Source organism: Methylobacterium oryzisoli, assembly GCF_046557895.1.
In the GTDB taxonomy this organism is placed as follows: domain Bacteria; phylum Pseudomonadota; class Alphaproteobacteria; order Rhizobiales; family Beijerinckiaceae; genus Methylobacterium; species Methylobacterium oryzisoli.
In genome coordinates this window covers 45251-100478 of sequence record NZ_JBKIBX010000020.1, presented here as the reverse complement: position 1 = coordinate 100478, position 55228 = coordinate 45251, and the positions used below count along the sequence as shown (strand labels likewise).

Genomic DNA, 55228 nt, shown 5'->3' with positions numbered 1-55228 from the left:
CGATCAGGGAATCACACCGCAGCAGACCCGAAAACCCCGCACCGACTCAGCCCAAACCGAAAACGCTCTAAAACCCCTTCTTGCTGCGAGAGCTGACCGCCAGTTTCTCGACGAGTTCATCAGTGATGGGCTTGCTCGCCGAGAACGTGACGCCAGTCTTGGTTGCCTTGAGTTTCAAAGACGCAATCTCATCCGCATGGGCGGCAATGGCGCCTGGATCAACATAGAGGCCGCATTGTTTGCTGAAGGCGGCATAGCCTGCGACGATTGTTTCTTCGATCTGAAATCCAGGCAGGTCGTACTTCATGACCTCTTGGGCGTCTGGAAGAGCCCGCGATAGCTGTGCGCGCAGTCGACCCAACACCGCGCGAAACTGCTCAGGTGCGGCGGCTATATAGGCGTCATGGCTATCCTTCGTCATTCGAAAAATATTCCTTATGGTGTGTTGAAAATCACCGGCAAGAGTCGATTCTCAAGAACAGCGATTGCCGAGGGAGTGGTTTTCGGAAGGGAGTCGTTCCACTTCCCACCCTAAGTAGCCATTCCGCTGCTCCGTCTTGGTTGCACGGGGACCGACCACTCGGTCGACATCCGCGGGCATGCGCAGCGCTACGAGCCACGCAAGATCTTCGGCATCGCCCGGCCGCGGGCAAGCTCGTCAACGAGCTTGTCGAGGTAGCGGATCTCTCGCATCAGTGGCTCTTGGATCTCCTCCACGCGGACGCCGCAGATCGAGCCCGTAATGAGTGAGCGCGACGGGTTCAAGCGAGGGGCATGTTCGAAGAAAGACCTGAAATCGACCTTCTGTTCGATTTGGCTTCGAAGCGAGTCCTGATCGTAGCCCGTCAGCCAGAATATGATCCGGTCCACGTCTGCCTTCGTGTGGCCCTTCCTTTCCGCTTTGGCGACGTAGTGCGGATATACGCTGCCGAAACTCGTGCTGAAAATCCGGTGCTCCACCTTCCTCGCCCTCCTGCAGGAAAGATCATCGGCCATGCCGCGAGAAGACGCTGTGATGGCGGGCGATGCAACGTCTGCTCTCGACTCATCGCTGCAGCCGCGAGCGCGTGCCGCAGCATCAAACGGGAACGTAGGTCAACCGGATCACATCCTCGTCGATCCGATCGTGAGCCATGAGGCGGAGCCGCGGTCGAGGCCCGGCGAAGTATGGCGTGCCGCGACCAAGCACGACCGGGTGGAGGTAAATTCGATATTCATCGATCAGACCAAGCTCGGTAAGGCTTTGCGCTAAGGTCGGACCGGCGACTTCGATCTCGCCGTCACCCCCGGCCTTCAGTTCGCGGATTGTGCCCTCAAGGTCATCCTCAATAAGCCTGGCGTTCGGGCCGATCGACTTCAATGAACGCGAGACGACCCATTTGGGCTGGTTTCGCCACGCCGCCCCGAAGGCGCGCTCCGCCGCACCCCATTCAGGATGATCGTCGTCCCAGTAGCGCATGATCTCATACATCTGGCGGCCGTACACGCTGCCCGCCTGCCCCCGGGCCTCCTCAATGAAGTGGCGGAAGAGCGTGGGGCTTGGTCCGAACGCCAGATGGTCGACGTAGCCGTCCAACGACTGGTTCATTCCGAAGACGAGCTTCGCCATGCCACAGATCCCCCCAGCGCTCTCCGCCGAAGTGGAGGCCGATTCGGTGCAAAAAAAGGACTTAGAGCCGCCCCAGCGCCTCGCGCCGCTCGCGGATCGCCGCGCGGGCGTGGTCGATCGCCTGGCCGAGAATCGCTTGGCCGAGGAGCGGGGAGCCGCTGCCGGCGCGCGCCTCCTTCGCCAGCGCCGCGCCGACGAGCCCGCGCAGGTCGCGCGCCAGGCCGTCGAGCGCGGGTGCATCGGCCGTGTCGGCCGCGTCCGCGATCGCGATCAGCTGCCGGACGAGGATCCGCTCGCGCGCGGCGCGGCGCCGGTGTCCGTGGCTCACCGCGAGCGCCAGCCCCGAGCCGACGAGGCTGAGCACGATGCCGCCGAGATAGAGGTAGTTCTGCGAGGTGTCGAAGAAGCTCTGGTCGCCGTTGGTGAGGTAGGTCGCCACGCCCGGATGGACCGGCAGCAGCGGGTTCCGGTCGTCGAGGTCGGGCGCCTCGATCTGGCCGGCGAAGGGAGTCGAGGCGGTGAGCAGGGTCCGGGCCGTGAAGACCGACCGGGCGACCGCCGCCGCCACGATGTCGAGCATCGCGCGCGCGGCGACGAGGCGGTAGGTGACCGCGAGGCTGTCGACGCTCTCGGCCGGCACCGCGGGCCGGCCCCGGAAGGCGCCGACCGGCACCTCGATCGGCTCCAGCCCCGGATGGCGCCGGTGGATCGCCTCCGCCTCGGACAGGGCGAGCAGGGTCGGGGTGCCCCGCGTCGCCCGCGCCACGGCGGCCACCGCCTCCACCGCCGCGCCCGGCCCCACCGGCCCGACCGCGAACACCGCCGCCACCCTCTGCTCCCGCACGGCCGCCGCGAGGGCGTCGGGCTCGGCGAAGATCCGCTCCACCCGGTCCGCCGGCACGCCCACGTAGGCGAGAAGCGCGTCGAGGATGCGGGCATCGTCCGCCTGGACCGGTCCGGCGGGGATCGCCACGCGCCGCCCGGCGAGGTGGCCGAGTGCGGTGACGGGGCTGTGGGGCGGCAGCACCAGGGCGACCACGTCCCGGCGCAGGATCGCCACGGTCATGCCGTTCGGCGGCGGCGGCAGGTCGCTGCGGATCACCGCGAGGTCGACCCGCCCCTCCTCCAGCGCCGTCGCGCTCGCCTGGAGGCCGGCCTCCTCGACGGGCACGACGCGCACGCGCGGATGCAGCCGGGCGTTCGCCTGCGCGAAGGCGGAGACGAGGCGCTGGATCGCGCTGCCGGGCGGGCCGGTGGTGACGCGCAGCTCCGCGTGGGTCAGCCCGGCGTAGACCGCCGCCGCGGCGAGGCCGGCGAGCGCGAGGACGCCCGCCGCCGCCCGCAGGATCACGGACGGTGCCGCGGTGCGCGCCTCACCAGCGGCGGTAGACCGTGGTGCGCCGCGGCCCGTAATAGCCTCCGCGCCGCACCACCACGCGCCGCGGCCCGTAGACGCCTCGGCGCACCGCGACGGAGCCGCCCGGTCCGACGCAGCCGGCCCGGTAGACGCCCCGGGCGCAGACCACGGCATCCGCGGGGCTCGGGGTGAGCGTGACGAGGCCGGCGGCGAGGCCGAGCAGGATCAGGACGTACTTCATGGGTCGTCTCCCTTCGCGCGGGTTCGGTCACGGGTGAGCGAGGAGGCGCAGGCAGGTGCCGGCCTTCTCGGCGGCGGGCCGCGCCTCCGCCTCGGGGATGCGGCCGGCCTCGACCAGCGAACGGGTCTCCGCCACGACCGTGTCGCGCAGCGTCTCCAGGCTCTTCATATTCCGGATCGCCGCGTCGTAGATCATCTTCGAGTCCGCCGGCAGGCCGGCGGCGCAGTGCGTCGAGGCGCTGTTCGCCTGGGCGACCTGCGTGCTTCCTCCGGACGTGGTTCCGGCGGAGGCGCCTCCTCCGGAGGTGGCCGCCGTCGCTGATCCCGCGGCGGGCTTGGCCGCCGCGGGCGCGCCCTCCGCGGGCTTGGCCGCCGCGGGCGCGCCCTCCGCGGGCTTGGCCGCCGCGGGCGCGCCCTCCGCGGGCTTGGCCGCCGCGGGCGCGCCCTCCGCGGGCTTGGCCGCCGCGGGCGCGCCCTCCGCGGGCTTGGCCGCCGCGCTGGCCGCGGGAGCCGCGGAGTCCGCGGCGGGGCCGGTCGTCACGGCGGCGTGGGCCGTCACCGCGGCCGCCCCGCCCGCGATCGCGGCGCCCGCCGCCGCGGCGGCCACCGGGGCGCAGCGCCAGCAGCGCGCCAGGATTGCCTCGCGGGCTGCGAGCGGGGCGCGGAAGCCCCCCACCGTCACGCCGCGCCAGCCGCGCGCCACCCAGAACGCCTCGGCGGGCGCCGCCGTCCCGATTCCGATCGCGGCCGCCAGCAGGCCCGCACTGATCCGCATCATCGCGTCCTCCCCGTTTCAGAGATCAGGTTGGGTGAAGGGCACCGGCGCGGCGCCCGCCGCGTCGGCCGCCGTGAAGGCGCTGTCGTCGAGCGGGGCGTCGAGGCGCCACTCGCCGAAGCTCACCCCGCTGCGGGGCCGGCCTGGCGCCGCGGTCTCGGTGACCCAGAGCTGGCGCGGCAGCCGGTCCTGCGCGCCGATCCAGATCTGCCCCTGCGCGTCCGGGGCCGCGAAGGCGACGATGGCGGTCTCGACGCCGCCGACCAGCGTCGAGCGGCCGACCACGAAGGCTCGGGTCAGGCCCTGGGTGAAGGTGCCCTCGGTCTGGGCGAGCAGCATGTCGGCGAAGGCGAGGCTCTGCCCGGCGACGGCCGCCTCGGCCTTGAGCACCGCTTCGAGGCTGGCCGGCGCCGGCGCGGTCGCCACCGTGCGGGCGCGCGGCCGGTAGAGCGTCATGGTGCGCCCGTCGCTGACGAACTCGCTCGGCGGCCCGTCGCCCGTCGTCTCGACCCGCAGCCGGTCCGGGCGGCGCAGGCTGACGCGGCTCTGCACCGTGTAGAGGATCGACTGGCCCTCCGCGTTCGGCACGTCGTGCAGCGCGGTTGCCGTGAAGCTCATGGTCCTGGCTCCGGCGAGCGCCGCGCCGGCGCCCTTCAGGAGCGCCAGCGCCTCCGGTTCGAGGGCGGCGGTCTGCGCGGCGGCGGGACCGCCCAGCAGCAGCAGGCCGGCGAGGCAGGCGCGCGCCGCGCGGCAGGAGCGCGGCCAGTAGCGCGGCCAGGAGCCCGGCCGGAAGCGCGGCGCGGCGCGATGCGGCCGGAACGGCCAAGCGCGTGGGGTCCAAGCGCGAACGATCATGGCGGCGCCTCTCTGTTCGTTGCGCGCCGGTCTGCGCCGACGCGGTCAGCCTTCCGCCGGCAGCGCCGGGGTCTTGCCGCGCGCGGCGCGCTCGGCGCGGCGCTGGAGCACCACGAAGAACGGCGGCACGAACAGCACCGCCACGAAGGTCGAGGCCAGCATGCCGCTGCACACCGTGATGCCGATGGAGCGCCGGGCCGCCGCCCCCGCCCCGGTGGCGAAGACGAGGGGCAGGACGCCCAGGATGAAGGCGAGCGAGGTCATCAGGATCGGCCGCAGGCGCAGCCGCGCCGCCGCGAGTGCCGCCTCCTCGATGGGCAGGCCGCGCACGAGCCGCAGGTCGCGCGCGAAGGCGACCACCAGGATGGCGTTCTTGGCCGCGAGCGCGATCAGCAGCACGAGGCCGATCTGCGTGTAGATGTTGTTGGCGGCCCCCGCGAGCGTCAGCGCCGCCACGGTGCCGAGGAGCGCGAGCGGCACCGCCAGGATCACCGCGAGCGGCGCCGTCCAGCTCTCGTACTGGCCCGCCAGCACGAGGTAGACGAGGAGGAGCGCGAGGCCGAACACCCAGTAGGCCTGGTTCCCGAGCTGCGCCTCCTGGTAGGCGATGCCCGACCAGTCGAAGCGGGTGCCCGGCGGCAGGGTGGACTTGGCGAGATCCGCCATCAAGGCCAGGGCCTCGCCGGAGCTGGTGCCGGGCGCCGCCGCGCCGTTGATCGCCGCCGAGGGCGCGAGGTTGAACAGGGGCACGAGCGCCGGGCCGAGGGCGGGCGTGAGCGTGGCGAGCACGCCCACCGGCACCGCGCCGCCGCTCGCGTTGCGCACGGTCAGGGTCTCGATGGTCTCGGGCGTGAGCCGGAACGGCGCGTCGGCCTGCACGAAGATCGGGAAGGTGTGGCCGAAGCGGGTGATCTGGCCCGCATAGGTCGAGCCGACATAGGTCTGGATGGTCTGGAGCGCGTCGCCGGGATTGACGCCGAGCGTCTCGGCTTTGCGCCGGTCGAGATCGACCCGCAGATGCGGCGCCCCGGCCCGGAACGGCGTCGTCACCCGCACGAGGCCGGGCTGGGCGGCGCCCGCCGCCACCAGCGCGTCGGCGGCCCGTTGCAGCGCCGCGTAGTCGAAGCTGCCGCCCGTGAGCTGCACCTGCATCTGGAAGCCGCCCGTGAGGCCCAGGCCCTGGATCGGCGGGGGCGGCACCACGGTGGAGCGCGCCTCCGGCAGAGCGGAGAGGCGGGCCTGGAGCCCGGCGTAGAGGGTGCGCAGGTCCTCCCCCGCCCCCCGCTCGCTCCAGTCCTTCAGGATCACGTAGGCGACGCCCGCATTGGCGAGCGAGGCGTTGTTGTCGAGGAGCGAGACGCCGCCGATCGACACCACCCGGTCGACGCCCGGCACCGCCTTGGCGGCCACGGTCAGCCGGTCCATGGCCCGGGCGGTGCGCTCCAGCGAGGCGCCGTCGGGGAGCTGGACCGCCACCATCAGGTAACCCTGGTCCTCGGTGGGGATGAAGGCGGTGGGCAGGCGCGCGAGGCCGTAGGTCCCCGCCGCCACGAGCGCGAGCGCCGCCGCCGCGGCGGCTCCGGCGTGCCGCACCAGCCGGGCGGTCACCCCGAGATAGGCCGATTCCAGCCGGCCGTAGACGGCCTCGAAGCGGCGCCGGAAGGCAGCCTCGACGCGGCCCGGCGCCGTGGTCCTGGGCCGCAGCCAGCGCGCGCACTGCGTGGGCTTCAGCGTCACCGCGTTGAGCGCGCTGAGGAGCGCGGTCGCGGCGATCACCAGGGCGAATTGCCGATAGAGCTGGCCGACGATGCCCGGCAGGAGCGAGGCCGGCAGGAAGACGCAGAGCAGCACCAGCGTGATGGCCAGGATCGGCATCATCAGCTCGCCCATCGCCGTGACGGCCGCCTCCCGCGGGGACAGACCCGCCTCGACGTGGTGGTCCGAGGCCTCCACCACCATGATCGCGTCGTCGACCACGATGCCGATGGCGAGCACCAGCCCGAACAGGGTGAGGAGGTTGATGCTGAAGCCCAGCAGCGCGAGGCCCGCGAAGGCGCCGATGATGGTGACCGGCACGGTGGTGGCCGGCACCAGGGTGGCGCGCCAATCCCCGAGGAAGACCAGGATGACGAGGAGGACGAGCACGGCCGCCTCGGCCAGCGTGATCCAGACCTCCCGGATCGAGGCCTGGACGAAGCGGGTGGTGTCGAACGGGATGCTGGCCGTCACGCCCTCGGGGAAGTCGGCCGAGAGGCGCGCCATCGCGGCGCGCACCGCCGCGGCCACCGCGAGCGCGTTGGCCTCGGGAAGCTGGAAGATCGCGATGCCGGCCGCCGGGGCGCCGTCGAGGGTCAGGAACTGGCTGTAGGCCTGCGCGCCGAGTTCGACCCGCCCCACGTCGCGGATGCGGGTGATGCCGCCGCCGGGCTCGGTCTTGACCGCGATCTCCTCGAACTCGGCGGCGTCCGCGAAGCGGCCCTTGAGGTCGAGGGTGATCTGGAAGGCCTGATTCGTCGGAACCGGCGGGGCGCCGACCTGGCCCGCCGCCACCGCCTGGCTCTGCTGCTGGACCGCGCTCACCACGTCGCCCGGCATCAGCCCGCGCGCCCGCAGGGCGTCGGCGTCGAGCCAGATCCGCATCCCGTACTGGCCGATGCCGAACACCGAGGCGTCGGCGACGCCCGGGATGCGGGCGAGCGTGTCCTTCAGGCTGATCGCCGCGTAGTTGCTGAGGAAGAGCCCGTCGCGCGAGCGGTCCGGCGAGGTGAGCGTGACGATCTGCAGGATCGCCGTGCTCTTCTTCTTGCTCGTCACGCCCTGCGCCTGCACCGCCTGGGGCAGCACCGCCATCGCGGCCGAGAGCCGGTTCTGGACCTGGACCTGCGCCTGGTCGAGGTCGGTGCCCACCGCGAAGGTGACGACGAGCGCGTAGGTGCCGTCGTTGGCCGAGGTCGACTGCATGTAGAGCATGTTCTCGACGCCGTTGACCTGCTGCTCGATCGGCAGGGCCATGGTCTCGACCACCGTCCGGGCGTCCGCGCCGGGAAAGCGCGCGGTGACCTGCACGGTGGGCGGCGTGATCGGCGGGTACTGGGCGACGGGCAGGAAGAGGATCGCCACGAGGCCGATCACGCAGACGAGCACCGCCAGCACGTTGGCGAGGACCGGGCGCTCGACGAAGGTGGCGACGCGCATGGTCGCCTCACTCGGCGCGGGCGGCGGCGGCCGGCGCCGGGATCGCGCCGGCTGGCGCCGGGATCGCGCCGGCCGGCGCCGGGATCGCGCCCGGCGACACCGCGACGGTCCGGCCCGGAACGGCGAACTGCACGCCGTCCGTCACGACCCGGTCGTTCGGCTGGAGGCCGGCCGCGATCACCTGCAGGCCGCCGCGCGCCGGCCCCAGGGTGACGCGCCGCAGCGCCACGGTGCCGCCCTCGTCCACCACGAGCAGGGTCGGGCCGGCCTGGTCGGCGCCGAGCGCGGCGGCGGGCACCCACTGCGCGGGCTTCGGGGGGCCGAGGGGGATGCGCAGTCGCACGAACAGCCCCGGGGCGAGCCGCCGGCCGGGATTGTCGAGGATGGCCCGGGCCTGGAGCGTGCCGGTGGCGCTGTCGAGCCCGGCATCCACGAAGTCGAGGTGGCCGCGATGCGGCAGGTCGGGCTCGTCGGAGAGGCCGGCCTGGACCGGGACGCGGCGCAGCGCCTCGCGGGTGAGCCCACTCTCGCGCAGGGCCGCCTGGAGGCGGCGCAGGTCGCGCTCGTTGATGCTGACGGTGGCGTAGAGCTGGTCGATCTGCGACAGCGTGCCGAGCTTGGTGGGCTGGCCCGCCCCCACGAGGTTGCCCGCATCGACGAGGCGCCGGCCCATCCGGCCCGCGAAGGGCGCCTCCACCCGCGTGTAGGAGAGGTTGATCTGCGCGGTCTTCAGGTTCGCCTGGGCGGCCGCCACCGCGCCGCGCCCGGTGTCCCGCGCGGCGAGCGCTGTGTCCAGGCTCGTCTGCGTCGCCACGTACTGCTTGCGCAGCGCGTCCTGGCGCGAGAATTCGGCCTCGGCGCTCTTGAGGGCGGCCTGCTGCTGGTCGAGGGTCGCCTGCGCCAGGTCGACCTGCGCGACGTAGGGCTCGTCCTCGATCCGGAACAGCACTTGCCCCTTGGGCACGTCGGCGCCGTCGGTGAAGCCCACCTCGCGCAGGAAGCCCGGCACGCGGGCGACGAGGTCGACCGTGGCGGCGGCGGCGGTCTGGCCGGTGAGCAGGATGTTTTCTTGGAGCGGCGCGACCAGGGGCGCGGCGGCGAGCACGCGGGGCGGCGGCGGCGTGAGGGGAGCCGGCGCGTCGCAGCCCGCGGCGGATGCGGCGAGGAGACCGGCCGTCAGCGCGGCCCGAGACCCCCTCCCCCGATATCGGCGAGACGCACGATTCTGCAAGCACACCTCCATCGGAGAGGATTGCGCACTGCAAGCACCGTCACGCTAATCTCTGCGGAAGGCGGTGTCAATCAAAGGCCAAGGTGCAATCGTCGGAAGCAAAGCCCAGTCATCGGTCTAACAAATGTTAGGGCCGAATTTGGAATGCCCTGGCGCGCATTGCAAAGAGGATCGCAGAGGCGGCGAGGACGGCGCTGAGGCGCGAGGATCACGGGCGAGCCGGCGGCAGGGGCCGGTCCGTTGTCCGGCATGGCGGGTTCGGCTGGGCCGCCCGCCCTGCCGCTACCGCTCGGGGCGCGCCGCCTGGGGCGGCCCCCCGGCGCCGAACAGCTTGCGCAGGAAGCCGGGCGCGATGGCCGAGAGCGGGTTCACGCTGACGTTCGGCGCGCTCATCGTCCCGGAGACCTGGAAGTTGATGCCGAACAGGCCCTCGTTGGAGCCGCCGCCGAGGAGCGGCCCGAAGATCGGCACGTGGGAGACGACGTTGTTGAGCCCGTAGAGCGGCACGAAGGTGCCGGCAATGTCGGTGCGGTTGCGCCCGGTATCGAGCCAGCCCCGCAGGGTGAAGCCCATCGCAGGGCCGGAGATCGCGGCCTCCGAGACGTCGACCCGGGTGCCGGTGCGCACGAAATCGGCGGAGAGGCGGTCGAAGCCGACGTCGTTGACCTCCCGCCGCCCGCCCTGGTTCAGGTGGTCGTCGCCCCCGGGATCGCCCTGCGCCATGATGCGCCCGAGCGCCGGCTCGTCGCGCAGCACGAAGGAGCGGATCTGCACCGCTCCGCTCTGCGGCCCGTCGTTCATGGTGGTCTGCAATTGCAGGCGCCCGCCATGCATGCGCCGGTAGATGTCGAGGAAGCGCAGCACCGCCCCCGCGTCGCTCGATTCCGCCGAGAGCACCGGCGGCGCGCCGCGCTCGCCGCGGGCCACCTCGACGGTCACGGCGGCGCCCTTCAGGCGGCCCTGGATCCGGCCCTGCCGCAGGTCGTCGCCGCGCAGCGACAGGCGCAGGGAGGCGTTGGTCAGCGCCTCCTCGTTGAAGCCGGTGAGGATCGCGAAGCTCAGGTCCGCCTCGACCTCCTTGCCAGGACCCTCTTTCCCTTGCCCGTCCTTGCCGCCCTTCCTGGCCGGCCCGGTGAGCGCCTTGAGGAAGGGGCGCGCATCCGCCACGCCGCCCTTGAGATTGACCTTGTAGGTGCCGCCGCTGCGCTCCACGAGGCCCCGCACGTCGTCGCCGGGGGAGAGCTTCAGGCTGGTGAACTCCGCCCGGTCGAGCGTGCCCTCCTGGCTCACGATCGCGCTGCCGCGGGCCTGGACGGTGCCGGATTCGAGCACGATGTCGCGCAGGTCCATCCCGGTGGCCGTCTCGGTGAGCGCGAAGGTCAGTCGTCCGGGCTTGCCGGCCGCCTTGGTCCAGCCCGGCAGCAGGCCGTCGATGGAAGCCCGCGAGAGGTCGGCCTCGACCCGGGCGGTGGTGCGGCCCGGCCGGCCGATCGGCACGACGAAGCGGGCCGGCACCGGGCCGGCGAGCGCGGGCGCGGCCGGCAGGCCCCGCCGCGCCCGCGCCGCGTCGTCGAGGGTCAGCGTGACCAGCGCCTCGCCGGGGGCGCCGGCCTTGGGCTGGTGCAGGTCGACGCTCATCGGCGCGCCCGCGAGCTTCGCCTCGCCCTTGAGGTTGAAGCCGCTGCGGTCGTACGCGATGGCGAAGCGGCCGTTCTCCAGCCGGTCCTTGCCGACGAGCTTGTCCACCGTGACGTCGGTGAAGCTGCCGCTCGCCGTCACCGGCAGGTCGGCGATGTCGGGCACGCGGTCGAGGTTCAGGGGAAAGTCGACCCGCAGGTCCGCCTGCCCCTTCACGCCCGCCGGGTCGATCTCGGTGCTGCTCAGGCCGCGGAACAGCTTGGCCTGGAGCAGCGAGGCGACCGCGTCGGTGCCGCCGACGAGGCGGAAGCCGATCTGGGCGGTGACGTCGTGGGGCACCGCGTCCTTGATGACGAAGGAGCCGTCCTGCAGGCCGAGCACGCGCCCGTCCGGCATCCGGATCTCGGCGGTGGCGCCCCGGATCGTGGTGTTGCGCCCGGTCACGAGGCCCGAGACGCGCCCGCGCGAGAGCGGTGGCGCGTCGGGCGAGATCACCAGACCGCCGTCGGCGATCGCGAAGGCGATGCGCACGGCGCCGTCCGGCATCGGGTCGCCGCGGGTGGCCGCCGCGAACTCCGCCATCGTCATGTCGACCGCGATGTCGAGGTTGTCCAGCCGGCCGGCCCGCAGGTTGTCGACGAGGTAGGTGCGGATCGGCGGCGCGATGTTCTCGGGCCACAGCCGCAGGGCGCTGCGCCCGTCCGCCCGCTCGGCCTGGATGCGCAGCGTCAGGCCGCCCTCGTCCTGGCGCGTGCCGAAGGTGCCCGAGACGCTGCCGCTCGCGGTGGGGCCGGAGAGCGTGAAGGCGTCGATGGAGACGCCGTCGTCCCGGCCCGAGAGATGGGCCGCGATGCTGTCGATCCGGACCGGCGGGTCGGCGGGGGTGGCCCCCCGGAGCACCGCGTCGCGGCCGGTGAGGGTCGCGGTCCAGGCCGGGTCGGCGCCGGGACCCGCCGCCCACTCGCCCGCCAGCCGCACGGCGTTGCCCCCGCCCCGGTAATCGACGGCGTCGAGCTTGAGGGCGCGGCGGGTCTCGTCCCAGCTCGCATCCACCGAGACGGTCTCGATGGTGACCGGGTTGAAGTCCTTCTCCTCGATCAGGAGGCTGCCCTCGCTCGACCGGAGCGCGAGCGTCATCGCGTCGAGCCGGGCGCCGTGCATCGAGACGGTGGCGCGGCCGGACAGCTTGAGGTCGGTGGTGAGCGGCAGCCGNGTTGAAGTCCTTCTCCTCGATCAGGAGGCTGCCCTCGCTCGACCGGAGCGCGAGCGTCATCGCGTCGAGCCGGGCGCCGTGCATCGAGACGGTGGCGCGGCCGGACAGCTTGAGGTCGGTGGTGAGCGGCAGCCGCGACTGGCCGGAGAGGAGCAGGAGGTCGGAGACCGGCAGGTCGTCGAGGGTCAGGACGCCCCGGCGCAGGCCGCCGGCGGCCTGCTCCACGTCGCCGCCGAAGCGCCACTCCCCGTGCGGCCCGAGGATGCGCATCTCGAACACCCGCGCCTCGCGCAGGGCGTCGCGGGTGAACAGGCCGTCGACCCGCGGAAAGACCGCGCGGTCGACGCCGGCATCGTCCGTGAGGGTGAGGCGGGCGTTGGTCAGGCGGGCGCGGTCGAGGGTGCCGAACACGCCCGCGGAATCGAGCACGAGGCTGAAGATCGACGCGACCGTGGCCGAGATGGGCGAGACGGTGCCGCGGGCCGCGTCCACCGCGGGCGGCGTGCGCGGACTCGCCTCGGTCGGGTCGGCGGAGGCCGCGATCGAGCCGTCCCGGTGCACCACCGCCCGCAATTGCAGGTCGCGGAACTCCACCGAGCGCGGCTGCACCGTCAGGGTGAGCAGCGCCGGCAGGTCGATGCTGACGAGGGCGAGCGGCGCGCGCACCACGAGGGCGCCCTCGGGGTTGCGGATGTCGAGCCCGGTGGTGCGCAGCGCGAGCGCCCCGTCGCGGTCGATCTCGATGGCGCTGTCGCGCAGAGTGACCTGCCAGCCCGGCCCCAGCCGCGCCGCGATGGCGCCGGTCAGGCGCGGCTCCAGCCACGCGACCCCCATCGGCCCGCTGGCGAGGCGCAGGTAGGCGAGCCCGGCGCCGAGGCCGACCAGCAGCGCCGCCGCGAGCTTGAGGACGAGCACGCCCCTGACGCATCGCCGCAGCACCGACGGACGGCCCGGCGGGCAGGCCGTGCCGGGCGATGCTGAGGGGGTCGGATGAGCCTGATCCATGCCTGCCGTCGTTGCGGGACGCCTGCCGTGATGCCGGCAGCGTCGGTCGAGTCCGGTTACCGAAGGTTAACGCCGCGCCCGCATGCCCCAAGCCGCCCCGCAAGCCGCCCCGCTCCGGCGCCGCGGCGGTTGTCGTCCGCCGTCGCGCGCCGTTGCGGGCTTCGTTCCCATGAGGCACACCATCAATCGGCCGAAAGGAAGGCACGATGCCCCTGAACCCCGGCGATTCCGCCCCGGATTTCACCCTGCCCGCGACGGGCGGCACCGTCAGCCTCGCGGGGCTCAAGGGCCGCAAGGCGGTGCTGTACTTCTACCCCAAGGACGACACGAGCGGCTGCACGCTGGAGGCCCAGGCCTTCAACGCCCTCGCGGAGGCCTTCGCGGCCGCCGACACGGCGGTGATCGGCGTGTCGCCCGACTCGATGAGGAGCCACGAGAAATTCAGCGCCAAGTACGGGCTCGGCTTCCCCCTCGTCTCCGACGAGACGAAGGCGATGCTCGATGCCTACGGCGTCTGGGCCGAGAAGAGCATGTACGGCCGCAAGTACATGGGCGTCGAGCGCACCACCGTACTGATCGACCGCGACGGCACCGTGGCGCGGATCTGGCCGAAGGTGAAGGTCCCCGGCCATGCGGACGAGGTCCTGGCGGCCGCCCGCGCGCTGTGACGCGGCGCCCTGGGGACGCATCGCAGAAGCCATCGTCGCGGCGATCCCGTCGATGGACGAGCGCGAGATCCCCTCTCCCGTGCGGGAGAGGGGATCCCTGCGCTTCGTTCGGCATGACGGAGCACCTCGCCTTCATCACCCGCCTGTTCGCCAAGTCGCGCCTGAAGCGCTTCGCCGAGACGCTGCCGCGCGACCGCTTCTCGTGGACCATCCTCGATCCGGGCGTGATGGTCGCCGCATGACGGCATGGCCGTGTTCAACCGTCGTGGACCGTGGCAGCGCGGTCGGGCGCTGGTCCAAGCCCTTGTCGATTCTCGCTCTCTTGCGCCGAGCCGGAGTCCGCTCCGGCGCGCTAAGGCGCGGGGCGCCGCGCCAGGGTCAGGCCGAGGCCGAGCGCGATCATCGCGGCACCCGAGCCTTCCCGCAGGCGGCGGATCAGCGCGGGCCTCGCGGCCGCGCCCGACCGGATGCCGCCCGCCGCGACGGCGACCCCGAGATCCGCGAGGGTGTTGAGCCCGACCGACACGGAGCCGAGCACCACGAATTGCAGGGCGACGCTGCCGGCGGCCGGATCCACGAATTGCGGCACGAAGGCCAGGAAGAAGGCCGCGGTCTTCGGGTTCAGGGCCTCGACCAGGACACCTTCGCGGAAGGCCCGCCGCGCCCCGATCACCGCCGTGCCGCCGGCCGGTCCGGCCTGCGCGTCCCGGCGGGCCGCGCGGAGCGTGCGAAGGCCGATCCAGACCAGGTAGGTAGCCCCGATCAGCTTCAGCGCGGTGAAGAGTTCGGCGCTGGCGAGCACGAGGGCCGAGACGCCCAGGCTGCCCGCCAGGACGTGGGCCAAGCCGCCCAGGCCGGTGCCGAGGCTGGAGGCCACGCCTTCGGCCCGCCCGCCAGCGTGCGCGCCGCGACGTAGAACAGGCCCGGGCCGGGCGTGACGGCGAGCACGAGGGCCGCGGCGACATAGAGGGCGAGGTGGGGCAGGTCGGGCATGGCGGCGAAGCCCTACAGGATCGCGGGCGCGGCAGCCAGGCAGGCGGAGAGAGCCCGGCGGCGCGGCCTTCCCGCAGCGGAGCGCCGGACGGGCGCCGGGTTCGAGCGCGGCTGTTCTTCTGCAGGGCATTCGGGAGGACGTTGCGGATAGGCCGGCCCGCGGCGGCGGACAGACCTGCCGGTCCGCGGGTTGGACTGATGCTGCCCCTGAGTTTGGGAGTTCCTTAACCTTAACCGGCCAGTCTCCGGACCATCCCCGGAACGGCCCGATGCCACAGCCCTCCTCCCTTCCCGGTACGCCCCCCCGCTCTCCTGCCGATCCGATCGTCTACGTGGTCCGCCGCCGGACCCTGGCGGCGGCCGGCCTCGCCGCCCTCGTCCTCGCCCTCTGGGCGAGCGCCGCCACCTGGGCGCTCGTCTTCCGCGACGAGGCGCTGGCGCGGATCGCCGCCCGCGAGCGCGGCCTGCACTACGCCTACGAGGAGCGGGTGAGCGCGCTGCGCGCCCGCCTCGACCGGGTCGCGACCCAGAAACTCCTGGAACAGGACGGGGTCGAGACCCGCATCGCCGAACTCACCAGCCGCCAGGTCTCGCTGGAGAACCGGCAGGCGATGCTGACCGGGCTCGCCGAGCAGGCGGGCGAGACGCCCGACGCGCCTGCAGTCACCGGCGCCCTGCCGGCCCGCGGCGCCCCGCAGAAGCCCGTGCCAGTCCCGCTGCCGAACCCCGAGGCGCTGGGCCTGCGCACCGAGGCGGCGCCGGCCCCGGTGTCCCTCGGGGCCGTGAGCCGGGTCGCCGGCCTGGAGACGGCCCTCGACGGGATCGCCGCGCAGCAGAGCCTGACCCTCGACCGCATCCTGCAGCGCAGCCAGGTCGAGGCGACGCGCCTGCGCCGGGTGGTGGCCGAGGTCGGCCTCGATCCGGGCCGCTTCGCGCCGGCGCGCGGCGGCGGCCTCGGCGGCCCGCTCGTGCCGGTGGGCGCCGGCCCCTTCGAGGCCGCCGTGACGCTGGCCCAGCGCAGCCTCGGCGAGCGCGACCAGTTGCGGCGGATCATCAAGGGCCTGCCGCTGCAGCGCCCGCTCGCCTTCGACGGCGGCCTGTCGAGCCATTACGGCTACCGGGTCGATCCCTTCACCCGGGGCCTCGCCCTCCACACCGGCATCGACCTGCGCGCGGAGGCCGGCGCCCCCGCCCGCGCCGCGGCGGCCGGCACGGTGACGGCGGCGGAGTATTCCGGCGGCTACGGCAACATGGTCGAGATCGACCACGGCCACGGCATCGTCACCCGCTACGCTCATCTCTCGGCGATCGGCGTCGCGCCGGGCCAGTCCGTGGCGCCGGGCCAGATGGTGGGCCGCGTCGGCTCCACCGGCCGCTCCACCGCCCCGCACCTGCACTACGAGACCCGCATCGACGGCGAGCCGGTCGACCCGCAGCGCTTCCTGCGCGCGAGCGCGCGGCTGCTGGCGGCGCGCTGAGCCGGGGAGGACCGGCGCGCGGTCGTTGGCCCCTTCCTTCCGGCCGGTGTACGATGCGGTCATGACCATGACCGTCCTTGCGCCCGAAACGACCGCCCTGATCCGGGATCTCGTGATGCGCGAGCTTCCGGGCGCGCGCGACACTGCGATCGACGTCAGGGTCGACGAGGACCACGACGGGGACGATGCGATCATGGTTCGGATCGCGTACGACGATGCGGATACCGGGTTCGATCCGAAGGCGGCGGCCCGCATGGTGTTGAGGCTCAACGCCGCGTTGTCGGCCACTGGCGAGAGCCGGTTCGCCTACGTCTCCTACCTGCCGGGCGGCTCAGACGCGTAGCAGGCCACCCGATGAACAAGGACCTGTTGCGGACAGCCCGGAGGCTGGCGACCGCGCCGCGCGGCAAGCCGAGACAATCCGATCTCAAACGGTCCGTCAGCACATCGTACTATGCCCTGTTCCACGCCATCGCGGGCGAGTGCGCCGACCGCCTGATCGGAACGGGGCCGAACGTGCCCAGGCGCGCGTGGCTCCAGACGTTTCGCGCGCTCGACCATGGGGCCGCGAAGAGGGCCTGCGGCAAGCTCCTGGCTCACGGCTTCCCCCAGGATCTCGTCGATGTCGGCCGCGCGTTCGTGCCGCTCCAGCAACAGCGGCACGATGCCGACTACGACTTCTTCCACCGAGTCAGTCTGCAGGATGCCCAGGCGGCGATCTCCCTTGCCGAGAGCGCCATCGACGCGCTTCGCCGCGCCACGATGTCGGATCGGAAGGCGTTCGCGGCCATCGTTCTGTTCACGAAGCGATGACCGATGCCGACGCCGTTTGCTGAAAGCGGAGACGGTCTCAGTCGAGGTCTTCGACCGCCTCGGCCCCGCCGTAGACGCGCTGGGCGAGCGAGGCCTCAATGAACGGGTCGAGGTCGCCGTCGAGCACGTCGTCGGGGCTGGTCGACTGGGCGCCGGTGCGCAGGTCCTTCACGAGCTGATAGGGCTGCAGCACGTAGGAGCGGATCTGGTGGCCCCAGCCGATCTCGGTCTTCGAGGCGGCCTCCGCGTTGGCCTTCTCCTCCCGCTTCTTCAGCTCCAGCTCGTAGAGCCGGGCGCGCAGCATGTTCCAGGCGGTGGCCCGGTTCTTGTGCTGCGAGCGCTCCTGCTGGCAGGCCACCACGATCCCGGTGGGGAGGTGGGTGATGCGCACCGCCGAATCGGTGGTGTTCACGTGCTGGCCGCCCGCGCCCGAGGAGCGGTAGGTGTCGATGCGGCAGTCCGACTCCTTCACCTCGATGGTGATGCGGTCGTCGATGACCGGGTAGACCCAGACGCTCGCGAAGCTGGTGTGGCGCCGCGCATTGGAATCGTAGGGCGAGATGCGCACCAGCCGGTGCACGCCCGACTCGGTCTTGAGCCAGCCGTAGGCGTTGTGGCCCTTGATCAGGAGCGTGGCGCCCTTGATGCCGGCCTCCTCGCCGTCCGACCATTCGACGATGTCGACCTTGTACTTCCGCCGCTCGGCCCAGCGCGCGTACATGCGCTGGAGCATGTTGGCCCAGTCCTGGCTCTCGGTGCCGCCCGCGCCGGCATGGACCTCCAGGTAGGTGTCGTTGCCGTCCGCCTCGCCCGCCAGCAGGGTCTCGATCTGGCGCCGCGCGGCCTCGGCCTGCACGGCGCGGATCTGCTCCTCGCCCTCGCGGATGCTGGCCGCGTCGCCCTCCATCTCGCCGAGTTCGATCAGGGTGGCGCCGTCCTCCAGCCCCTGCTCCAGGCGCCGGATCGCCGCGATCGCCTCGTCGAGGTCGTTGCGCTCGCGCATGACCTTCTGGGCCGCCTCCGGGTCGTTCCAGAGGTTCGGGTCCTCGGAGGCAGCGTTCAGCTCGGCCAGGCGCTTGTCCGCGGTATCCCAGTCAAAGATGCCTCCTCAGCAGTCCGATCGACTGCTTGGCGGCATCCGAGAGTTGCTCGATCTCGGCGCGCATCAGGTGTGACGGTCGTTGGAGAGGTGGGCGGGCTTGATAGCCTCCCGGGCCGTCCCTGTAAACGGCGGGCTCAGGCGTCGGGCCGCACGCCCACCAGCACGCGGATGTCCCCCTCGCGGCACAGGGCCTCCAGGCGCGGCTCGGCGACGCCGAGATCCGAGACCGCGTAGCCGCGCCGCTCCAAGAGCTCGCGGACGCGCCCGCTCGGCGCCCCGTAGCAGCCGTGCGTCTCGACCGCGACCACCCGGGGGCGGATCGTCATCCGGTCGAGGATCGGCACCTCCGCCCCCTCGCAGTCGAGTTCGAGCACGTCGGCGGGCGGGAGATCCTCGGGGGGCACGACGGTGCGGGACGGGGCGGCGCCGTAGACGCGGATCGGCGCGCCCACCACCGCGTGGTGCAGGCGCACCCGGGCCGCGACGCCGTTCGCCGCGAGCGTGCGGGCGGTGGCGGCGATCCCGCCCGGATCGCCCTCGTAGCAGGTCACGGACCCGGACTCGCCCGCGGCGAGCGCCGCGACCGCCGTGGTGATGCCGTTGCCGGTGCCGATCACCGTCACGGCATCGCCCGGCCGCACCGCCGCGCGCAGCGCCGTCACGAGGCCGTGCTCGAAATCCGGGATGTCCTGGCGCACCAGCGCGGCCGGCAGCCAGCGGTCGCCCCAGGCCCGGTGCAGGCCGGTGGGCAGGCCGGCGTAGAGCACCGGCTCGGCGCGCGGCAGCAGGAGGCGCAGGCTGCGGTCGTAGGCGACCGCCGCGAGCTTGGCGGCGACCCCGGCCGCCCCGCCCTGCGCGCGCAGGTAGGCGAGCTTGCCGCGCACGTCCCGCAGGGCCGCGAGCGCCGACACGCGAAGGCCCCGGCTCAAGAAGCGGAGCGCAGCGGGACCGCTGCCATACCGACGCCGAGCGCCTTCATGATCGCAAGCGTCGTTTCGAGGGTCGGGTTGCTATTTCCGTCCAGGGAGCGACGGACATCCTCCAGGGAGACGCCCATCCCGCTGGCCACGTGATCCAGGCCAGCGGCCCGCGCAGCGATGCCGAGAGCGGTAGAGATGTGGCGGGCGTCTCCCGTGTCGAAGGCATCGGTGAGGAACACGGCGATCGCCTCGTCCGATTGCAGCATATCTGCCAGATCGAGATCCGCGAGCCGTTCAGCCATCGTCGTCATTCCATTCGGCGGCAAGCCGCAGGGCTGTCCGGATATCCCGATCCTGGCTCGATTTGTCGCCGCCACAAAGGAGGACGACGATATCCGATCCGCGCCATTGAAAGTAGACCCGATAGCCTGGGCCGTAGTGAATGCGCAGCTCGTGAACGCCCTGGCCGACGGGCGCTGCGTCACCCGCCAAGCCGTTCACCAATCGCAGCAGGCGAGCTGCGATGTGGGCCTTGGCTCTGGTGTCGGCCAGCCGTCGCTCCCACCGGCGGAACGTCTCGGTCTGCTTCAGGTGGGGCACGGCTGACCCTTCACAAGCCACCGTTAGGTCAGCCAGGACAGAGCGGCGATCGCTCCCCTCGTCCGCTCAGTACAGCCCACCCGCCTGCGCGGCCCGGTCGCCGTCCGGCGGGGGCGCGCCGGGATAGCCGGGCTGGGCCGCGGCCGGGGCCGAGTAGCTGTCGGGCGGCGCGGTGCCGGGCTTGAACGCCTCCAGGATGCCGCCCTCGCCGCCGCCCGCGCGGGTGCCCGACGCGAGGTTGACGCGGATCAGCTTGATGCCGGGCGGCACCCGGAACGGGGTCGGCGGCTTGTCGGCGAGCGCGGCCTTGAGGAAGTCGCGCACGACCGGCGCCGCGAGGCCGCCGCCGGTCGCCCGGTCGCCGAGCGAGCGCGGCTTGTCGAAGCCGATATAGACGCCCACCGCGAGGTCCGGCGAAAAACCCACGAACCACGCGTCCTTGGCGTCGTTGGTGGTGCCGGTCTTGCCCGCGAGCGGCTTGCCGATCTCCTTGAGGATGGTGGCGGTGCCGCGCTGGACCACGCCCTCCATGATCGAGACCATCTGGTAGGCGGTGAGCGGGTCGAGCACCTGCTCGGACTCGTCCACGAGCTTGGGCTCGTCCTGGCCGGACCATTTTTCGGCGTCGCAGCCGAGGCACTTGCGGTTGTCGTGCCGGTAGATCGTCTCGCCGGTGCGGTCCTGGATGCGGTCGATCAGCGTCGGGCGGATGCGCCGGCCGCCGTTGTCGAGCATCGAATAGGCCGTGACCATGCGCATCACGGTGGTCTCGCCGGCGCCGAGCGACATCGGCAGCACGGGCAGCATGTCGTCGTAGACGCCGAAGCGGCGGGCGTACTCGGCGATCAGCGGCATGCCGATGTCCTTGGAGAGCCGCACCGTCATCAGGTTCTTCGAGTGCTCGATGCCGTAGCGCAGGGTGTGCGGCCCGCCCGACTTGCCGTCGTAGTTCGAGGGCGTCCAGGCCTCCTGGCCAGGGCCGGCCTCGATGGTGATGGGCGTGTCGAGGACGATCGAGGAGGGCGTGTAGCCGTTGTCGAGGGCCGCCGCGTAGACGATCGGCTTGAACGAGGAGCCGGGCTGACGCAGGGCCTGCGTCGCGCGGTTGAACTCGCTCTCGTCGTAGGAAAAACCGCCCACCATCGCGTGGACGCGGCCGGTATGCGGGTCCATCGCCAGGATGGCGCCGGAGACCTCGGGCACCTGCCGCAGGCGGTAGGCGGCGTTCTGGCCGTCCATCCGCTCGACGTAGACCACGTCGCCCGGGCTCAGGACCGTGGTGATGCCCCGTCCGGTCCAGCGCACGCCGTCGGCCGCGATGAGGCCGGTCTCGCGCTCGCGGCCGACCGCGCCCGAGCTCTCGCGCCGGGGCTGGAGGCCGATCTGCGCCCGGCCGCCCGCGACCTCCAGCACCACGGCGAGACGCCAGGGCTGCACGTCGCCGAGCGCGGGCACCTCCGCCACCGCGAGGCCCCAGTCGCGGCCCGCGATCTCGATGCGCTTGACCGCCCCGCGCCAGCCGCGCGCCTGGTCGTAGCGCACGAGGCCGTCGACCAGCGCCTTGCGGGCCTGCAGCTGCATCTTCGGGTCGAGGGTGGTGCGCACCGACAGGCCGCCCTCGTAGAGCTTCTTCTCGCCGTAGCGCTCGGAGATCTCGCGGCGCACCTCCTCGGCGAAGTAGTTCGCGCTGGCGGTGTTGGGCGAGACGTTGCGCGGGTTGACCCCCAGCGGCAGCTTGCGCTCGGCCTCGGCCTCCTCGCGGGTGATGTACCCGTTCTGGGCCATCAGGCCGATGATCTCGTTGCGGCGCGCCAGCGCCGCCTGGGTCTTGCGGTAGGGGTGGTAGTTGTTCGGTCCCTTGGGCAGCGCCGCGAGGTAGGCCGCCTCGTGGATCGTCAGCTCGTGCACCGACTTGCCGAAATAGTCGAGCGCGGCCGCCGCGATGCCGTGCAGGTTGCGGCCCGGCACGATCGTGCCGAGGAAGATCTCGTTGAGGTAGAGTTCGAGGATCTTGTCCTTCGAGTAGGTCGACTCGATGCGCAGCGCGATCAGCGCCTCGCGGATCTTGCGGTCGATGGTCTGCTCGTTGGTGAGCAGGAAGTTCTTGGCGACCTGCTGGGTGATGGTCGAGGCGCCCTGCTTCTTGCCGCTCTGCGCGTTGGTGACCACCGCGCGGACGATGCCCTCGGGGTCGATGCCGCCGTGCTTGTAGAAATTCTTGTCCTCGGCCGACAGGAAGGCCGCCACGATGATCTTGGGCATGGCCTGGATCGGCAGGTAGAGCCGGCGCTCGCGGGCGTACTCGGCGAGCAGGCTGCCGTCCGCGGCGTGCACGCGGGTCATCACCGGCGGCTCGTAATTGGCGAGCGCGGCGTGGTCCGGCAGGTCCTGCGAGTACTTCCAGTAGAAGTAGCCGCCGATCGCGGCGCCGACGACGAAGACCATCGCGGCGATGCTGAACAGGAAGCCGAAGAAGCGAAGGATGAAGCGCATCCGAACCCGATCCGTCGATGATGAGCCGCCAGCGGCGGAGGGCCGCGCCGCGTCCAGGATACCCTGTTCCCGCCGCTTCAGCGAGGGCACGCGCGTTCGCGCGCCGCCATCGGGCGGGTATACTCGGGAATCGCGGCGCCGACGGCGCCCATCCACACGGGATCTATGGTGAAACTGGGGCGGTCGACGCCGCGCGGCGCGCCAGGGTCGGATTCGGCCCGGGCGGGGTGCGGCCGGCGAAGAAGGTCTCGATCGCCCCCGCCATCTGCTCGGTGACCCGGGCGCGCCACTCCTCGGAGAGCAGGAGGTCGAGGTCGCGCTTGCTCGACAGGTAGCCGAGTTCGACCAGCACGGAGGGCACGTCGGGGGAGCGCAGCACCCGGAACCCCGCCTCGCGGTGGGGCTTGACGCTCATCTCCATCACCCGGCCGAGCTGGCCGAGCAGCCCTTGCGCGAAGCGGGCCGAGAAGCCGCGGGTCTCGCGCAGGGTGAGCTCCTGGAGGATGTCGGAGACGTCGCCCGGCCCCTCGGCGCTGTCGGCGCCCGCGGCCTGGTCGGCCTTGTTCTCGCGATCGGCGAGGCGCGCCGATTCGGCGTCGGTGGCTTTTTCGGAGCCCGTGTAGATGGTGGCGCCGCGCACCTGCGGGGCGGCCGAGATCGAATCGGCGTGGATCGACACGAACAGGTCGGCCTTCGCCTCGCGGGCGATCCGCACCCGCTCGGCGAGGGGCACGAACACGTCGGCGTCGCGGGTCAGGCGCACCCGCACCCGGCGCCCGTCCTCCAGCCGCCGCGCCAGCTCGCGGGCCACCCCGAACACGATGTCCTTCTCGAAGGCGCCGTTGGCCGCGATGGCGCCCGGATCGGTGCCGCCGTGCCCGGCATCGACGATCACCAGAGGGCGGGTGTCGCCGGGCGTCGGCGCGAGCGCCTTCGGGGTCGGGGGCGGCTCGGGCGCGACGGCGGCGCGGCGGAAGCCGTCGCGGTCGGACCGGGCGAGGTCGATGGTGAGCAGCGTCGCCCCGTCCCGCGGGCGCGGCGCGGTCGCCACCCGGGTCACGGTGGCGGTCTGGGCGAGGTCGATGACGAGGCGCGAGCGCCCCGGGGCGAAGAGCCCGTAGCGGTAGGAGGCGACGAGGCCCTCCCGCCGCCGCCCGGCCTCCGGGGGCAGCTGGAAGTTCACCTCGGGCATCTCGACCACCGCCCGGTCGGGCCGCTCCATCACGAAGGCCCGGGCCTCCACCGGCCGCGACAGCACGATGCTGAGCCGGGTGCCCCCGTCCGGGGCCGCCCCGACCTCGGCGGCGATCGCCACGGCCGGCCCCTCCCCGGCGCGGACCGGCGCCGGGCTGAGCCACGCCGCCGCGAGCAGGGCGGTGCAGAAGAGGAATCGGACGGCGCGTCTCGTCATCGGCGGGTCGCGAATCGGTTGGGACTGCCCGGTTACGCCATAACCGGAGCATGGTTAACGCTTGGCAAAGCCGTTCGGCGCCGCCGCTCCGGCTTGTTGCCGCAAGGTCACAGCCGGACCGGCGGTCCCCACTCGGCCCGCCGCGGGATCGCCATTTGACGCCGCCCCGCGTTTCGCCTAGAGAGGCGCCCCGGCGCGATCCCCGATAGCTCAGCTGGTAGAGCAGGCGACTGTTAATCGCCTTGTCGCAGGTTCGAGTCCTGCTCGGGGAGCCACCCCGCCGCGCCCTTCCGCATTCCTCATCCGTGTCCGTCAGACGGCGCAGCCCTCGAGATCGCGGCTCAGCCCGTCAGATCGAGGTCCCAGGTCTCCCCGACGAGGTCGCGGCCGAAGGAGCGGTGCGGCGCACTGGCGGTGAGCCGGAACCCGGCTCCCTCGTAGAGGCGCCGGGCGGCCCCCAGCACGTCGTTGGTCCACAGCGTCACGCGCCGGTAGCCCGCCGCCCGCGCGAAGGCGAGGCAGGTCACGATGAGCGCGCTCCCGAGGCCGAGCCCCCGGGCCGCGCCCTCGACGTAGAGCAGGCGCAGCTTCGCCACCTCGTCCGACTGGCGCACGAGGAAGATGCTCCCCAGCACCTCCCCGCCCCGCTCGGCCACCCAGCCGCCCTCGCGGGCCGGGTCGTGCTCCGCCACGAAGGCCGCCAGGATGCCGGCGACCAGGGCCTCGAAGCTGTCGTCCCAGCCGTATTCCTCGGCGTAGAGCCGTCCCTGGCGGTGGATGATCCAGCCGGTGTCGCCGGGCCGGAAGGCGCGGATCGCGGCGGGCTCCGTCGCCTCGGCGCCGAGCAGGTGCCGCACGGAGCGCATCGCGCGCACCAGCGCCGTCCGGCCGGGCGCGGAGAGCCGGTCGAGCAGCGCGCCGACCTCCCGGCGCGAGGCCTCGTCGAGGGGCGCGAAGGCCGCCCGCCCGGCCGGCGTGAGCGCGAGCACGCGGCTGCGCCCGTCTGTCCCGCTCGGCGCGCGCGCGACCAGCCCCTGCGCGGCGAAGCGCGCGAGCAGGCGGCTGAGATACCCCGCATCGAGCCCGAGATCCTGGCCGAGCGCGGCGGCGGTGAGCCCATCGCGGTGGGCGAGTTCGTAGAGCACCCGCGCCTCGGTGAGCGAGAAGCGGCTGCGGTGCAGCCCCTCGTCGAGGAGCCCGATCTGCCGCGTGTAGAACCGCGCGAAGGCGCGCACCTCCGCGACGGCGTCGTCCGACGGTGAGAGAATCGGGGTCATGCCGCGCCTCCTGTCGTCCCAGACCGTCGAGACTTTGATTGACTGAGTCAACTAATTTGCGTGCTTCAAGGGGCTGGACCATCGGGGCTGCGGCCTCACCCACCGTTTCGTTCGGCTTGACACCCTCAAGCCCCGGCGCCACAGCGCGCCCATGCCAAGTGCCCGGCCAAGTGCCCTACCCAGCCTCGACGCCTTCGCGCGCGGCAAGCTCGCCGGCCTCGACGCGTCGGGCCTGCGCCGCACTCTCGTGGCGACCCGGCGCACCGGGGGCGCCGGGGCCGAGCGCGCCGGCCGGCCTGTGGTGTCCTTCTCCTGCAACGACTATCTCGGCCTCTCGACCCATCCGGCGGTGGTCGCGGCGGCGCGCGAGGCCCTGGAGCGCTACGGGGCCGGCAGCGGCGGCTCGCGCCTCGTCACCGGGAACCACCCGCTCTTCGCCGACCTCGAAGCGGCGCTGGCAGGGCGCAAGGGGCACGAGGCGGCCCTGATCTTCGGCAGCGGTTACCTCGCCAATCTCGGCATCACGCCGGCGCTCGCCGGGGCGGGCGACCTGATCCTGATCGACGAACTCGGCCATTCCTGCATGTGGGCGGGCACGCGACTCGCGGGTGCCCGCACCCTGCCGTTCCGCCACAACGACCTCGCCCACCTCGAAGACCTGCTCGCGCGCGAGCGCGGGGCCGCCCGGCACGCGCTCATCCTCACCGAGCGGGTCTTCTCGATGGACGGCGACCGTGCGCCCGTCGCCGACATCCTCGCCCTCGGGGCGCGCTTCGACGCCTGGACCCTCGTGGACGACGCCCACGGGCTCGGCGTGGTCGGGCCGGACGCCACGGCGCCGCTGGAGATGGGCACGCTCTCGAAGGCGCTCGGCAGCTACGGCGGCTATCTCTGCGCCTCGCGGGCGGTCATCGACCTCCTCACGAGCCGGGCGCGCAGCTTCGTCTACACCACCGGCCTGCCCCCGGCCTCCGCCGCCGCCGCGCTGGCCGCGCTCGCGGTGATCGCCGCGGAGCCGGAGCGCGCCGCCCGCCCGCTCGCGCTCGCGCGCCGCTTCACCGCCCGCCTCGGTCTGCCGGAGGCCGAGAGCGCCGTGGTGCCGGTGCAGGTGGGCGAGGCCGAGGCCGCGCTCGCCCTGTCGCGGGCGCTCGAAGCGCGGGGCTTCCTCGTGGTGGCGATCCGCCCGCCGACCGTGCCGCCCGGCACCGCCCGGCTGCGCGTCGCCTTCTCGGCCGCCCATACGGAGCAGGAGGTCGACGCCCTGGCCGATGCGTTGCGCGACGCGCGGGCGGTCCTCGGATGAGCGCCCTCTTCGTCGCCGGGGCCGGCACCGAGATCGGCAAGACCTACGTCACGGCGGCGCTGACCCGGGCGATCCGCGCGAGCGGCCGGCCGGTGGTGGCGCTCAAGCCCGTGGCGAGCGGCGTGCCGCCCCTCGCCGACCCGGATTTCGCCGGCAGCGACACCGCCCTGCTCCTCGCCGCGCAGGGGCTCGGTGTCACGCCCGGGACGGTGGCCGCCTGCACCCCCTGGCGCTTCGCCGCTCCCCTCGCCCCCGACCTCGCCGCCGCCCGGGAGGACCGCCGCCTCGCCCTCGCCGAATTGGTCGCGTGGTGCGAAACATCCATCGCGGCCGCCCCGGCCGGTGCCGCGGTGCTGGTCGAGGGCGTCGGCGGCCTGATGAGCCCGCTCACCCCGGAGGCGACCGGCCTCGCGTGGCTCAAGGCCCTGCGCCTGCCGGCCCTGCTCGTCTCGGGCAGCTATCTCGGGGCGATCAGCCACGCCCTCACGGCGGTCGAGACGCTGCGCGCCCACGCGGTGGCGTTGCGCGCAGTGGTGGTGAGCGAGACGCCCGGCGCCCCGACGCCCCCGGAGACGGTCGCGGAGGCGGTGGCCCGCCACGCGGGCGTGCGGGTCCTGTGCCTGGGGCGCGGCGCGCCGTTTCCGGCCGGGGCGCTCGACGTCCTCGATCCGGCCTGAGCCGTCAGGCCGCCGCGACCGGCGCCAGCACGGCGGCGAGCAGCACCGCCAGATCCTCCTGCGTGAACGGCTTCGACAGGCGCGGCACCGGGATCTCGCCGTCGCTCGGCAGTTCCGCGTAGCCGGTGGCCAGGATCACCGGCAGCGCCGGATGCGCCTCGCGCAGGCGCCGGGCGAGGTCGAGGCCGGTCATACCCGGCATGGCGTGGTCGGTCACCACGGCGTCCACCGCCGGGTTGGCGCGCAGCAGCAGCAGCGCCTCGCCGGCCGAGGGCGCCTCCAGGGTGGCGTGGCCGAGATCCTCCAGCATCGCGGCGGTGCCGGTGCGCACCAGCGCGTCGTCGTCCACCACCAGGATCGTGCAGGGCCGGATCGCCGCGAAGCGCGGCTCGGGCGCCGCCGGGGCGGGCGCCGGGGCGGCGAGCGCCGGCGCGGCCGGCAGCCAGAGATCGACGGCGGTGCCCCGGCCCGGCGCGCTCGACAGGCGCAGCGCCCCCCCGGACTGGGCCATGAGCCCCTGCACCATCGACAGGCCGAGGCCCGTGCCCTTGCCCGGTCCCTTGGTGGTGAAGAAGGGCTCGGTCGCCTTGGCGAGCGTGCTGTCGTCCATGCCCGCGCCGGTATCGGCGACGCGGATGCGCACGTAGGCGCCCGGCGGCAGGTCGGGCGCCTCGCCGGCCGCGATCCCGTCGAGGGTGATGGTGCCGCCGCCCGGCATCGCGTCCCGGGCGTTCACCGCGAGGTTGAGGAGCGCCAGTTCGAACTGGTTGGTGTCGATGCGGATCGGCGGCAGGTCGGGCGGAAACGCGGCGGCGAGGCGCACGCTCGGGCCCAGCGCCCGCTCCAGGAGCCCGCGCATGCCCTCGACGAGGCCCGCCACCGTGGCGGTCTCGGGCCGCAGCTCCTGGCGGCGCGCGAAGGCCAGCAGGCGCTGCGTCAGCGCCGCGCCGCGCCGCGCGCCCTGCACGGCGTTGTCCACGAGGCGATGCGCCCGGGCATCCTCCGGGTCCAGGCGTTTCTCCAGCAGTTCGAGGGAGCCGAGCACGGCCATCAGGAGGTTGTTGAAGTCGTGCGCGACGCCCCCGGTGAGCTGGCCGATCGTGTCGAGCTTCTGGGCCTCGAAGAGCTGGGCCAGCGCCGCCTCGCGCTCGCGGGTGCGCTCCTCGATGCGCCGCTCCAGGTCGCGGTTGAGGTCGAGCAGCACCTCCTCGGCGCGCTTGCGCGCCGTGATGTCGTGGGTGACGCCGCTGAGGCGCCGCCGCCCGGCCGCGTCCGTGGTGGTCGCCGCCCCGGTCACGCACCACAGGGTCTCGCCGTCCGGCCGCACGATGCGGAACTCCGCGTCGAAGGGCTCGCCGGTCAGCGCCGCCCGGCGCCCCAACGCCCGCATCCGCCCGCGGTCGTCCGGGTGGACGAGGGGCGCGACGCTCTCGGGGGTCGGCACGAAGTCGGCCGGATCGACGCCGAACAGCCGGTACTGGCCCTCGTCCCAGGCGTACTCGCCGGTGGCCGGGTCCCAGTCCCAGGAGCCCATGCGGCCGGCGGCGAGCGCGAGGCTGCGCCGCTGCTCGCTCTCGCGCAGGCGCGCCGTCGAGGCTTCGAGCGCGGCCGTGCGCTCGGCGACGTGCTGCTCCAGCTCGGCGTTGAGGCGCTCCAGCTGCCGGGTCTTGCGGTAGAGTTCGGCGAAGATGCGCACCTTGGCGCGCAGCACCGCCGGTACCACCGGCACCGGCACGTAATCGACCGCGCCGGCCTCGTAGCCGCGCAGGTGGTCGAGGTCGCTGATCTGGATCGCCGAGACGAAGATGATCGCCACGTGCTGGTAGCGCGGATGCTCGCGGATCATCGTGGCGAGCTCGAACCCGTCGAGCTCGGGCATGCACACGTCGATCAAGACCACGGCGATCTCGGTGCGCAGCAGGTGCGCCAGCGCCTCCCGCGCCGAGGTCGCCTTGATCAGCGTGTCCCCGAGCTCGCTCAGGATCACCTCGTAGCTCAGGAGCTTGGCCGGCTGGTCGTCGACCAGCAGGATGTTGACCCGGTCGTCCGCGCGCGGCGCCGCACCGGCCGCCGCGGGCCGGGACGATCCCTCGCCGGTACGCTCCGCCTCGCTCATCGGGTCCTGGATCGGCATCGGGTCAGCGGTGGAGCCAGAGCCGCAGCGCCGAGAGCAGCTGCTCGGTGTTGACCGGCTTGGCGAGGTAGTCTGAGGCGCCCGCCTCCAGGCATTTTTCGCGGTCGCCCTTCATGGCCTTGGCGGTCAGCGCCACGATCGGCAGGCGGCGGAAGGCGGGGTTGGCGCGGATCACCTGCATGGTCTCGTAGCCGTCCATCTCCGGCATCATGATGTCCATGAGCACGATGGCGACGTCGGTGCGGCCCTCGATGATCGAGATCGCCTCGCGCCCCGTCGTGGCGGTGAGGACCCGCATGCCGCGGCGCTCCAGAACGCTCGACAGGGCGAAGATGTTGCGCGCATCGTCGTCGACCAGGAGCACCGTGCGCCCGACCAGATCCTCGTCCGAGCGGTGCAGGCGCTCCAGCATGCGCTGCTTCTCGGGCGGCAGGTCGGCCACCACCCGGTGCAGGAACAGGGCCGTCTCGTCGAGCAGCCGCTCGGGCGATTCCACGCCCTTGACCACGACGCTGCGCGCCATGGCGTGCAGCGCGGCATCCTCGTCGGGCGAGAGGGCGCGGCCGGTGAACACCACCACCGGCAGGTCGGCGAGCTGCGCGTCGGCGCGGAGGCGCTCCAGCACCGAGAAGCCCGACATGTCGGGCAGCTTGAGGTCGAGGACGACGCAATCCACCGGGCTGTCGTGCAGGGTCGCCAGCGCCTCCTCGCCGCTCTCGGCCGTGAGGATGTCGACGTCCTCGTGCCCGAGCAGCGCCGCGATGCCCAGGCGCTCGGCCGGATTGTCCTCCACGATGAGGAGGCGCCGCCGCCGCGGCTCGGAAAAGGTCTTGATGCGCCGCAGCGCCGAGCCGAGGTCGTCCGGCGTCGTCGGCTTCGACAGGTACGCGAAGGCCCCGCGGGCGAGCCCGTGGTGGCGGTCCTCGTCGAGCGTCACGATCTGCACCGGGATGTGCCGGGTGGCCGGGTCCTGCTTGAGGTGGCTCAGCACGGTCCAGCCCAGCATGTCGGGCAGGAAGACGTCGAGGGACACGGCGGTGGGCCGGTAGCGGCGCGCGAGCGCCAGCGCGTCGGCGCCGCGGCCCGCCGCCAGCACCTTGAACCCCGTGTCGCGGGCGAGCTGCATCAGCACCCGGGCGTAGTGGGGGTCGTCCTCGACGACGAGCAGCACCGCGTCGCCGGGCTCCAGGGCCTCGCGGTCGTCGACCGCGGTCTCGACCGGCGAGGTCCACTCGGTGTTGCGCGCGAACAGCGGGGGCGCCACCGGGACCGGGTCGGCGAGCGGCGCCACCGCGGGGGGCGCGTGGCTGGTGGCGCCCACGTAGGTCAGCGGCAGGTAGAGCGTGAAGGTGCTGCCCACGCCCGAGGCGCTGCGCAGCTGGATCTCGCCGCCGAGCAGGTTGGCGAGTTCGCGGCTGATGGCGAGGCCGAGACCCGTGCCGCCGTACTTGCGGCTCGTGCCCGCATCCGCCTGCTGGAACGCCTCGAAGATGATCCGCTGCTTCTCGGGCGGGATGCCGATGCCGGTATCCGCGACCTCGAAGGCGACCACCGCCGGCGCGCTCCCGAGGGTCGGGTGGTCGGCGCTCCAGCCGGACGTGGCGGGCGCCACCCGCAGGCGCACCCCGCCCTGTGCGGTGAACTTGAAGGCGTTCGACAGGAGGTTCTTGAGGACCTGCTGCAGGCGCTTGGAATCGGTGATGAAGGTGCCGAGTTCGGGCGCCACCTCCACGTCGAAGGACAGGTGGCGGTTCTCCGCCTCGTGCCGGAACGGCCGGGCGGTGGCGGCGAGCAGGTTGGAGAAACTGATCTCCTCGGCCTCGACCGAAACCGTGCCGGATTCGATCTTCGACAGATCGAGGATGTCGCTGATGAGGTTCAACAGGTCGGTGCCCGCGCCGTGGATCGTGCGGGCGAACTCCACCTGCCGCTCGGAGAGGTTGCCGTCCGGGTTGTCGCTGAGTTGCTGGCCGAGGATCAGGATGGAGTTGAGCGGCGTGCGCAGCTCGTGGCTCATGTTGGCCAGGAACTCGGACTTGTACTTGGAGGTGAGCGCCAGCTCGGCGGCTTTTTCCTCCAGCGCCCGGCGCGCCTGCTCGATCTCCTGGTTCTTGGCCTCGACCTCGTCGTTGCGGTCGGCGAGCTGCTGGGCCTTCTGCTCCAGCTGCTCGTTGGTCTGCTGCAATTCGCGCTGGCGGGTCTGGAGCTCGCCCGCGAGCTCCTGGGACTGCGTGAGCAGCCCTTCGGTCTGCATCGTCGCCTCGATGGAGTTGAGCACGATGCCGATGCCGGTGGTGAGCTGTTCGAGGAACGAGATCTGCAGTTCCGTGAAGGACCGGAGCGAGGCGAGTTCGATCACCGCCTTCACCTGCCCCTCGAACAGCACCGGGAGCACGATGGCGGTGCGCGGCACCGCCTTGAACAGGCCCGAGACCACCGGCGCCGCGGTCGGTGGCAGTTCGGTGATGAGCATGCGGCGCGCGTCGCGCGCGCATTGCCCGATCAGCCCCTCGCCCACCGCGAGCCGCTCCTTGTGGCCGATGATGGCGTCGTCCGCGTAGGCCGAGAGGAGCCGCAGGGATGTCGGCCCCGCCTCCCCGCCCTTGACCCGGTAGATCACGCCCTGGTGCGCCTCGACGAGGGGCGCCAGCTCCGAGAGCAGCGTGCGCCCGACCGTGGCGAGGTCGCGCTGGCCCTGGAGCATGTTGGTGAAGCGGGCGAGGTTCGTCTTCAGCCAGTCCTGCTCGGTGTTGCGCTCCGTCGTGAGACGGAGGTTGCCGATCATGGTGTTGATGTTGTCCTTGAGCTCCGCCACCTCGCCGCGGGCCTCGACCTGGATCGAGCGGGTCAGGTCGCCCTTGGTCACCGCGGTGGCCACCTCCGCGATGGCGCGCACCTGGGTCGTGAGGTTCGCGGCCAGCAGGTTCACGTTGCCGGTGAGGTCCTTCCACGTCCCGGCCGCGCCCGGCACGTTGGCCTGGCCGCCGAGCCGCCCCTCGACGCCGACCTCGCGGGCGACCGTCGTCACCTGATCGGCGAAGGTCGCGAGGGTGCGGGTCATGTTGTTGATGGTCTCGGCCAAGGCCGCGACTTCGCCCTTCGAGGCCACCGTGAGGTTCTGGGTCAGGTCGCCGTCCGCCACGGCGGTGACGACCTTCACGATGCCGCGCACCTGCTCGGTGAGGTTCGCCGCCATCACGTTCACGGTGTCGGTGAGGTCCTTCCAGGTTCCCGCCACGCCCGGCACCTGCGCCTGACCGCCGAGCTTGCCCTCGGTGCCGACCTCGCGCGCCACCCGCGTCACCTCGCCCGCGAAGGCGTTGAGCTGGTCCACCATCGTGTTGATGGTGTTCTTCAGTTCCAGCATCTCGCCCTTCACGTCGACGGCGATCTTGCGCGAGAGGTCGCCGCGGGCCACCGCCGTCGTCACCTCCGCGATGTTGCGCACCTGGGCCGTGAGGTTGCCGGCCATGGAGTTCACGTTGTCGGTGAGATCCTTCCACGTGCCCGCCACGCCCGGCACCTGCGCCTGGCCGCCGAGCTTGCCCTCGGTGCCGACCTCGCGCGCCACGCGCGTCACCTCGGAGGCGAAGCGGTTGAGCTGGTCGACCATCGTGTTGAGGGTCTCCTTCAGCTCCAGGATCTCGCCGCGCACGTCGACCGTGATCTTTCGCGAGAGGTCGCCGTTGGCGATGGCCGTGGAGACCTCCGCGATGTTGCGCACCTGGGCCGTGAGGTTGCCGGCCATGGAGTTCACGTTGTCGGTGAGGTCCTTCCACGTGCCCGCCACGCCCGGCACCTGCGCTTGGCCGCCGAGGCGCCCCTCGGTGCCGACCTCGCGCGCCACCCGCGTCACCTCGCCCGCGAAGGAGCGCAGCTGATCGACCATCGTGTTGATGGTCTCCTTGAGCTGCAGGATCTCGCCCGAGACGTTGACGGTGATCTTCTTCGACAGGTCGCCCTGCGCCACCGCGGTGGCGACCTCGGCGATGTTGCGCACCTGGGCCGTCAGGTTCGAGGCCATCGAGTTCACGTTGTCGGTGAGGTCGCCCCAGGTGCCGGCGACGCCGCGCACCGTGGCCTGCCCGCCGAGCTTGCCCTCGGTGCCGACCTCGCGCGCCACGCGCGTCACCTCGGACGCGAAGGCGTTGAGCTGGTCCACCATCGTGTTGATGGTCTCCTTCAGCTCCAAAATCTCGCCCGAGACGTTGACGGTGATCTTCTTCGACAGGTCCCCGCTGGCGATGGCGGTCGAGACCTCGGCGATGTTGCGCACCTGGGCCGTCAGGTTCGAGGCCATCGAGTTCACGTTGTCGGTGAGGTCCTTCCACGTGCCCGCGGCCCCGGGCACCTGGGCCTGACCGCCGAGGCGCCCCTCGGTGCCGACCTCGCGCGCCACGCGCGTCACCTCCCCGGCGAAGGCGTTGAGCTGGTCCACCATCGTGTTGATGGTGTTCTTGAGCTCCAGGATCTCGCCCGAGACGTCGACCGTGATTTTTCGCGAAAGATCGCCGCGGGCCACCGCCGTCGTCACCTGGGCGATGTTGCGCACCTGGGCGGTGAGGTTGCCGCACATGGCGTTGACCGAGTCGGTGAGGTCCTTCCACGTCCCGGCGACCCCCGGCACGATCGCCTGACCGCCGAGCTGCCCCTCGGTGCCGACCTCGCGGGCCACGCGCGTCACCTCGGAGGCGAAGGAGCGCAGCTGGTCCACCATCGTGTTGATGGCTTCCTTGAGCTGCAGGATCTCGCCGCGCACGTCGACGGTGATCTTCTTCGACAGGTCGCCGTTCGCGACCGCGATCGTCACCTCCGAGATGTTGCGCACCTGGGCGGTGAGATTCGAGGCCATCGAGTTGACGCTCTCGGTGAGGTCCTTCCAGACCCCCGTCACCTCGCGCACCTGGGCCTGGCCCCCGAGCTTGCCGTCGGTGCCGACCTCGCGGGCCACGCGCGTCACCTCCGAGGTGAACACGCTGAGCTGCTTGATCATCGCGTTGACGATGGTGGCCGAGCGCAGGAACTCGCCCTGGAGCGCCCGCCCGTCCACGTCGAGGGGCACGGTCTGCAGCAGGTCGCCGCGGGCCACCGCGGTGATCGTGCGGGTCACCGTGGTGGTCGGCCACAGGAGGTCGTCGATCAGGGTGTTGACGGAGCCCTCCATCTCCCCCCAGGCGCCCTGGGTGAGGTCGAAGCGCACGCGGGTGCGGGTGCGCCCCTCGCGCCCCACCACCTGGCCCACCCGCTCCAGCTGACCGGCCATGCGCTCGTTGGCGGCCACGATCTCGTTGAAGGTGTCGGCGACCTTGCCGGCACGGCCCGTGAGGTTGCCCGGCAGCCGCACGCTGAAATTCCCGGCCCGCATCGCCTGGAGCGCGCCGAGGAGCTGGTCGAGATCGAGGTCGTGCGGAGCGCCGGCCTCGGGCGCCCGCGGAAAGAGGGCGGCCTCCGCCATGCCGGTCTCCTCGACGCCGCGCCGCGCAGCGCTGCCTTCCGGCTCCATGACCGACCTCCCCCGCAGTATGGCCGCCGCGACCATATCCGGGGCGCCGGAAAAGGTCTAACGCCCGTGCGGACTTGGGCGTGTAAATCGGGCACGTGACACGATGAGGAAGCCCGGGCCAGCCGGGCATCCGCGCAGCACCGGTCCGGCCGCGGCGGGCGACCGTTGCGCCGGGCCGGGAGGGATGCCGTGCACCCCCTCGGGTCTCGCGATGCAGGGCGTCGACCTCCCCGGCCTGGGCGGCCGGCGCGGCGGCGGTGACCGCTACTCCGCCATCCGCGCCGCCTTGAGCCGGTAGAGCGCGTCCAGTGCCTCGCGCGGCGTGAGGTCGTCGGGATCGAGGCCGTCGAGGAGGTCGCGCAACGCGTCCGCCTTGGGAGCCGGCGGCGGGGGCGGAGGCGGGGGGGCGGCCGCGAAGAGCGGCAGCTCCGCCACGGGGGCGCGGCGGCGTCCGCCCTCGCCCCGCTCCAGATCGGCCAGCAGCACCTTGGCACGCGCGATGACCGCGGCCGGGAGCCCGGCGAGCCGCGCCACCTGGAGGCCGTAGGAGCGGTCGGCCGCTCCCGGCACCACCTCGTGCAGGAAGACCACGTCCCCCTTCCACTCGGTGACCTTCAGGGTGGCGTTCGAGAGCCGCTCCAGGCGCTGGGCGAGCCCGGTCAGCTCGTGGAAATGGGTGGCGAACAGCGCCCGGCAGCCCGTGACCTCGTGCAGGTGCTCCAGGCAGGCCCAGGCGATCGAGAGCCCGTCGAAGGTGGCGGTGCCCCGGCCGATCTCGTCGAGGACCACGAGCGAGCGGCGGCTCGCCTGGTTCAGGATCGCGGCGGTCTCCACCATCTCGACCATGAAGGTCGAGTGGCCGCGCGCGAGGTCGTCGGCGGCGCCGACCCGCGAGAAGAGCCGGTCGACGAGGCCGAGATGGGCGGAGCGCGCCGGCACGAAGGCGCCCATCTGGGCGAGCACCGCGATCAGCGCGTTCTGGCGCAGGAAAGTCGACTTGCCGCCCATGTTCGGGCCGGTCACGACCAGGATGCGGCCGGCCTCACGGCCGGTGCCGGCCTGGCGGCCGGTGCCGGCCTCACGCCCGGGGCCGGCCTCCGTGCCCGACAGGTCGCAGCCGTTGGCGATGAACGGCTCGCCCGCGCGCCTGAGGGCCGCCTCGACCACCGGGTGGCGGGCGCCCTCGACCCGGAAGGCGAGGCTCTCGTCGAGGACGGGCCGGGTCCAGTCGAGTTCGACCGCGAGGTCCGCGTGCGAGGCCGCCACGTCGAGGGCCGCGAGCGCGGTCGCGGCGGCGGTGATCGCCTCGGCCTCAGCCATCACGGCGGCGGACAGCGCCTCGAACACCTCCAGTTCGAGGGCGAGCGCCCGCTCGGCGGCGCCCGCGATGCGCGATTCCAGCTCGCCGAGTTCCAGGCTGGTGAAGCGCATCGCGTCCACCATGGTCTGGCGGTGCACGAAGGTCTCGCGCCAGGGGTCCTTCAGCAGGGTCTCGCCGACCGCCTGGGGCACCTCGATGTAGTAGCCGAGCAGGTTGTTGTGCTTGATGCGCAGGGTCCGGCAGCCGGTCTCGCCCGCGTAGCGGGTCTGGAGGCCGGCGACGAAGCGGCGGGAATCGCTCTGGAGCGCGCGCGCCTCGTCGAGTTCCGTGCGGTAGCCCTCGCGCACGAAGCCGCCGTCCCGCTTGAGCAGCGGCAGCTCGTCGGCGAGCGCGGCCGAAAGCGCGTCCACGAGGCCGTCGCCCACCGTGGCGAGCAGCCGGGCGGCCTTGCCGATCTCGCCCGGCAATGCGCCCGCGCCGGCGAGCCGCGTCGCGAGGCTGCGGGCCGCCTCCAGCCCGTCGCGCAGGGCCGCGAGGTCGCGCGGCCCCGCCCGGTTGAGGCCGATGCGCGACAGCGCCCGCGCCATGTCGGGCGCCCGCGCGAGGTCCGCCCGCAGCTCCGCCCGCAGGCTCCCCTCGGCCACGAGGAACGCCACCGCGTCGTGGCGGCGGCGGATCAGCGCGAGGTCGGTGGAGGGGCCGGCGAGCCGCTCGGCCAGGAGCCGCGCCCCGGCGGCGCCCACCGTGCGGTCGATGGCGGCGAGCAGGCTCCCGGCCCGCTCGCCCTGGAGCGTGCGGGTGAGTTCGAGGTTGGTGCGCGTCGCCGCGTCGATGAGCAGGGTGGCGCCCGCATCCTGCCGGGCGGGCGGGCTGAGCGGCACCTTCGCGCCGAGCTGCGTGCGGGCGATGTAGTGCAGCACCGTGCCGGCCGCCGCGATCTCGGTGCGGCTGAAGGCGCCGAAGCCCTCCAGGGTGGCGACGCCGAACTGCTCCTTGAGCGCCCGCTCGGCGGAGGCCGGGTCGGCCTCCCCGCGCCCGAGCGGCGTCACCGCCGCCGGTCCGTCGCGCCACAGCCGGGCGAGGTCGGGATCGGCGTGGATCGCCTCCGCCATCACGATCTCGCGGGGATCGAGCCGGGCGATCTCGGCGGCGAGCCCCGCCCCCTCCGCCTCGCTCACCGTGAAGCGGCCGGTGGAGATGTCGACCGCGGCGAGCCCGTAGGTCCAGCCGCCGTCCGGCGCGCGCCGCCGCGCCAGCGCGACGAGCAGGTTGGCGCGGGCCGGGTCGAGGAGGCGCTCCTCCGTGATGGTGCCCGGGGTGACGAGGCGCACCACCTCGCGGCGCACCACCGATTTCGAGCCGCGCTTGCGCGCCTCCGCCGGATCCTCGGTCTGCTCGCAGACCGCGACCCGGTGGCCGAGCGCGATCAGGCGCTGGAGGTAGTCGTCCGCCCGCTCCACCGGCACGCCGCACATCGGGATGTCGGCGCCCGCGTGCTTGCCGCGCTTCGTCAGCACGATCCCGAGCGCCCGCGAGGCCACCTCGGCATCCTCGAAGAACAGCTCGTAGAAATCGCCCATCCGGTAGAACAGGAGCGAGCCCGGATTGGCGGCCTTGATCTCGATGTACTGCGCCATCATGGGCGAGGCCGCCGCCTCGCGAGACGCCGCTGCCTCCCGCGGGGCCTGGGCCTCCCGCGGCGCTTCGGGCGCGGCGCGGCGGGCGCGCGGCATCGGGGCCTCGTCGGCCGGCTCGCAGGGCTCGTCGCGCAGGCGCCGGCCGGGATCGCTGTCCATCGTCATCGGACCCGAGCCTATCAAAGTCGTAGCCCCGTTCCAGGCGGCGTCCGCGTTCTCCCCGGGGATGATGGGGATGGCGCGGGCGCGCCGGGAGCGCGGCGGATCGCGGCAGGCCGTGCGCGGGCGAGCATCGTCCGAGGGCCGTCCGGGAACGCGCCGCGGGCGGCTTGAGCCCTGGCCCCCGCGGGCCTATGGGACATTTCCCATCGTCATCCGACTAAAGGCCAAGAAGGTTCCGGCATGAGCGAGTCCCGCCCCGTCCCGCGCCGCACGCGTCCGACCTTCACGGATCAGGAGGCCCTGCAGTTCCACGCGCAGGGGCGCCCCGGCAAGCTCGAAGTGGTCGCCACGAAGCCGATGGCCACCCAGCGCGACCTCTCGCTGGCCTACTCGCCCGGCGTCGCCGTGCCGGTGCTCGCCATCGCGGAGGATCCGGCGCTCGCCTTCGACTACACGGCCAAGGGCAACCTCGTCGGCGTGGTCTCGAACGGCACCGCGATCCTCGGGCTCGGCAACCGCGGGGCGCTGGCCTCCAAGCCGGTGATGGAGGGCAAGGCGGTCCTGTTCAAGCGCTTCGCCGACATCGACGCCTTCGACCTCGAAGTCGGCACCGAGGATCCGGACGCGGTGATCAACTGCGTGCGCTACCTCGGCCCCACCTTCGGGGGCATCAACCTCGAAGACATCAAGGCCCCCGAGTGCTTCATCATCGAGGAGCGCCTGCGGGAATTGATGGACATCCCGGTCTTCCACGACGACCAGCACGGCACCGCGATCATCGCGGCGGCGGGCGTGATCAACGCGCTCCACCTCACCGGCCGCGACATCGCGCAGGCGCGGCTGGTGGTGAACGGCGCGGGCGCGGCCGGCATCGCCAGCATCGAGCTCCTGAAGGCGATGGGGTTCGGGGCCCGGAACGTGATCCTGTGCGACACCAAGGGCGTCGTCCACGCCGGCCGCACCGAGGGCATGAACCAGTGGAAGTCCGCCCACGCGGTGGCGACCTCCCGGCGCACCCTCGCGGAGGCGATCGAGGGCGCCGACATCGTGTTCGGCCTCTCGGTCAAGGGCGCCTTCACCCCTGAGATGATCCGCTCGATGGCGCCCCAGCCGATCATCTTCGCGATGGCCAACCCCGATCCCGAGATCACCGTCGAGGAGGTGGGGCAGGTGCGCGACGACGCCATCGTGGCGACCGGGCGCTCGGACTACCCCAACCAAGTCAACAACGTGCTGGGCTTCCCCTACATCTTCCGCGGCGCGCTCGACGTGCGCGCGACCACGATCAACATGGAGATGAAGATCGCGGCCGCCCAGGCGCTCGCCGCGCTCGCCCGCGAGGACGTGCCGGACGAGGTGGCGGCGGCCTACCAGGGCACGCGCCCGCGCTTCGGGCGCGAGTACATCATCCCGGTGCCGTTCGACCCGCGCCTGATCCACACCATTCCGCCGGCCGTCGCCAAGGCGGCGATGGACACGGGCGTGGCGCGCAAGCCCATTCCGGTCATGGAGCGCTACCGGGCGCAGCTCTCGGCCCGGCGCGACCCCGTGGCCGGCACCCTCAACCGCATCTTCGAGCGCGTGCGCCGCTTCCCCAAGCGCGTCGTCTTCGCGGAGGGCGAGGAGGAGGTGGTGATCCGCGCCGCGCTCTCCTTCGTCAACCAGGGGCTCGGCACCGCGATCCTGGTCGGGCGCGAGGACCGGGTGCTGGCCAATGCCGAGGCCGCCGGCATCGATCTCGCGGGCCGCGACAACATCGAGATCCACAACGCCGCGAAGTCGGACCGCAACGCGATCTACGCGCAGTTCCTCTACGCGCGCATGCAGCGCAAGGGCTACCTCTTCCGCGACTGCCAGCGCCTGATCAACCAGGACCGCAACCACTTCGCGGCCTCGATGGTGGCGCTCGGCGACGCCGACGCGATGGTGACGGGCACCACCCGCAACTACTCGATCGCGCTGGAGGACGTGCGCCACGTCATCGATCCCAAGCCCGGCCACAGGGTGATCGGGATCTCGCTCTGCCTCGCCCGCGGGCGCATCGTGCTGGTGGCCGACACGGCAATCCACGAGATGCCCTCGGCCCAGGAGATCGCCTCCATCGCCATCGAGGCCGCGGGCGTCGCCCGGCGCCTCGGCTACGAGCCGCGCGTCGCGCTCCTGTCCTTCTCGACCTTCGGCCATCCCAAGGCCGAGCGCGCCGAGAAGGTGCAGGAGGCGGTCCGGATCCTCGACGGGATGCGGGTCGATTTCGAGTACGACGGCGAGATGGCGGCGGACGTCGCCCTCAACCGCGAGGTGCTGGCCCAGTATCCGTTCAGCCGCCTCAAGCAGCCCGCCAACGTGCTGGTGATGCCCGCCTTCCACTCGGCCTCGATCTCCACGAAGATGCTGCAGGAGCTCGGCGGCGCGCAGGTGCTCGGGCCGCTGATCGTCGGCCTCGACAAGCCGGTGCAGATCGTCTCGCTCGGCGCCACCGACACCGACCTCGTCAACATGGCCGCGCTGGCGGCGTTCAACATCGGCGGTTGATCCGCCAAGGTGACCGGCGCCTTGGCGCCGGCCACCTTTCTATGGTTGACGAAGCCTTAAGCTCGGCACGGCGCTGGCACGTTCCGCGGACGGCACAGGATGCCTGTTCCAACGCGGAGGGCCGGGGTGATGAGGGCGAGCCGTACAGAGACGATCCCCATCGGGCTGCCCCGATCTGAGACGCGGCCGCAGGCGCGAAGCGGACTCCACCGTTTCGCCGGGCCGCCGCGGGACGATTGGGATTGGCCGGCCCTTCAGGGCGGGGGCGTGGCGGCGGCCGAGCTGGTCGACGCCGCGCCGCGCCGCGCGCGCGTCAGGCCTGCTCCCGACTGGCCGAAGCCCCTGGTGGCCGCGGTCAAGGCCGTCGGCGGCCTGGCCGCGCTCGCCGGCGCGGCGTTCGGGCCGCCCACCTACCAGTGCCGGCAGATGCAGGAGGCCGGTCAGTTCTACTACGGCGACACGCTGCGGGCCTGCGTGCGGGCGCGGGTGGCCGAGCGCTACGCCACCGCCGAGGTTTTTCTCGCACGCACGCTCGCCCCGCGCTGAGCCGGGCGGGGGCGGCCCCCGCCCGTCGTCGCGTCAGGCCGCGATCAGCCCGCCCAGGCGCGCCACGCGCGCGAGGTGGTGGTCGGCGTCGCCGAACAGCGCGTCGATCATCGTCACCCGCTTGAAGTAGTGGCCGACGCTGTACTCCATCGTCACGCCGACGCCGCCGTGCAGCTGCACCGCGCCCTGGCCGACGATGCGGCCCGACCGCCCGATCTGCACCTTGGCGCCCGAGATCGCGCGGGTGCGCTCCCGCGCATCCTCCTCGCCGGCCATCATGGTGGCCAGGAAGGCCATCGAGCGGGCCTGTTCGAGGGCGATGAACATGTCGGCGGCCCGGTGCTGCAGCACCTGGAAGGCGCCGATGGGGGTGCCAAACTGCTTGCGGGTCTTGAGGTACTCCACCGTCAGGCGGTGCATGCGGTCCATCGCGCCGACCGCTTCCGCGCAGAGCGCCGCGATGGCCTCGTCGACCACGCGCTCGATCGCCGGGAGCGCGCCCTCCGGGGTCCCGAGCACCGCATCCGGGCCGACCCGCACGGAGGAGAGCGACACCTCCGCGGCGCGCAGCCCGTCCTGGGTCGGGTAGCCGCGGCGCGACACGCCGGCCGCATTGGCCTCCACCACGAACAGGCCGATGCCGCCGGCATCGCGGCGCGATCCGGCGGTGCGGGCCGAGACGATCAGCCGGTCGGCGCCGTCGCCGTGCAGGACCAGCGATTTCTCGCCCTCCAGGATCCAGCCCTCGCCGTCCCGGCGCGCGCTCACGCCGACATCCGCGAGGTCGTAGCGCGCCTGCCGCTCGCCGTGCGCGAACGCGTAGGTGGTCTCGCCCGCGATCAGGCCGGGCAGCCACGCGGCCCGCTGCTCGGCCGAGGCCGCGTGGCGCAGCAGGCCGCCCGCCAGCACCACGGTGGCGAGGTAGGGTTCGAGGACCAGTGCCCCCCCGAACGCCTCCATGACGATCATGGTCTCGACCGGCCCGCCGCCGATGCCGCCGTCCTCCTCCGCGAAGGGCACCGCGAGCAGGCCCTGCTCGGCGAAAGCCTGCCACATCTCGCGCGCGTAGCCGTGCGGGCCGCGCCCGTGGCGCTTGCGCGCCTCGAAGTCGTAGCGGTCGGCGAGCAGCCGCTCGACGCTGTCCTTGAGGAGGCTCTGCTCCTCGCTCAGATCGAAATCCATGACCGTCTCTTCTCCGGATTCATGTCCGAAGGATCGCCGGATACGGCGCGGGATCCCCTCTCCCGGATGGGAGAGGGGTAGGGGTGAGGGTGGAGACGGTGCAGCCGGATGACTGAACCGTGCCGCTGGCAGCTCGACCGTTCAGGCCTAGTCTGAAGCCGAGCCACCCTCACCCCTGCCCCTCTCCCACACGGGAGAGGGGATCCTTGCGCTCACAGCCCGAGGATCGCCTTCGCGATGATGTTCTTCTGGATCTCGTTCGAGCCGCCGTAGATCGAGATCTTGCGCCAGTTGAAGTAGGTCGGCGCCGCCGGACCCGCCCAGTCCGGGCCGATCGGGGGCTCGTTCGTGCCGTGCTCGGCCGCCTCGTCCTCGGGCAGGTAGGGCAGCGCGTAGGGGCCCACGACGTCGAGCAGGAGTTCGGTCGTCGCCTGCTGGATCTCCGAGCCCTTGATCTTGAGGATCGAGGAGGCGGGGTCGGGCTTGCCCTTCTCGCGGGTGCGCTCGGCGGCGACGACGCGCAGCTGCGTCATCTCCAGCGCCTTCAGCTCGATCTCGAGGGCGGCGAGTTTCTCGGCGAAGCGCGGCGTTTCGAGGAGCGGCACGTCCCCCACCCGCTCGATCGCCGCCAGCTCCTTCAGCCGCCGGATGCGCTGCTTGGAGACGCCGACCCGGGCGATGTTGGTGCGCTCGTTGCCGAGCAGGAACTTGGCGTAGTCCCAGCCCTTGTTCTCCTGCCCGACGCGGTTCTCCACCGGCACCCGCACGTCATCGAAGAAGACCTCGTTGACCTCGTGGCCGCCGTCGAGCGTCTGGATCGGCCGCACCGTGATGCCGGGCGTCTTCATGTCGATGAGCAGGAAGGTGATGCCCTCCTGCTTCTTCACGCTGGAATCGGTGCGCACGAGGCAGAAGATCCAGTCGGCGTGCTGGGCGAGCGTGGTCCAGGTCTTCTGGCCGTTGACCACGTAGGTGTCGCCGTCCCGCACCGCCTTGGTCTTGAGCGAGGCGAGGTCCGAGCCCGCGCCCGGCTCCGAAAAGCCCTGGCACCACCAATCGTCGAGGTTGGCGATGCGGGGCAGGAAGCGCTGCTTCTGCTCCTCGGAGCCGAACTGCGCGATCACCGGCCCGACCATGTAGACGCCGAACTGCAGCGGCGAGGGCGCCGGGAAGCTCTGCAGCTCATCGAGGAAGATGTACTGGCGCACCGGATCCCAGCCCGTGCCGCCCCATTCGACGGGCCAGTTCGGCACCGCCCAGCCCTTCTGGTTGAGGATCCGCTGCCAGGTGACGATGTCCTGCTTCGACGGGTGGTGCCCGTCGACCATCTTCCGGCGGATCTCTTCCGGCAGGTTCTCCTTGAAGAAGCCGCGCACCTCCTCGCGGAAGGCCCGCTCCTCGGGGGTGAAACGAAGGTCCATTGAGAGCCCTCCCTGGTTGGTCTTCCCTCTCCCGCACGGGAGAGGGGATGCTGCCCGCTACAGATCCTTGAAGCCCTTGCCCTCGGCCGCCAGCCGCTCCAGCAGGGGCGAGGGCCGGAAGGCGTCGCCGTACTCCGCCTCGTAGGCGCGCAGCCGCTCCAGCACCGTCGGCAGCCCGATCCCGTCGGCCCAGAACATCGGGCCGCCGCGGTAGACCGGCCAGCCGTAGCCGTTGATCCACACGATATCGATGTCGGAGGCGCGGATCGCCTTGCCCTCGTCGAGGATCTTCGCGCCCTCGTTGACCATCGGGAAAAGGCAGCGCTCCAGGATCTCGCGGTCGGTGGCGGGTTTCTGGCGCACGCCCTGCCGGTCCGCGACCGTGGCGATGATCTTCTCGGTGACGGGCGACGGCGTGGCGTTGCGCTTGGCGTCGTAGTCGTAGAAACCCGCGCCCGTCTTCTGGCCGCGGCGGTCCTGCTCGCAGAGGAGGTCGCGCACGGTCTCGGACTTGTTCGTCTCCCGGCTCCAGCCGATGTCGAGGCCCGCGAGGTCGCTCATCGCGAAGGGCCCCATCGGCAGGCCGAATGCGTGGATCACCCGGTCCACGTCCCAGGGCTTCACGCCCTCGAGGATCAGGCGGTTCGCCTCGCGCTGGCGCTGGGCGAGCATGCGGTTGCCCACGAAGCCGTGGCAGACGCCGACCAGGACCGCGATCTTGCCGATCCGCCGGCCGATCTGCATGGCGGTGGCGATGACGTCCTTCTCGGTCTTTTCCCCGCGCACGACCTCGAGCAGGCGCATCACGTTGGCGGGCGAGAAGAAGTGCAGGCCGATCACGTCGCCGGGGCGTCCCGTGGCGGCGGCGATCGCGTCGATGTCGAGGTAGGAGGTATTGGAGGCGAGGATCGCGCCGGGCTTGGCGATGCGGTCGAGCCGGGAGAAGATCTCCTTCTTGATGGCCATGTCCTCGAACACCGCCTCGATGATCAGGTCGCACTCCTTTAGCGCGTCGAGGTCGAGCGTGTCCGTCAGAAGGCCCATGCGGGTCTCGACGTCCTCGGGACGCAGCCGGCCCTTCCTGGCCGTGTTCTCGTAGTTGGTGCGGATGGTCTTGAGGCCGCGGTCCAGGGCCTCGCGCTTCGTCTCCACGATGGTGACGGGCAGGCCGGCGTTGAGGAAGTTCATGGCGATGCCGCCGCCCATCGTGCCGGCGCCGATGATGCCGACCCTGGCGACCGGGCGGGCGGGCGTGGACTCGGGCACGTCCGGGATCTTGGCGGTCTGGCGCTCGGCGAAGAAGACGTAGCGCTGCGCCGCCGATTGCTCGCCCGAGACGAGCTTCTGGAACTGTTCGCGCTCGAAGGCGAGGCCCTGCTCGAAGGGCAGCCGGCAGGCGGCCTCGACGCAGGCGATGCAGGCCTCGGGCGCCTCGAAGCCGCGCATCTTGCGGGCGTTCTCCTTCCGGAACGCGTCGAACAGGCCCGGATCGTCCCGGCCCTCCGCGATCCGGTCCTGGCGGTCGCGGATTTTGGTGAGAGGGCGCCCCTCCGCCGCCACGCGCTCCGCGAAGGCGACCGCGTGGGCGCGCAAGGAATCCTCGGGGGCGAGCTCGTCGATCAGCCCCATCGCGGCCGCCTGCTTGGCGCCGATCGGGGCGCCGCCGACGATCACCTCCAGGGCTTGGCGCGGGCCGACGATGCGCGGCAGGCGCTGCGTGCCGCCGGCCCCCGGCAGGATGCCGAGCTTGACCTCCGGCAGGCCGACCTTCGCGGAGGGCACCGCCACCCGGTAGTGGCAGGCGAGTGCCGTCTCCAGGCCGCCGCCGAGCGCGTTGCCGTGGATCGCCGCGACCACGGGCTTGCCCACCGCCTCGATGCGGTTGAGGAGGTCGGGCAGGCTGAGGCCGCTCTGCGGCTTGCCGAACTCGGTGATGTCGGCGCCGGCCGAGAACATCCGCCCGCCGCCGATCAGCACGATCGCGGCGACGGCCGGATCGGCCTCCGCCCTCTCGACCGCCGCCCGGATTCCCTCGCGCAGGGCGGAGCCGAGCGCGTTCACCGGGGGCGATTGCAGCGTCAGGACCGCGACGCTGCCCTCGCGGCTCTCGGAGACGGGGGTAGCTTCAGTCATCGCGCGTGCTCCTCCGGGGTGCATCCGTACAGGTCTAGGGCCGAGGCCGATCGCGGGAAGCGCGGGATCCCCTCTCCCGTGCGGGAGAGGGGTATGGCGATCGAAGATCCCGCGTGAGGGTTCAGGTGACGCCGCAGTGAAATGCTGAGGGTGGTGAGGGGAGCGGAAGAGTTCAGGATCAGGCACGAGGCGTGGTGCTGGTAGCCGATACCGTCGCGTCTTCCTGCTGCCCTCTCCCGGGACCCTCACCCCTACCCCTCTCCCGCACGGGAGAGGGGGTGCTGCCCGCGCTTGATCCTGGCCGGCCCCGCCTCTCTCAATAGATCTCGAACAGCCCGGCCGCGCCCATGCCGCCGCCGACGCACATGGTGACGACGCCGTACTTGGCGCCGCGGCGGCGGCCTTCGAGCAGGATGTGGCCGGTCATGCGTGCGCCCGACATGCCGTAGGGATGCCCGATCGAGATCGCGCCGCCGTCGACGTTGAGGCGCTCGTCCGGGATGCCGAGCTTGTCGCGGCAGTAGAGCACCTGGCAGGCGAAGGCCTCGTTGAGCTCCCAGAGGTCGATGTCGTCCACGCTCAGGCCGTGCTGCTTCAGGAGCTTGGGCACGGCGAAGACCGGGCCGATGCCCATCTCGTCCGGGTCGCAGCCCGCCACCGCCATGCCCCGGTAGGCGCCGAGCGGCTGCAGCCCGCGCCGCTCGGCCTCGCGGGCCTCCATCAGCACGCTGGCCGAGGCCCCGTCCGAGAGCTGGCTGGCATTGCCGGCGGTGATGAAGCGCCCCTCCTTCACCCGCTGGCCGTCCTTGAACACGGGCTTGAGCGCCGCGAGGTCGTCGAGGCGCGTCTGCGGCCGGTTGCCCTCGTCCTGCGACAAGGTGATCTCACGCGAGGAGGTCTCGCCCGTCGCCTTGTCGGTGACGCTCATCCGGGTCGTGAGGGTGGCGATCTCCTCGGCGAAGCGCCCGGCCTCCTGCGCGGCCGCCGTCCGCTGCTGCGAGGAGAGCGCGTAGGCGTCCTGCGCCTCGCGGGAGATGCCGTAGCGGTCCGCCACCGTCTCGGCGGTCTCCAGCATCGTCATGTAGAGGGCGGGCAGGCGCTCCACGAGCCAGGGATCGGCGCCGCGGAAGCGGTTCATCTTGTCGTTCTGCACGAGCGAGATCGATTCGAGGCCCCCGCCCACCGCCACGTCGAGCCCGTCGGCCACGATCTCCTTGGCGGCGGTGGCGATGGCCATCAGCCCCGAGGCGCATTGCCGGTCGAGGCTCATGCCCGCCACGCTCGGGGGCAGGCCCGCCCGCATCGCCGCCTGCCGGGCGATGTTCGAGCCGGTGGAGCCCTGCTGAAGGGCCGCGCCCATCACCACGTCGCCGACCTCGGCCGGATCGATGCCGGCGCGCTTGACCGCCTCCGCGATGGCGTGGCCGCCGAGCGCCTGGGCCTGGGTGTCGTTGAAGGCGCCCCGGTAGGCCTTGCCGATGGGCGTGCGCGCGGTGGCGACGATGACGGCTTCCCGCATCTCCAGTCTCCTCCTGCCCGGGGGCCGCACGGGCGGCCGGACCGGGCTTTGGCTCACTTATCGAGGATCGGGTATGGCGCCGCAAGGCCCAAAACCGTGGGCGTGCGCCCTCGGCATCCCTCCCCGGCCGCCGCGTTTTCGAAAGGGCGGCTTGCTTAATCGCCATAGAGAGCTAAGGTCCGGCCAAAACGCAAGGGCTTTTGCGCGCGTGGCCCCTGCGCGAGAGCCTGTCGCCACGATGGAGGAGCGCCGGTGACGCTGTTCGATCTCTCCGGCCGGGTCGCGATCGTGACCGGCTCGTCGCGCGGCATCGGCCGCGCCATCGCCGAGCGCCTGGCCGAGCACGGGGCACGGGTCGTGGTGTCCTCGCGCAAGGAGGAGGGCTGCCGGGCCGTGGCCGACGCGATCAACGCGCGCCACGGCGAGGAGCGGGCGATCGTGGTGCCGGCCAGCATCTCCGCCAAGGCGGATCTGGAGCGCCTCGCGCGCACCACCGAGGCGCGCTTCGGCCGCATCGACGTGGTGGTCTGCAACGCCGCCTCGAACCCCTATTACGGCCCGATGAGCGGGATCAGCGACGAGCAGTTCCGCAAGATCCTCGACAACAACGTGATCGCCAGCCACTGGCTGATCGGCTTCGCCGTCCCGGGCATGATCGCGCGGCGCGACGGGTCGATCATCCTCGTGTCGTCGGTGGGCGGCCTGAAGGGCTCCGGGGTGATCGGTGCCTACAACGTCTCGAAGGCCGCCGATTTCCAGCTCGCCCGCAACCTCGCGGTCGAACTCGGGCCCCACAACGTGCGCGTCAACTGCATCGCCCCGGGCCTCGTCCAGACCGATTTCGCGCGTGCGCTGTGGGAGAACCCGGAGAGCCGCGCCGCCTACACGGCCCGCACGCCGCTCGCCCGCATCGGACAGCCCGACGAGATCGCGGGCGCCGCGGTCTTCCTGGCGAGCCCGGCGGGCTCCTTCATGACCGGCCAGAGCATCGTCATCGACGGCGGCCAGACGATTACCTGAGCCTCGCACCCGAGCCCTTGCCCCCGAGCTTTGCCCCCGAGCCCCGCCCGGACCCGAACGCCCCCGTCCCGAGGCCGCCGATGACCGAGACCGCCGCCCTCCCGGATTCCCCTCTCCCGGACTCCGCTCTTCCGGAAAACTGGCCCGCCCTGTCCTTCGCCGAGGCGACCGCGCGGCTGACCGCGCCGGGCGCCCCCTTCGCGGTCGGCGAGGCGATGATCCGGGGCGTGCCGACCCGGGTCTGGAGCGAGGCGCCGCCGACGCTGCGCGACATCTTCCTGGCCGGGCGGCGGTACGGCGAAAAAACCTTTTTGGTCTTCGAGGACGACCGGGCGAGCTACGAGGCTTTCGCGCGCGCCGCGCTCACGCTCACCCAGGACCTGATCCGCGGCGGCGTGCGGCCGGGCGACCGGGTCGCCATCGCCATGCGCAACCTGCCCGAATGGCCGGTCGCGCTCTTCGCCACCCTGCTGGCGGGCGCGATCGCCGCCCCGCTCAACGCGTGGTGGACCGGGCCGGAGCTCGACTACGCGCTCAACGATTGCGGGGCCGCGGTGGCGATCGTCGATGAGGAGCGCTTCGCGCGCCTCGCGGAGCGGCGCGCCGCCTGCCCGGCGCTCACCCGGGTGCTGGTCGCCCGCGCGGCGCCGCCGGGAGCCGAGAGCCTCGACGCGATCATCGGCCCGGTCGCCGCCTGGGCCGGCCTGCCGGACGCGCCGGTGCCCGACCTGCCCCTCGCGCCGGACGACGTCGCGACCCTGTTCTACACCTCCGGCACCACCGGCCGGCCGAAGGGCGCCATCGGCACCCACCGCGCCGGCGCCTGCGGGGTGATGGCCCATCCCTACTCGCAGGCGCGCGCCTTCGTGCGGCGCGGCGAGCCGGTGCCGGTCCCGGCCCCGGGCGCGCCCCAGAAGGCGTCCCTGGTGGCGATCCCGTTCTTCCACGTCACCGGCTGCTTCGCCACGCTGATCCCCGCCCTGTGGCGGGGCTCCCGGCTGGTCCTGATGCGGCGCTGGGACGTGGCGCAGGCGATGGCGCTGATCGCGCGCGAGCGCTGCACCACCGCGGGGGGCGTGCCGACCATCGCCTGGCAGCTCCTGGAGGGACGGGCCGCCGACACGCACGACCTCTCGTCGCTGGAGGTCGTCACCTACGGCGGCGCCCCCGCCCCGGCCGAGTTGGTGCGCCGCCTGCGGGCCGCCTTCCCGCACGCCCAGCCCTCCACCGGCTGGGGCATGACCGAGACCTCCGGCACCTTCACGCACCATCAGGCCGAGGATTACCTCAACCGCCCCGACAGCTGCGGCCCGCCCCTGCCGGTCTGCGAGGCGCGCATCGCCGGCCCGGACGGGCGCGACCTCCCCCCGGGCGAGGTCGGCGAACTGCACGTGAAGGGGCCGAACGTGGTGGCGGGCTACTGGAACCGCCCCGCGGACACCGAGGCCGCCTTCCGGGACGGCTGGCTCGCGACCGGCGACCTCGCCCGGATGGATCCCGAGGGCTTCATCACCATCGTCGACCGCGCCCGCGACATGCTGATCCGCGGCGGCGAAAATATCTATTGCTGCGAGGTCGAGAACGCCCTGCACGAGCACCCGGCGGTGGTGGATGCCGCCGTGGTGGCGATCCCGCATCCGACACTCGGCGAGGAGCCGGGCGCCGTGGTGGCGCTGGCGCGCGGGCAGGACACCTCGGAGGAGGAGCTGCGCGGGTTCGTGGCCGCGCGGCTCGCGGCCTTCAAGGTGCCGGTGCGCATCCTGTTCCACGACGAGATCCTGCCGCGCAACCCGAACGGCAAGATCCTCAAGAGCGAATTGCGCAAGCTGTTCTGAGGGGCGGATGCGGGGGTTCTTCCTGAGCTGGCAGGCCTGGGCGCTCGCCTCGGCCGCCTTCGCGGCGCTCACCGCGATCTTCGCCAAGGTCGGGGTCGACGGGGTCGGGGCCGACTTCGCCACCTTCGTGCGCACGCTGGTGATCGTGGCGGTGCTGGGCGCGCTCCTCACGGCCGGCGGCCAGTGGCAGGCGCCCGGATCGGTCCCGGGCCGGTACTGGCTCTTCCTGGTCCTCTCGGGCCTCGCGACCGGCGGCTCGTGGCTGTGCTACTTCCGGGCGCTCAAGCTCGGCGAGGCGGCCCGGGTCGCGCCGCTCGACAAGCTCAGCGTGGTGCTGGTCGCGGTGTTCGGGGTGCTCTTTCTCGGCGAGCGGCTCTCCGGCCTCAACTGGCTCGGCGTCGGGCTGATCGCGCTGGGCGCCGTGCTGGTCGCCGTGAAGGGATGAGACTCATGCGCCGAAGGGGTCACCGGTTCGGCGGTCAACATGATGCGGGATCGGTGCCTCAGCGCTGCACGAAGCCGGCCGCCATGTTGACCGCGAGCGCCAGCACGCTGGTGTTGAAGAAGTAGGCGTAGACCGTCTGCACGGTGGCGACCCGCCGCATGGTCTTGGCGGTGATGTCGGTGTCGGAGGTCTGCGAGGTCGCCCCGATCGTCACCGAGAAGTAGACGAAGTCCCAGAAATCCGGCGCGGGGTCGCCGTTGAAGTCGAGCCCGCCGCGGCTGCGTCCCGTCTCGTCCTCGCCGTAGTAGAGGTGGGCGTAGTGGATGGCGAAGATCACCTGCACGAAGGCCCAGGCGCAGACCAGGGTCATGACCGCGAGGGCGATGTGGGGGATGCGGTAGGCGTCGTGCTCCTGCTGGTCGAACACCAGCATCGCCACCGCCACGCAGCTCGCCGCCGCGGCGAGCAGCGCGAAGAGCGACACCACGAGCGCACTGTCGTCGAGGCGCGAGGCTTCCCGGCGCAGCTCGTCCTGCGTCTGCCGCCCCGTCAGCCAGACCACGAGGGCGACGTAGCCCGCCACGCCGAGGCACCACCCCGCCATCAGCCGCGTCCAGATGGACTCGAACGGCAGCACGGTGCTCAGCAGGAGCACGAGGACGGCCATGGCCAGCAGCCGCGGGCGCATCCAGAACGCCAGGAGCGGGTTCGTCATCGTCGCCAAAGAAGCGCCCCGCGGGGCGCGGGGCGGGAAGCGGCGCGAGCCTTAGCACCATTCGCCGCAGCGGCCACCGGTCCGGCGCCGTGCGCCGGCTCGGGGGCTGTGGCGGCAGGCCCGCCTCACATCGGCTCGGGACCGCGCCCCATCGCGGCGATGCCGGTGCGGGAGATCTCCACGAGGCCGATGGCCGACATCAGCTTGACGAAACGGTCGATCTCCTCGGTCGAGCCGGTCAGCTCGAACACGAAGGAGGTGAGCGTCGCGTCGAGCGTGCGCGCCCCGAAGGCGGCGGCGAGCCGCATCGCCTCGACCCGGTGCTCGCCCCGCCCCGCCACCTTCACGAGGCACAGTTCGCGCTCCAGCGAGTCCCCCTGCAGCGTCAGGTCGACGACGCGGTGCACCGGCACCAGCCGGTCGAGCTGCGCCTTGATCTGGTCGATCACCGCGTTCGTGCCCGTGGTGACGATGGTGATGCGCGAGAGGTGCCGCGCGTGCTCCGTCTCGGAGACCGTCAGGCTCTCGATGTTGTAGCCGCGGCCGGAGAACAGCCCGGCGATGCGCGCGAGCACGCCGGGCTCGTTGTCGACGATCACCGCGAGCGTGTGGCGGTTGACCGGCTCGACCCGGACGGGGTCGGGGTAGTGCGTGTTCATGGCGTTCATCGTATCCCCCGAGCCCCTAGACCAGGACCTTGCCTTCCTCGCCGATCACCGAACCGAGCTCCGCCCCGGTCTCGCCCAGGTAATCCGACAGGAGCATCTCGTTGTGCGCCTTGCCGGAGGGGATCATCGGGAAGCAGTTCTCGGTCTTGTCGACGATGCAGTCGAAGATCACCGGGCCGTCGTAGTCCAGCATCTCCTGGATCGCCGCGTCGAGGTCGCCGGGTTTTTCGCAGCGGATGCCCTTGGCGCCGTAGGCCTCGGCGAGCTTCACGAAGTCCGGCAGGCTCTCCGAGTAGCTCTGCGAGTAGCGCGAGCCGTGCAGCAGCTCCTGCCACTGCCGCACCATGCCCATGTACTCGTTGTTGAGGATGAAGATCTTGACCGGCAGGCGGTACTGCACGGCGGTCGACATCTCCTGCATGTTCATCAGGATCGAGGCCTCGCCCGCGATGTCGATCACCAGCGCGCCCGGATGGGCGAGCTGCGCGCCGATCGCGGCCGGCAGGCCGTAGCCCATCGTGCCGAGCCCGCCGGACGTCATCCAGCGGTTCGGGTCCTCGAACTTGTAGTACTGGGCCGCCCACATCTGGTGCTGGCCGACCTCCGTGGTGACGTAGGTCTCGCGGCCCTTGGTCGCCTCGTAGAGGCGCTGCACCGCGTATTGCGGCTTGATGGTGGTGCCGGACGGCCAGTAGCCCAGGCACTCGCGCGCCTTCCAGCCGGTGATCTTCGACAGCCACTCGGTGAGCCGCGCCGTATCGGGCTCGGGCGTGATCGCCCGCCACTCCCGCAGCATCTCGCCGAGCACGGAGGCGCAGTCGCCGATGATGCCGATATCGGCCTTGACGGTCTTGTTGATCGAGGAGGCGTCGATGTCGACGTGGATCTTCTTGGAGAAGGGCGAGAAGGCGTCGAGCCGGCCGGTGATGCGGTCGTCGAACCGCGCCCCGATGCAGACCATCACGTCGCACTCGTGCATCGCGAGGTTCGCCTCGTAGGTCCCGTGCATGCCGAGCATGCCGAGGAACTGCGGGTCCGAGCCCGGATAGGCGCCCAGCCCCATCAGCGTCGAGGTGACCGGGAAGCCCGTGGCGCGGGCGAGTTCCCGCAGCAGCCGCGAAGCCTCCGGCCCCGAATTGATGACGCCGCCGCCGGTGTAGAAGACGGGGCGCCGCGCGCCCGCCATCAGGGCCACCGCCGCCCGGATCCTGTCCGGGTCGCCGTGGATGGTCGGCCGGTAGGTCTTGTGGGCGTTTTCCACCGGGCGCCGGTAGAGGCCGCTGGCGAACTGCACGTCCTTGGGCAGGTCGATGACGACGGGGCCGGGCCGCCCGTGCGAGGCGACGTAAAAAGCCTCGTGCAGGATGCGCGGCAGATCGTCGATCGACTTCACGAGGTAGTTGTGCTTCGTGCAGCTGCGCGTGATGCCGACCGTGTCGCATTCCTGGAACGCGTCGGAGCCGATCAGGTGGGTCGGCACCTGGCCGGTGATGCAGACGAGCGGGATCGAGTCGAGGAGCGCGTCGGTGAGGCCCGTGACGATGTTGGTGGCGCCGGGACCCGAGGTCACGAGGACGCAGCCGACCTTGCCGGAGGAGCGGGCGTAGCCCTCGGCGGCATGCACCGCCCCCTGCTCGTGGCGCACCAGGATGTGGCGGACGCCGTCTTGGTGAAACAGCGCGTCGTAGATCGGCAGCACCGCGCCGCCCGGATAGCCGAACAGCGTGTCGACGCCCTGATCCTGCAGCGCCCGGATCACCATCTCGGCACCGGTCATCACCTCGCCCGCACTCATCGCCTGCTCCCTTCCCTGTCCCTGTCCGCCGCGCCGGGTCCGTTCGGGCAATAAAAAAGGGTCCCGAAGGACCCTGCATGCGCCACCGAGGGGCTCACGAGCTGTCTCAAGCCCGCCCCGTCCGTGGCGCCTCCCTTACAATAAGACCCGCGCGCATGTCGCGATGCACCTGCCTCTGGAAAAGTGGCGCGGACCGTACGCGGGCGGGGGCGGCCGGTCAACCGGTTTCAAGAGCGCCGGCTTCGACTTTCGGCGCAGCCGGCATGGCCCGGTTGGGAATTCGCCGCCGGGGGCCTATCTGGCGCGCAGAACACCGCGCCGGACCGGCGCGCGGGACCTTTCGGAGCCGGGGGCGTGATGGCGGGGGCGACGGCCCATCTGGTGGTCGATGTGGCCGGGACGGCCTGCGCCGTGCCGGGCGCGGCCGTGGACGAGATCCTGCCCCTGCCCCGCCTGTGGCGCCCGCCCGGCGGGCCGGCGGCGCTCGCGGGCTACTTCAACCTCGGCGGCCGGGCGGTGCCGGTGCTCGACCTCGCGGTGCTGTTCGGCCTCGCGCGGCCGGCACCTTCGCGCCGGATGGTCTACCGCCACCTCCTGCTGATGGCCGGGCCGGCGCCGCTCGCGCTCCTCGTCGACCGCGCCGCCGACCTCGTGCAGGTTGCGCCCGAGGCGATGACGCCGGTGGCGGACGGCGCCACGCTGAACGGCTGCGTGACGCACGAGATCCGCCTCGGGGATCGTCTGCTGCACGGCTTGAGCCCGGAGCGCATCCTGCTCGCCGAGGAGCGGGCGCGCCTCGACGCCCAGACCCGCGCGGCCCAGGACCGCCTCGCCGAGTGGGCGGCGTGACGGGGCCGGCGTGAGAGCCCCATCCGCGGCCCCGATCCACGACCCGGCCTTCGCGGCGCTGAAGGCGGCGGTCGTCGCGCGCACGGGCCACCACTACTACGCCGACAAGGACGACCTGCTCTGGGAGCGGCTGCGCGCGCGCCTGCGGGCGGCGGCGGCCCCGGACGCCGCCGCCTACCTCGCCCGGCTGAACGGCTCGGAGGAGGAATGGGCTGCGCTCGAAGCCGAGATCACCATCGGCGAGACCTTCTTCTTCCGCTACGCGGAGCAGTTCGCCGCCCTGCGGGCGACGATCCTGCCCGAGCGGATCGCCGCCCGGGCGGAGGACAGGCGCCTGCGCGTCTGGAGCGCGGCCTGCTCCACCGGCCCGGAGACCTACTCGCTCGCCATCCTGCTGCACGAACTCCTCGGCGAGCGGCTGCCGGACTGGCGCATCGCGCTCACCGGCACCGACATCAACCGCGACGTGCTGGCGACGGCGCGCCGGGCCGAGTACGGCGCCTGGGCGCTGCGCAGCCTCTCGCCCCAGGAGCGGGCGCGCTACTTCCGCCGCGGCGCGCGGGAAAATACCTGGGTGCTGCGCCCCGAATACCGCGGGCTCGCCCGGTTCGAGCCGCAGAACCTGCTCCACCTCGTGGACGGCACCGCATCGCTGGCGCTCACCGACTACGACGTCATCCTGTGCCGCAACGTCCTGATCTACTTCCACCCCGACACCGTGACGGCGGTGGTGCGGGCGCTCGCCGCCCGCCTGCGGCCCGGGGGCTGGCTGCTGCTCGGCCACGCGGAGCCGAACCCCTCCTTCTCCGAGATCCTCGACCCCGTGAGCCTGCCGGGGACCGCCGCCTACCGCCGGCCGCCGGAGGAGAGGGCGAGCGAGCCGGTCCCCGCGGCCCCGCCCCCGCCCGATCCGGCCGCCCCGGCCCCGCCTCCCACCCGTCGGGCGCCCATCCGGGCG

At 72.3% G+C, this 55228-nt stretch carries 41 protein-coding genes, 1 tRNA gene and 2 pseudogenes; 15 read left to right on the top strand and 29 right to left on the bottom strand.

The features are described from left to right. Nucleotides 1-67 precede the first annotated feature (67 nt). From ACKUB9_RS19620 to ACKUB9_RS19570, 11 genes and pseudogenes are all read right to left on the bottom strand, one after another. On the bottom strand, nt 68-421 hold the full coding sequence (locus tag ACKUB9_RS19620; protein WP_407525581.1) for an iron chaperone: 354 nt from the start codon (nt 419-421) through the stop codon (nt 68-70). A gap of 188 nt (nt 422-609) precedes the next feature. After that, the gene (locus ACKUB9_RS19615; protein WP_407525584.1) at nt 610-996 is read right to left on the bottom strand and encodes a DUF2200 domain-containing protein; all 387 of its coding nucleotides are present in this window, start codon (nt 994-996) and stop codon (nt 610-612) included. An 82-nt stretch (nt 997-1078) separates the two neighbouring features. Continuing rightward, complete coding sequence (locus ACKUB9_RS19610; RefSeq protein WP_407525587.1) at nt 1079-1609, bottom strand: dihydrofolate reductase family protein; 531 nt, start codon at nt 1607-1609, stop codon at nt 1079-1081. A 61-nt stretch (nt 1610-1670) separates the two neighbouring features. Continuing rightward, nucleotides 1671-2960, bottom strand: a complete 1290-nt coding sequence (locus ACKUB9_RS19605) for a type 2 periplasmic-binding domain-containing protein (RefSeq protein ID WP_407525590.1) — start codon at nt 2958-2960, stop codon at nt 1671-1673. 22 nt (nt 2961-2982) lie between these two features. After that, nucleotides 2983-3207, bottom strand: coding sequence for a hypothetical protein (locus tag ACKUB9_RS19600; RefSeq protein ID WP_407525593.1), 225 nt, complete (start codon nt 3205-3207; stop codon nt 2983-2985). Between the two features lie 27 nt (nt 3208-3234). Continuing rightward, nucleotides 3235-3984, bottom strand: a complete 750-nt coding sequence (locus ACKUB9_RS19595) for a hypothetical protein (protein ID WP_410825874.1) — start codon at nt 3982-3984, stop codon at nt 3235-3237. Between the two features lie 15 nt (nt 3985-3999). Continuing rightward, nucleotides 4000-4836: a DUF2092 domain-containing protein gene (locus ACKUB9_RS19590; RefSeq protein ID WP_407525598.1), complete on the bottom strand. Its 837-nt coding sequence runs from the start codon at nt 4834-4836 to the stop codon at nt 4000-4002. A gap of 45 nt (nt 4837-4881) precedes the next feature. Continuing rightward, nucleotides 4882-8031: an efflux RND transporter permease subunit gene (locus ACKUB9_RS19585; RefSeq protein ID WP_407525600.1), complete on the bottom strand. Its 3150-nt coding sequence runs from the start codon at nt 8029-8031 to the stop codon at nt 4882-4884. A 7-nt stretch (nt 8032-8038) separates the two neighbouring features. Continuing rightward, nucleotides 8039-9136 (bottom strand): efflux RND transporter periplasmic adaptor subunit, encoded by a 1098-nt coding sequence (locus tag ACKUB9_RS19580; RefSeq protein ID WP_407525603.1) that lies wholly within the window; start codon nt 9134-9136, stop codon nt 8039-8041. Nucleotides 9137-9544: 408 nt separating this feature from the next. After that, nucleotides 9545-12037 (bottom strand): YhdP family protein, encoded by a 2493-nt coding sequence (locus ACKUB9_RS19575; protein WP_410825872.1) that lies wholly within the window; start codon nt 12035-12037, stop codon nt 9545-9547. A gap of 133 nt (nt 12038-12170) precedes the next feature. Beyond that, nucleotides 12171-13118: pseudogene (locus tag ACKUB9_RS19570) on the bottom strand (hypothetical protein); the annotation flags it as partial. Nucleotides 13119-13324: 206 nt separating this feature from the next. Between ACKUB9_RS19570 and ACKUB9_RS19565 the strand changes: the two are divergent. Both ACKUB9_RS19565 and ACKUB9_RS19560 read left to right on the top strand, forming a co-directional pair. Next, nucleotides 13325-13786: a peroxiredoxin gene (locus ACKUB9_RS19565; RefSeq protein ID WP_407525609.1), complete on the top strand. Its 462-nt coding sequence runs from the start codon at nt 13325-13327 to the stop codon at nt 13784-13786. 113 nt (nt 13787-13899) lie between these two features. Next, nucleotides 13900-14028, top strand: a complete 129-nt coding sequence (locus ACKUB9_RS19560) for a hypothetical protein (protein ID WP_407525612.1) — start codon at nt 13900-13902, stop codon at nt 14026-14028. Between the two features lie 110 nt (nt 14029-14138). Here ACKUB9_RS19560 and ACKUB9_RS19555 read toward each other — a convergent pair. After that, a pseudogene (locus ACKUB9_RS19555) lies at nt 14139-14779 on the bottom strand (LysE family translocator). A 269-nt stretch (nt 14780-15048) separates the two neighbouring features. On the opposite strand from ACKUB9_RS19555, the gene ACKUB9_RS19550 reads away from it, so the two are divergent. The 3 genes from ACKUB9_RS19550 to ACKUB9_RS19540 all read left to right on the top strand — a co-directional run bounded on the left by ACKUB9_RS19550 (nt 15049) and on the right by ACKUB9_RS19540 (nt 17070). Continuing rightward, nucleotides 15049-16257: a peptidoglycan DD-metalloendopeptidase family protein gene (locus ACKUB9_RS19550; RefSeq protein WP_407525615.1), complete on the top strand. Its 1209-nt coding sequence runs from the start codon at nt 15049-15051 to the stop codon at nt 16255-16257. 61 nt (nt 16258-16318) lie between these two features. Next, on the top strand, nt 16319-16600 hold the full coding sequence (locus ACKUB9_RS19545; RefSeq protein ID WP_407525618.1) for a hypothetical protein: 282 nt from the start codon (nt 16319-16321) through the stop codon (nt 16598-16600). 11 nt (nt 16601-16611) lie between these two features. Further along, nucleotides 16612-17070, top strand: a complete 459-nt coding sequence (locus ACKUB9_RS19540) for a hypothetical protein (protein ID WP_407525620.1) — start codon at nt 16612-16614, stop codon at nt 17068-17070. Between the two features lie 37 nt (nt 17071-17107). Here the strand turns inward: ACKUB9_RS19540 and prfB are convergent. The 6 genes from prfB to ACKUB9_RS19510 all read right to left on the bottom strand — a co-directional run bounded on the left by prfB (nt 17108) and on the right by ACKUB9_RS19510 (nt 23596). Further along, nucleotides 17108-18236, bottom strand: a protein-coding gene (gene prfB, locus ACKUB9_RS19535; RefSeq protein WP_407525622.1) for a peptide chain release factor 2 whose coding sequence is annotated in 2 segments (ribosomal slippage) — nt 17108-18166 and nt 18168-18236 — 1128 coding nt in all. Because the reading frame shifts where the segments join, the coding sequence is not laid out codon by codon here. 70 nt (nt 18237-18306) lie between these two features. Then, a complete protein-coding gene (locus ACKUB9_RS19530) occupies nt 18307-19083 on the bottom strand; it encodes an SAM-dependent methyltransferase (RefSeq protein WP_407525625.1) in 777 nt (258 codons plus the stop codon). 14 nt (nt 19084-19097) lie between these two features. Continuing rightward, a complete protein-coding gene (locus tag ACKUB9_RS19525) occupies nt 19098-19394 on the bottom strand; it encodes an addiction module antidote protein (protein ID WP_407525627.1) in 297 nt (98 codons plus the stop codon). Further along, entirely contained in the window at nt 19387-19692 is a 306-nt protein-coding gene (locus tag ACKUB9_RS19520) for a type II toxin-antitoxin system RelE/ParE family toxin (protein WP_407525630.1), read from the bottom strand. Before ACKUB9_RS19520 ends, ACKUB9_RS19525 begins: the two co-directional genes overlap by 8 nt. Before the next feature lie 66 nt (nt 19693-19758). Then, complete coding sequence (locus tag ACKUB9_RS19515) at nt 19759-22185, bottom strand: penicillin-binding protein 1A (protein ID WP_407525633.1); 2427 nt, start codon at nt 22183-22185, stop codon at nt 19759-19761. A gap of 163 nt (nt 22186-22348) precedes the next feature. Continuing rightward, entirely contained in the window at nt 22349-23596 is a 1248-nt protein-coding gene (locus tag ACKUB9_RS19510; protein ID WP_407525636.1) for an N-acetylmuramoyl-L-alanine amidase, read from the bottom strand. 199 nt (nt 23597-23795) lie between these two features. Between ACKUB9_RS19510 and ACKUB9_RS19505 the strand changes: the two genes are divergently transcribed. Next, nucleotides 23796-23871 (top strand) — tRNA-Asn (locus tag ACKUB9_RS19505). A gap of 66 nt (nt 23872-23937) precedes the next feature. Here the strand turns inward: ACKUB9_RS19505 and ACKUB9_RS19500 are convergent. After that, nucleotides 23938-24873, bottom strand: a complete 936-nt coding sequence (locus ACKUB9_RS19500) for a bifunctional helix-turn-helix transcriptional regulator/GNAT family N-acetyltransferase (protein ID WP_407525639.1) — start codon at nt 24871-24873, stop codon at nt 23938-23940. Between the two features lie 151 nt (nt 24874-25024). On the opposite strand from ACKUB9_RS19500, the gene ACKUB9_RS19495 reads away from it, so the two are divergent. Both ACKUB9_RS19495 and bioD read left to right on the top strand, forming a co-directional pair. Next, complete coding sequence (locus ACKUB9_RS19495) at nt 25025-26176, top strand: aminotransferase class I/II-fold pyridoxal phosphate-dependent enzyme (protein WP_407525641.1); 1152 nt, start codon at nt 25025-25027, stop codon at nt 26174-26176. Then, nucleotides 26173-26853 (top strand): dethiobiotin synthase, encoded by a 681-nt coding sequence (gene bioD / locus ACKUB9_RS19490; RefSeq protein ID WP_407525644.1) that lies wholly within the window; start codon nt 26173-26175, stop codon nt 26851-26853. Before ACKUB9_RS19495 ends, bioD begins: the two co-directional genes overlap by 4 nt. Nucleotides 26854-26857: 4 nt before the next feature. Here the strand turns inward: bioD and ACKUB9_RS19485 are convergent, their stop codons facing one another. The 3 genes from ACKUB9_RS19485 to mutS form a co-directional block, all read right to left on the bottom strand. Next, nucleotides 26858-28987, bottom strand: a complete 2130-nt coding sequence (locus ACKUB9_RS19485) for a response regulator (RefSeq protein WP_407525647.1) — start codon at nt 28985-28987, stop codon at nt 26858-26860. Nucleotides 28988-28991: 4 nt separating this feature from the next. Then, the gene (locus ACKUB9_RS19480) at nt 28992-34442 is read right to left on the bottom strand and encodes a HAMP domain-containing protein (protein WP_407525776.1); all 5451 of its coding nucleotides are present in this window, start codon (nt 34440-34442) and stop codon (nt 28992-28994) included. A gap of 312 nt (nt 34443-34754) precedes the next feature. Then, complete coding sequence (mutS, locus tag ACKUB9_RS19475) at nt 34755-37544, bottom strand: DNA mismatch repair protein MutS (protein WP_407525778.1); 2790 nt, start codon at nt 37542-37544, stop codon at nt 34755-34757. A 306-nt stretch (nt 37545-37850) separates the two neighbouring features. On the opposite strand from mutS, the gene ACKUB9_RS19470 reads away from it, so the two are divergent. Beyond that, nucleotides 37851-40142: an NADP-dependent malic enzyme gene (locus ACKUB9_RS19470; RefSeq protein ID WP_407525650.1), complete on the top strand. Its 2292-nt coding sequence runs from the start codon at nt 37851-37853 to the stop codon at nt 40140-40142. A gap of 267 nt (nt 40143-40409) precedes the next feature. Beyond that, complete coding sequence (locus ACKUB9_RS19465; RefSeq protein ID WP_407525653.1) at nt 40410-40688, top strand: hypothetical protein; 279 nt, start codon at nt 40410-40412, stop codon at nt 40686-40688. A gap of 33 nt (nt 40689-40721) precedes the next feature. Here ACKUB9_RS19465 and ACKUB9_RS19460 read toward each other — a convergent pair whose 3' ends face one another. From ACKUB9_RS19460 to ACKUB9_RS19445, 4 genes are all read right to left on the bottom strand, one after another. Further along, a complete protein-coding gene (locus ACKUB9_RS19460; RefSeq protein ID WP_407525656.1) occupies nt 40722-41870 on the bottom strand; it encodes an acyl-CoA dehydrogenase family protein in 1149 nt (382 codons plus the stop codon). Between the two features lie 212 nt (nt 41871-42082). Continuing rightward, a complete protein-coding gene (pimC, locus tag ACKUB9_RS19455) occupies nt 42083-43291 on the bottom strand; it encodes a pimeloyl-CoA dehydrogenase large subunit (RefSeq protein WP_407525659.1) in 1209 nt (402 codons plus the stop codon). Between the two features lie 57 nt (nt 43292-43348). Then, a complete protein-coding gene (locus ACKUB9_RS19450) occupies nt 43349-45424 on the bottom strand; it encodes a 3-hydroxyacyl-CoA dehydrogenase NAD-binding domain-containing protein (protein WP_407525662.1) in 2076 nt (691 codons plus the stop codon). 316 nt (nt 45425-45740) lie between these two features. After that, the gene (locus tag ACKUB9_RS19445) at nt 45741-46943 is read right to left on the bottom strand and encodes an acetyl-CoA C-acyltransferase (RefSeq protein ID WP_407525665.1); all 1203 of its coding nucleotides are present in this window, start codon (nt 46941-46943) and stop codon (nt 45741-45743) included. 252 nt (nt 46944-47195) lie between these two features. Between ACKUB9_RS19445 and ACKUB9_RS19440 the strand changes: the two genes are divergently transcribed. From ACKUB9_RS19440 to ACKUB9_RS19430, 3 genes are all read left to right on the top strand, one after another. After that, entirely contained in the window at nt 47196-47963 is a 768-nt protein-coding gene (locus ACKUB9_RS19440; protein ID WP_407525668.1) for an SDR family oxidoreductase, read from the top strand. 80 nt (nt 47964-48043) lie between these two features. Then, nucleotides 48044-49798: a class I adenylate-forming enzyme family protein gene (locus tag ACKUB9_RS19435; RefSeq protein ID WP_407525671.1), complete on the top strand. Its 1755-nt coding sequence runs from the start codon at nt 48044-48046 to the stop codon at nt 49796-49798. 7 nt (nt 49799-49805) lie between these two features. Beyond that, nucleotides 49806-50243 (top strand): EamA family transporter, encoded by a 438-nt coding sequence (locus ACKUB9_RS19430; RefSeq protein ID WP_407525674.1) that lies wholly within the window; start codon nt 49806-49808, stop codon nt 50241-50243. A 58-nt stretch (nt 50244-50301) separates the two neighbouring features. On the opposite strand, the gene ACKUB9_RS19425 is transcribed toward ACKUB9_RS19430, so the two are convergent. The 3 genes from ACKUB9_RS19425 to ACKUB9_RS19415 form a co-directional block, all read right to left on the bottom strand. Continuing rightward, complete coding sequence (locus ACKUB9_RS19425) at nt 50302-50958, bottom strand: DUF1345 domain-containing protein (protein WP_407525677.1); 657 nt, start codon at nt 50956-50958, stop codon at nt 50302-50304. Between the two features lie 125 nt (nt 50959-51083). Further along, nucleotides 51084-51626 (bottom strand): acetolactate synthase small subunit, encoded by a 543-nt coding sequence (gene ilvN / locus ACKUB9_RS19420; protein ID WP_407525679.1) that lies wholly within the window; start codon nt 51624-51626, stop codon nt 51084-51086. Nucleotides 51627-51642: 16 nt separating this feature from the next. After that, on the bottom strand, nt 51643-53421 hold the full coding sequence (locus tag ACKUB9_RS19415; RefSeq protein ID WP_407525682.1) for an acetolactate synthase 3 large subunit: 1779 nt from the start codon (nt 53419-53421) through the stop codon (nt 51643-51645). 357 nt (nt 53422-53778) lie between these two features. Between ACKUB9_RS19415 and ACKUB9_RS19410 the strand changes: the two genes are divergently transcribed. Further along, nucleotides 53779-54270, top strand: a complete 492-nt coding sequence (locus tag ACKUB9_RS19410; RefSeq protein WP_407525685.1) for a chemotaxis protein CheW — start codon at nt 53779-53781, stop codon at nt 54268-54270. A gap of 10 nt (nt 54271-54280) precedes the next feature. Beyond that, nucleotides 54281-55228 (top strand): CheR family methyltransferase (locus ACKUB9_RS19405; RefSeq protein WP_410825870.1); only part of this gene is annotated, 948 nt, incomplete at its 3' end.

Bases quoted from the DNA above. Each gene is read 5' to 3' on its own strand.
- ACKUB9_RS19620 (WP_407525581.1), bottom strand. From the start codon at position 421: ATGACGAAGGATAGCCATGACGCCTATATAGCCGCCGCACCTGAGCAG.
- ACKUB9_RS19615 (WP_407525584.1), bottom strand. From the start codon at position 996: ATGGCCGATGATCTTTCCTGCAGGAGGGCGAGGAAGGTGGAGCACCGG.
- ACKUB9_RS19610 (WP_407525587.1), bottom strand. From the start codon at position 1,609: ATGGCGAAGCTCGTCTTCGGAATGAACCAGTCGTTGGACGGCTACGTC.
- ACKUB9_RS19600 (WP_407525593.1), bottom strand. From the start codon at position 3,207: ATGAAGTACGTCCTGATCCTGCTCGGCCTCGCCGCCGGCCTCGTCACG.
- ACKUB9_RS19595 (WP_410825874.1), bottom strand. From the start codon at position 3,984: ATGATGCGGATCAGTGCGGGCCTGCTGGCGGCCGCGATCGGAATCGGG.
- ACKUB9_RS19590 (WP_407525598.1), bottom strand. From the start codon at position 4,836: ATGATCGTTCGCGCTTGGACCCCACGCGCTTGGCCGTTCCGGCCGCAT.
- ACKUB9_RS19585 (WP_407525600.1), bottom strand. From the start codon at position 8,031: ATGCGCGTCGCCACCTTCGTCGAGCGCCCGGTCCTCGCCAACGTGCTG.
- ACKUB9_RS19575 (WP_410825872.1), bottom strand. From the start codon at position 12,037: ATGACGCTCGCGCTCCGGTCGAGCGAGGGCAGCCTCCTGATCGAGGAG.
- ACKUB9_RS19565 (WP_407525609.1), top strand. From the start codon at position 13,325: ATGCCCCTGAACCCCGGCGATTCCGCCCCGGATTTCACCCTGCCCGCG.
- ACKUB9_RS19560 (WP_407525612.1), top strand. From the start codon at position 13,900: ATGACGGAGCACCTCGCCTTCATCACCCGCCTGTTCGCCAAGTCGCGC.
- ACKUB9_RS19550 (WP_407525615.1), top strand. From the start codon at position 15,049: ATGCCACAGCCCTCCTCCCTTCCCGGTACGCCCCCCCGCTCTCCTGCC.
- ACKUB9_RS19545 (WP_407525618.1), top strand. From the start codon at position 16,319: ATGACCATGACCGTCCTTGCGCCCGAAACGACCGCCCTGATCCGGGAT.
- ACKUB9_RS19540 (WP_407525620.1), top strand. From the start codon at position 16,612: ATGAACAAGGACCTGTTGCGGACAGCCCGGAGGCTGGCGACCGCGCCG.
- ACKUB9_RS19525 (WP_407525627.1), bottom strand. From the start codon at position 19,394: ATGGCTGAACGGCTCGCGGATCTCGATCTGGCAGATATGCTGCAATCG.
- ACKUB9_RS19515 (WP_407525633.1), bottom strand. From the start codon at position 22,185: ATGCGCTTCATCCTTCGCTTCTTCGGCTTCCTGTTCAGCATCGCCGCG.
- ACKUB9_RS19510 (WP_407525636.1), bottom strand. From the start codon at position 23,596: ATGACGAGACGCGCCGTCCGATTCCTCTTCTGCACCGCCCTGCTCGCG.
- ACKUB9_RS19500 (WP_407525639.1), bottom strand. From the start codon at position 24,873: ATGACCCCGATTCTCTCACCGTCGGACGACGCCGTCGCGGAGGTGCGC.
- ACKUB9_RS19495 (WP_407525641.1), top strand. From the start codon at position 25,025: ATGCCAAGTGCCCGGCCAAGTGCCCTACCCAGCCTCGACGCCTTCGCG.
- bioD (WP_407525644.1), top strand. From the start codon at position 26,173: ATGAGCGCCCTCTTCGTCGCCGGGGCCGGCACCGAGATCGGCAAGACC.
- ACKUB9_RS19485 (WP_407525647.1), bottom strand. From the start codon at position 28,987: ATGCCGATCCAGGACCCGATGAGCGAGGCGGAGCGTACCGGCGAGGGA.
- ACKUB9_RS19480 (WP_407525776.1), bottom strand. From the start codon at position 34,442: ATGGCGGAGGCCGCCCTCTTTCCGCGGGCGCCCGAGGCCGGCGCTCCG.
- mutS (WP_407525778.1), bottom strand. From the start codon at position 37,544: ATGCCGCGCGCCCGCCGCGCCGCGCCCGAAGCGCCGCGGGAGGCCCAG.
- ACKUB9_RS19470 (WP_407525650.1), top strand. From the start codon at position 37,851: ATGAGCGAGTCCCGCCCCGTCCCGCGCCGCACGCGTCCGACCTTCACG.
- ACKUB9_RS19460 (WP_407525656.1), bottom strand. From the start codon at position 41,870: ATGGATTTCGATCTGAGCGAGGAGCAGAGCCTCCTCAAGGACAGCGTC.
- pimC (WP_407525659.1), bottom strand. From the start codon at position 43,291: ATGGACCTTCGTTTCACCCCCGAGGAGCGGGCCTTCCGCGAGGAGGTG.
- ACKUB9_RS19450 (WP_407525662.1), bottom strand. From the start codon at position 45,424: ATGACTGAAGCTACCCCCGTCTCCGAGAGCCGCGAGGGCAGCGTCGCG.
- ACKUB9_RS19445 (WP_407525665.1), bottom strand. From the start codon at position 46,943: ATGCGGGAAGCCGTCATCGTCGCCACCGCGCGCACGCCCATCGGCAAG.
- ACKUB9_RS19435 (WP_407525671.1), top strand. From the start codon at position 48,044: ATGACCGAGACCGCCGCCCTCCCGGATTCCCCTCTCCCGGACTCCGCT.
- ACKUB9_RS19430 (WP_407525674.1), top strand. From the start codon at position 49,806: ATGCGGGGGTTCTTCCTGAGCTGGCAGGCCTGGGCGCTCGCCTCGGCC.
- ACKUB9_RS19425 (WP_407525677.1), bottom strand. From the start codon at position 50,958: ATGACGAACCCGCTCCTGGCGTTCTGGATGCGCCCGCGGCTGCTGGCC.
- ilvN (WP_407525679.1), bottom strand. From the start codon at position 51,626: ATGAACGCCATGAACACGCACTACCCCGACCCCGTCCGGGTCGAGCCG.
- ACKUB9_RS19415 (WP_407525682.1), bottom strand. From the start codon at position 53,421: ATGAGTGCGGGCGAGGTGATGACCGGTGCCGAGATGGTGATCCGGGCG.
- ACKUB9_RS19410 (WP_407525685.1), top strand. From the start codon at position 53,779: ATGGCGGGGGCGACGGCCCATCTGGTGGTCGATGTGGCCGGGACGGCC.